This is a genomic window from Streptococcus gallinaceus (assembly GCF_024170225.1).
GTDB lineage: Bacteria > Bacillota > Bacilli > Lactobacillales > Streptococcaceae > Streptococcus > Streptococcus gallinaceus.
Map to the genome: position 1 here is coordinate 1 of NZ_JALJXU010000003.1, position 57,671 is coordinate 57,671.

A 57,671-nucleotide genomic window follows, 5' to 3' on the forward strand; every position below is an offset into this window, starting at 1 on the left:
CCAGGTAAAGTGATCGTTACTTATCCAGATGGTTCAACAGATACTGTTGATGTGACTGTTAAGGTTGTCGATCCAAGTACGGACGCTGACAAGAATGAGCCTAAGGCTAAAGACCAAACACAAGCTTTATCAAGTATTGCAAATAATAAAGATAGAGGAAATAAATTACCAACAACAGGTGAGGATGAGAATCCATTCTTTAACATTGCTGCTTTGACAATTATAGCTTCAGTTGGTTTATTATCTGTTTTAAAGAAAAAAGAGGATTAATCGTTTGACCTAAAATGTCATTAAACTTTTCTCCGTCATCGGTTTTTATACTCTATTTTCATAGCTAACTTGTTGAAACTGAAATAGAGTATAATTTAATTCTTGAAGAAAGTATAATTAGAGGATAACTATTAGAATTTAGTTGTCCTCTAATTTTTTTAAACAAATGTAAGTGCTCAATATCCTGTTTTATTGGGGACTTACGCCATTTCATTTAGAAAACAGTTAAAACCCTACCAGAATTTAATTTGGTAGGGTTTTAATATGAATAAACATTGTTTTGTTAAGTAGATATAATTTATACCCGTGGTGCTAGTTAACCTCAAAACATCTCAAATTATAAGCAAGTACAATTTGTTCAATTCTCAACTGCAGCCCTGTCATTTCTCTTGCTAGTGTGTGTTCTATATCAAAAAGAGCACAAGGCTCTGAAAAGCGTGTCTCGATAGTCCGTCTTATAGCCAATAATTTCCAATGATTATGTTGCTTAGCTCCCGCCATATTTTGACGTAAGGGAGTCCAAATATGATAGCCTTTCTGTTCCAAATTATCTTTCAATTTACGACTAAGGTAGCCCAAATCAGTCAAAATAAAAGATTTCTGGTAATTTTTGAGTAAGTCATCAACTGCTCTAATGTCATGAACAGAAGCTGGTGTCACAACATAGTTCAGAATATAGCCTGATAAAGTGACCAGCATATGTACTTTGAATCCATAAAACCAAAGATGTTTAGAAGCATTGTAACCAATGTCTGCCAAATCATTAAAAATACGTGTTCTATAGTTACGGACAGGTTGACAAAGTGGTAAGGGGAAACTGTCTATGATAACAATGGCATCAGGAGAAATATGAGCATTCATAGCTTGTCTGATGACTTGAACTAGCCAAATCAATTGTCTTGCTCGTCGGTTAAAACGGCTTCGTTCTAGTAATCTTCTACAAGGAAACAGTTGACAGATACGATAGAAATGCCGTTGGGATGTTATTCCTAGTTCAGCTTGCAAGAGAAGCAAGACTAAGAGCGATTCATCTGAAACTTTACTTAAATGAACATTGTGTCGATTTTTTAATTGCTCAGGATAATAGTCTTGATAAAATTTAGAGCAAATACTTGATAATTGATGGATATTCCATTGTAAGTGATGAGATTTAGCGGTATACTGTAAGTCGCTCATTTGGACTACCTCCTGTTGGTTTAGACACTTACAGTATAGTCCTTTTGGGATTTTTATTGTAGTTTGAGATTATCTAGCACCGCGAGTTTGATAGCTAATTGATGAAAGTGATAGCAAATAAGCCTTCTAGCAAAGGCTTATTTGCTTATACAGAGCTGAACAGTTTAATTTTTAATAAAATTATTCTTAGTAATAATGTTAAAAATAGTAAATAAATTAGTGTAAATTTTTATTGTTACCATCATATACAATTATCAATTAAGTACTCTATTAAATTAATGGTGTTACCAAAGAAAAAATTTAAATTTATATTTTCATAATCTGTTTCATTAGCAAAATTTTCAACGATAATACAGTAATCGCTTTCCTTGCTATAACTACTAGAAGTAGAGGCGGTTATTGCGAGTACGGTACCTCCATACTGTTTACATTTAGCTATTTTTTCTAATCCGCGTTTGTTCTCACCAGAGTGAGAAAACGTAATTAGAGTATGGGGTTCTCCGTTGGAAATAGTACTAATTTCCACTCCATTTAGATCTATTGAATATACCTTCTTAAGAAGTAGTTTCCTATGGGTATAATGAACAATAAATTCACAGAAACCCTCTCCAAAAAGATAGATCTTCTTACTAAGAAATGCAAGCTGTAATTGATTTAAAATTTGATCCCAAGATGTTTTTGAGCTAGCAAAAGGGAGAGTAGCTAGTTTATAGTCCGTATTTTTATTAGCTATATTAGTCAAGTAGTAAATAAATTCTTTGAAATTGTTAAAACCTGCCCTTCTGGATAAGCGGCTTATGGAAGATGGAGAAGTGAAATTTTTGCTTGCAATAAAGTATATATAATAGCTTTGTCAGCTTGACTTAATTTTTCGTTTTAAGATAAACTAATTTTGTTTCTAATTAAGTTAGCTTTTTTGACCATAATAAATACTCCTAATTCTATTTTATTAGAATTAGGAGTATTTTACTTCGGTTTTATTTTATAGATACAGTACCTCAGTGCTAGTTGTTTTTTATTATTTTCCTTTAAATTTCCATTGGCCGTAGATTCCAAAGACGATGAGCCAGATGGTGGCGCCGATAGCTCCCATAAAGGTTGATTCTTGTAAGAAGAGGGAGATGTAAATAAAGGCGAAGAAGACTAATGTGAGTGGGTGGAGGATTTTGTAGGCGGGCATGAGGTAGCCGTCAGCCATAAAGTCGCTTGATTTGCGGTATTTTAGGTGAGGCAACATGGTCAAGGGATAGATGGCTACGTAGATACCGGATGATGAAGCGGTGATGAGGGTGAAGGCGTCTGATACACCTGGTATGATATTGATAAGGGCCGAGATAGCAATGATAATGGCAGAGCTAGTACACTTGCTTTAGACAACTGATTGAGTTTGAGTTTTTTCATTAGGGCGTTAGGTGTTTCGTGCGCCAACTGATAGAGGTAGCTACTTTTTTGATGGCTGAAGGAGAAGGAGGAGGAAATAGCTGTTTTTACAAGGTTTTGTTTATGGTATAATACTAATAAACTGAGGGAGTTGAAGAAGTTGTAGCATTCCCTTTTTGAACTTTTCCAGGAGAAAGGAAACCCACATCTTGTCTTACAAATATTTACTTTTTGACCTTGACCATACTCTGCTTGATTTTGAGGCAGCGGAGGAGATAGCCTTGACGCAGTTGCTGGAGGAGGCTGGTGTTGAGGATGTTCAGGCCTACAAGGATTATTACATTCCTATGAATCAGGGCTTGTGGGCTGATTTGACGCAGAAAAAGATTAGCAAGTCTGAACTGATTAACACGCGTTTTGCTCGTCTCTTTGCACATTTTGGTCAGGTTGTAGATGGATCCTACTTTGCGGAGCGCTATCAACATTTTTTAAGTCAACAAGGGCAGACCTTTACAGGTGCTAAGGTTTTACTGGATAACTTGAAAGCGCGTGGTTATCGTCTTTTTGCCGCGACAAATGGGGTGACCTTTATCCAAAAAGGGCGTTTACTTGCGTCGGAAATTGGTTCTGATTTTGAAAAAGTTTTTATTTCGGATGAAATGGGTGCGCAAAAGCCAGACAAGAAATTTTATGATTTGATTGGGGAGGCTGTTCCTGGTTTTGAGAAGGAAGATGCCTTGATGATTGGAGACAGTCTTTTGGCGGACATCCAAGGTGGAAACAATGCAGGAATCGACACGGTCTGGTTCAATCCTCATCACGCTGAAAATACCAGTCAGGCACGACCAAGCTACGTTGTAGCTGATTATGATGAGTTGATGGCCTTATTGCCATAGGAGATTTATGTTTCAAGTATTATTGCTGATGATTTATCTGGCTTTTGTCAGTCTCGGTTTGCCAGATGGATTGCTAGGAGCTTCATGGCCGTCAATGCGAGCTCAGATGGACTTGCCCATGTCTTATATGGGAATTATTTCTACGATTATCTCTATCGGTACCATCGTTTCTAGTCTACAAAGTGACCGCTTAACGAAAAATCTTGGGGCAGGAAAGGTAACTGCTTTGAGTGTTGCACTGACAGCTTTTGCTTTGTTTGGCTTTGGAATAAGCCCGTCTTTTGTCTGGTTGTGTGTCTTTGCAATTCCCTATGGTCTGGGTGCAGGAAGTGTGGATGCCGCCTTAAATAATTATGTGGCGCTGCATTATTCTAGCAAGCACATGAGTTGGTTGCATTGCATGTGGGGACTAGGTGCCTCGGTAGGACCCTATGTTGTGAGCTTTACATTAGGGCAAGGGCAGGTTTGGAACAATGCCTACTTTTATGTGGGGATGATACAAGTCGCTTTGACAATAGGCTTATTTGCTAGTTTGACTTTGTGGAGAAGAGATGAGACTGTGGCTAGTGGCAACCATCAAGTTCTCTCCTTGCGTCAAATTTTTGCTTTACCGGGAGCCAAGGAAGTTATGATTTGTTTCTTTTGCTATTGTGGTTTGGAGGCGACGACGGGGCTGTGGGCAACTTCTTATTTATATGGTAGCAGAAAAAGGTCTGTCACCAGTACAAGCAGCCAGCTTTGCTAGTTTGTTTTATATCGGGATTACGCTCGGGCGTGGGGTCAATGGCTTTTTGGCCATGCGTTTTAACGATAAACAGTTGATTCGGATGGGGCAGACTGTGATTGCCTTTGGGATTGTTATCTTGTTTCTTCCCATTCATTCGACTAGTTTGACCTTGATTGGACTTCTTTTGGTGGGATTAGGTTGCGCACCTATTTATCCCTGTATCATTCACTCGACACCTCATCATTTTGGGAAAGACAGATCTCAGGCAGTTATCGGTGTACAGATGGCGAGCGCCTATGTTGGAACAACGGTATTGCCACCGTTGTTTGGTCTTTTGGGGCAACAGCTGAACCTAGGACTTTTTCCTTTCTATACTTTCCGTTATTCTCATCGGAATGGTAGTAATGCACGAGCGATTGGTTCCCATTCATCACTAATGCAAAACATAGCTTTGGCTATGTTTTTTTGGTAAAATAAATCTATGAATGAACTCATTAAACATAAATTGGAGTTGCTGCCAGACAGCCCTGGTTGCTACTTTCATAAAAATAAAAATGGCCAGATTATTTATGTGGGTAAGGCTAAAAATCTGAAAAATCGGGTTCGGTCTTATTTTCGTGGGAGTCATGACACCAAGACGGAAGCCCTCGTTTCTGAAATTGAGGACTTCGAATTTATCGTGACGGAGTCCAATATTGAGGCCCTGCTCTTGGAGATTAACCTCATTCAGGAGAACAAACCGCGCTACAATATCATGCTCAAGGATGACAAGTCCTATCCTTTCATCAAAATTACGGCTGAGCGTCATCCGAGACTCATCATCACGCGGCAAGTTAGAAAGGATATGGGGCAGTATTTTGGTCCCTATCCAGATGTAACAGCAGCCAACCAGACTCTCAAACTATTGGAGCGACTGTATCCTTTTCGTAAGTGTAAAATGCCTGAGGACAAGTACTGTCTCTACTATCATTTAGGGCAGTGTTTGGCTCACGGGGACAATATGCCCAGTCAAGAAGACTACGCTAAAATGGCAACAGAGGTCAGTCAATTTCTGACGGGGCATGATGATAAAATTATCAAGGATTTGCAGGTCAAGATGAAGGCGGCATCAGACAGTTGGGAGTTTGAAAAAGCAGCCGAGTATCGCGATTTGCTGGATTCGATTGCGACCTTGCGGACCAAGCAGCGTGTCATGGCCAAGGATATGCAAAATCGAGATGTCTTTGGTTATTATGTGGATAAGGGCTGGATGTGCGTCCAGGTATTTTTTGTACGACAAGGGAAACTCATCGAGCGAAATGTCAATCTTTTTCCTTACTATGATGATGCCGAAGAGGACTTTCTGACCTATATCGGGCAGTTTTATCGTGACCAGCAGCACTTGGTTCCGAGTGAAATTCTCATTCCCCAAGACATTGATGCAGAAGCAGTTGCAGCACTGGTGGATGCCAAGATTGTCAAGCCGCAGCGCGGAGAGAAGAAGCAGTTGGTTAATTTGGCTACAAAAAATGCGCGTGTCAGTCTAGAGCAGAAGTTTGACTTGCTAGAAAAAGACTTGAAAAAAACGCACGGAGCCATCAAGTCACTGGGTGCACAATTAGGGTTGGGACGACTGCGTCGAATTGAGGCTTTTGATAACTCCAATATCATGGGGACTAGCCCTGTGTCGGCTATGGTCATGTTTGTCGATGGCAAGCCGAGCAAGAATAATTACCGCAAGTATAAAATCAAGACAGTAGATGGACCAGATGACTATGCCAGCATGCGAGAGGTCATTTATCGGCGCTATAGTCGGGTTAAGCGGGAGCATTTGCCGGAGCCAGATTTGATCATCATTGATGGTGGACAGGGGCAGGTCAATGCGGCCTTGGATAGCCTGAAGAGGTTGGGGATGGATTACATTCCCGTTGCGGGTCTGCAGAAAAATGACAAGCACCAAACGCATGAATTGCTCTTTGGCAATCCATTGGAAGTGGTTGAGTTGGCTCGCAATTCGCAAGAATTCTTTCTCCTCCAACGCATTCAGGATGAGGTGCACCGTTTTGCTATTAGTTTCCACCGACAAGTTCGGTCTAAGAATAGCTTTGCCTCAACATTGGATGGTATTGAAGGGCTGGGACCAAAACGCAAGCAAGCTCTACTCAAGCATTTCCGTTCCATTCCTAAAATTCAGGCTGCCAGCTTGCAGGAAATTGCAGATTTAGGCTTACCTTATCAGGTAGCTGAGCGAGTCAAGGACAAATTAGCCGAGCGAGATAAGGAAAAATAGAAAAACGAAGAAGTCGAAAGGCTTCTTTTTTGTTTGAAAAATGAACAGTGACAAAGTTAGTCCTAAGGGGAAGGTTTTAGAAATAGAAAAAACAAGTAATAATTCAGAATATTCTGTCCAACTAATCATTCATTAGAAAAATTTTCACAAAAAAAGTCCATTTGTAATCAAATTCACAAAAAAATAATTTTTTAAAAATATATTGACTTTATCGCAATGGAAAGGCTTACAATTTAAGCGTGATGAAGATTAGATAACTGGTAAACAGAAAAATGTCGACAGTTTCTGCTTATCGTTAGGCTATCGATCATAAGTCTATTAAAAAATAAATTTTATAAAGGAGGTTGTATCATGAGTTCTGAAGCATTAGGAATGATTGAAACAAAGGGTTTGGTCGGTGCGATTGAAGCGGCCGACGCGATGGTCAAGGCTGCCAATGTGACCTTGGTCGGAAAGGAACTAGTCGGAGGCGGGCTTGTCACAGTCTTAGTCCGAGGAGATGTGGGTGCGGTTAAGGCGTCAACCGATGCAGGAGCAGCAGCAGCACAACGGATTGGAGAACTCATCTCTGTCCATGTTATTCCACGTCCTCATACAGAAGTGGAAACCATTTTACCAGTGAAAAAATAGAATGAAGAAGGAGTGGTTTTTCCATGGGACAAAATATGAATAATGGAAGTCAAGCGTCAGCTCATCAACAAATGGTCGAGGTGACCAAAAAATTCCATGCGATTGGGATTCGAAGCGGGATCATTTCGGGCTTGTTTTATGGTTTGTATTCCTTTGTAGTGATGATTATTAGTGGGTTTGACCCGATAAAATCAGCCGTGGGAATTTTTGCAGCTCCCTTTGTAATGGGAGGTTTGAATGACTTTATGGGAGGCTGTGTTCTCCTTCTCAATGTCATTCGTACAGGTAAATTTAAAGAGCTGGGTAGAAGTTTAGCAACCAAGCCTGGAAAAATTATGCTCCTAGGATTTGTCTTGGGTGGCCCAATTGCAAACGGTGCTTACCTTGTTGGTTTGTCACTTGCGGGTGCCTTTGCTATCCCAGTATCTGCTACAACAGCCGCTTTCGGAGCACTGTTTGCAGCGATTTTCTTAAAACAAAAAATCACTCCTCGTGTTGGAGTCGGTATGGTTCTCTGTGTTGCTGGTGCCGTTATCTTAAATTTGGTCAAGCCAGAAGGTGCCACCAACTTTACATTGGGGATTCTTCTAGCTATAGTCGCAGCGATTTGTTGGGGACTTGAAGGATGTATCTCTAGTTTTGGTGGGGCAATGCTTGACTCTGAAGTAGCCGTAACCCTTCGTCAGATTGTATCAGGCTTGATTCAGATGGTTATCATCGTACCACTCGTTGGTGCAACAGGCTTATTTACAAAAATGCTTGCCGCTCCACTTCCAATGCTTCTCTTGTTGGTGTCTGGTACTCTGGTTGGTATTTCTTACACTACTTGGTATAAATCAAATGCCATGGTCGGTACAGCTATTGGGATGTCTCTCAATATCACTTACGCTTTCTGGGGAGTTTTCTTCAGTATTCTCTTCTTAGGGCAAGCATTGACACCAACGATTACGATTGGTTCAATCATTGTCATTTTAGGAGCGATTGTCGTTACGACAAATCCACTGGATTTATTTAGAAAGAGCGAGGTGTAAGCGATGGGACTCTTACCAGCAAGAACAGCTGTTTTGAATTATATGAGTACAGTAGAAAAGGCTGATGTGCATCAAGTAATGGAGGCCTTAAGATCTCAATACGGTACGGAAAAACAATTTACAGTTCCACTTTTCCTTGAACACCTCATGTCTCTGGAGTGCAATGGCTATGTGGAACAAGTAGGCTATGATTTGGATGAACAGCAAAAACTGAGAATCTTCTACAAAATTAACGCTGACGGCTTAGATGCTGTCAACAAATATATTGCAGCAGAATATAAAAGATAATCGGAGGAATTATCAATGAGATATTATGGTGGACAAGCCTTGGGCTTAGTCGAAACTCTGGGACTGGTACCTGCCATGGAAGCATGTGATAAGATGCTAAAGGCGAGTGACGTAAAACTAGTATCCTATGAAAATGTCGGCTCAACTCTCGTAACCGTCATGGTTGTAGGCGATGTAGCTGCCGTGCGCGCCGCTGTAGAAGCAGGAGCCGCAGCTGCCGCAGCAATCGGGAAATTAACGGCTCACAATGTGATGCCAAGACCAATCCCATCCGTCGGTGATATTGTGTCAGTACATGATATTGACAATTAGGCGTAAAGGAGAATACCGTGAAAAGATATCAAGCAATTGGGGCAATCGAAACATTTGGTTTAGTCTTCGCATTAGAAGCGGCAGACGCCATGGTTAAAGCCTCTGAAGTTGACGTTATTGGCTATGAAAATGTAGCTTCTGGTTATATCTCTGTCATCGTTCAAGGAGAAACAGAAGCTTGTAATACAGCTGTAGAAGCAGGTGTATGCGCTGTTGAAGCAATGGGGGCTGAGGTATACAGTCGCGTTGTGATTCCTGGACCACACGAAGATCTTCGCAAGATTATTGATCGTTACTCATTGTCTGTTTTATTACCAGAAAGTCCAGAACCTGAAGTTCAATCCTAAGAAAGTGTGTAGAGTATGTTGTATATTGACAAAGATTTAGCATCCATCCAAGAAATCCGAAATTTACTGTTGAATGCTCAAACTGCTTTTGCTCAATTACAAAAATTAACTCAAGCTGACTTAAATAAGTATAGTGAAGCGCTTATTCAGAAATTGCAGCAGGATGGGGAGAACGGTATCAAGGAGTTTGTGGCGAAAAACCAATATGCCAAAGAAGAGGATGAACTTTTTCTTTGCCAAGAATTCCTAAAACGGTTTGAAGAAACAATTCAGCAAGAAATCTATACAGGTATGATTGGAGGGAGCAGTCAGGACAAGGTTATTGAGATCGGTGTTCCATTAGGGATTGTAGCCGTATTGCTACCGGCCTATCCGACCTACACCTTACTGGTCAATCTCTTATTGCTGGCTCTCAAATCTGGAAATTCTATGGTACTTGTCGCCAATAAACTGGCAAAACCATCGACGATGGAAGCTATCAATCAGCTCATAGATTTTCTAACTGAGCTAGGCTATCCTGAGGGAGCGTTGAGTTTGGCTGAGTTGACGAATGACGCTGGCATATCAGAATTATTGCTCAGTGACAAGCTTTCGCTGCTCATCAATATTGGCTGTCCCGAATACATCACGAAAGAATTTCGCACCAATACCCCCCTTATCTATGGAGGGGAGTCCTCGGGTCCAGTCTTTATCGAACGGACTGCAGATTTGGAGAAGGCCGTCAAGGATGTCATCCACTCCAGAAGTTTTGATAATGGGATTTTACCAGGTTCAGAGCAATTTTTGGTAACGGAAACTGTCATCGCAGACCGGATCAAATGGCTCATGGAAGCCAATGGTGGGTACATTTTGACAGAAGAAGATACAGAGAAGCTAGTGGCATTTTTGAAGACTTCTGAAAAGAATGTTATCACCAATTACAATGGACAATCTGCTAATTGGCTAGCCAAAATGGCAGGTTTTACCGTTCCAGAAGACACACAAGTCCTGGTATCAGTACAAGAATACATGAATGATGAAGACTTTTTCAATAAGAAATTACTTTGTCCTATCATCGTCCTCTATCGTGAGCCAGATTGGACCCTAGCTTGTGTAAAATGCATGAACATCTTATCTGAGTTGAGAATGGGGCACACACTGACCATCCATTCGTCAGACTGGAAAATTATCAAGGAATTTGCCATGGTAAAAGCAGTCGGACGAATCGTGGTCAATGCACCCACAGCTTGCACCGCGACAGGTGTGAAATCTAGTTTTTCACCGTCGCTCATACTAGGCGGAATTACCACAGGACGTGGCTACCGTTCAGAAAACATTACTCCAAGACACCTCACATATACCCGTCAAGTTGGATTTGAGTAAAGGGAATAGAAAAATGTAGAGTTACGACAGAATGGATTGCTCTCAAAATAGAACAATCTGCTAACTTTAGTTGAAAGAGAGGAAAAGATCCATATGGATATGAATGAATTTACAGCCAAATTAGAAGAGGCTACAAAACAATTAAGTGAAGCAGAACGTGCCTCACTCGTTAAAATTTTCCAAAGTGTTTCAGAAGATATTCAAAAACCAGAAGGTAAAGCAGCACTAGTGCTTGCAAGTGAAGGAACTGAAATTCCAGATGGAATCACCCCACGTTTGCAAGCCTTGAAAAATCAATACTTAAAAGCTCGTCCAACAATTTCCTTGATCCGTGCGATTAATTTGACACGCGTGTCAAAAGAAAATGAAGGAATGCCAAAAGCGGTTCTTCGCGGAACAGCCTTCAAAGAATTTTGTAAGATTGCTCCATTAGTCATTCAAGACCATGAATTATTGGTTGGTGCACCAAATGGTGGTGCACGTTGGGGAGCCTTCTCTCCAGATATTTCTTGGCGTTGGCTCCGTGACGAATTGGACACAGTTTCTACTCGTCCACAAGACCCATATGATTTATCAGAAGAAGACAAAAAAATCTTGGTTGAAGAAATCTTCCCATACTGGACTGGCAAATCAGTCGATGAAGCTTGTGAATCACAATACCGCGAAGCAGGTGCTTGGGAATTGTCAGGTGAATCATTTGTTTCAGATTGTTCCTACCATGCACAATCAGGTGGTGGTGACTCCAACCCCGGTTATGATGTGGTTGGTATGAAAAAAGGGATGCTGGATATTATCGAAGAAGCCAAGACCCACTTGGAAAAGTTGGACTACGGTAATCCAGATGATCTCGATAAGATTTACTTCTATAAAGGCCAAATTCTGACAGCGGAAGGTGTTATCATTTACGCCAAACGGATGTCAGAATACGCAGCTCAATTGGCAAGTAAAGAAACAGATCCTAAACGTAAAGCCGAGTTGGAAATGATTTCTCAAGTCAATGCCAATGTTCCAGCTCATAAACCAGAAACATTCTGGGAAGCGATGCAGTACCTGGTAACCATCCAACATTTATTGCTCTGCGAAGAAAACCAAACAGGTTTGTCAATCGGTCGTGTGGATCAATACATGTATCCATTTTACAAGAAGGACCTGGAAGAAGGTCGGATGAACGACTTCCAAGCCTTTGAAATCGCAGGCTCTATGTTTATCAAGATGTCTGAAATGATGTGGTTAACATCTGAAGGTTCATCTAAATTCTTCGCGGGTTACCAACCATTTGTCAACATGTGTGTCGGTGGTGTAACGCGTACAGGTAACGATGCTACAAACGATTTGACCTACTTACTTATGGATGCCATCCGCCACGTTAAGGTTTACCAACCTACGCTAGCAACTCGTATCAACAATAAATCTCCACGTAAATACTTGCAAAAGATTGTAGATGTAGTCCGTGCAGGACTAGGATTCCCAGCTTGTCACTTTGATGATACACACATCAAAATGATGTTGGCCAAGGGAGTATCAATGGAAGATGCGCGTGACTACTGCTTGATGGGTTGTGTAGAACCTCAAAAATCTGGCCGTCTCTACCAATGGACATCCACAGCTTATACACAATGGCCAATCTTGATTGAAACAACATTGAACCATGGTATCCCACTTTGGTATGGTAAACCAGTCACACCTGACATGGGACCTTTGGATCAGTATAAGACCTTCGAACAATTTGAAGCAGCTGTTAAAGAAACCATTAAATATGTCACAAAATGGACATCTGTCATGACCGTTATTTCTCAACGTGTCCAACGTGAATTGGCTCCAGTACCATTGATGTCTATGATGTATGAAGGTACTATGGAACACGGCTGCGGCGTTAAATCTGGTGGTGCCATGTACAACTTCGGTCCAGGTGTTGTTTGGTCAGGTCTTGCAAACTACGCAGACTCTATGGCAGCCATTAAGAAACTTGTCTTTGAAGATAAGAAATACACATTGGAAGAATTGAATAAGGCTTTGGTAGCTGATTTTGAAGGCTATGACCAAATTAAAGCAGACTGTCTTGCAGCACCCAAATATGGTAATGACGACGATTATGTAGACAGTTTTGCAGTAGATATTATTGAATTCACTGAAGAAGAACACCGCAAATACCGGACACTTTACTCTGTATTGAGCCACGGTACCTTGTCTATCTCAAACAATACTCCTTTGGGACAAATCACAGGCGCATCCGCTTCAGGTCGTCGTGCTTGGAAACCATTGTCAGATGGGATCTCACCAGACCACGGAATGGATGTTAAAGGCCCAACTGCCATTATCAAGTCAGTATCTAAGATGGCAAATGAAAACATGAACATTGGTTTGGTACACAACTTCAAGATTATGGCTGGTTTGCTGGATACACCTCAAGGAGAAGAAAGTTTGATTACACTCTTACGTACAGCAAGTATCCTTGGAAATGGTGAAATGCAGTTCAACTATCTGGACAATGCAACATTGATTGATGCACAAAAACACCCAGAAAATTACCGTGATTTGATTGTGCGTGTAGCTGGTTACAGTGCCTTCTTCGTAGAATTGTGTAAAGATGTACAGGACGAAATCATTTCCCGTACTGTATTGACAAAGATTTAGTGATGAAAATTCCGCTCATTGCCATGCAGGGAGTGAGCGGATGGTAAGGAAGTAGTGATGGGAATGCAGAAGAAAAAACACGAGACAAGAATCAATGTATTCAATGTCCAAAAATACAATCTTTATGATGGTCCTGGTATCAGAACAATTGTGTTTTTCAAGGGATGCCCAATGCGATGCAAGTGGTGTGCCAATCCAGAAGGACTGGAATTTGGTTCAAATGTTATGTACAAGGAAAGTCTATGTAAACCATATAATTCCTGTGCAGTAACTTGTCCGCTAGGTCAGATTTGCTTCTCATATAAACATCCAGAAAGCCCTAGTCCTTTTGATTACGCTGACAAGGAGCACCCGATTGATATCCGTAAGTACAAAAAACGCCTTCCAACCAAGGAAGATATCAAGGGCTGTCCTGAGGGTGCTCTAACTGTCGCGGGAGAATCCAAGACCATTTCTGAGCTCATGTCCATCATTCACGAAGATGATGCCTTCTATGATATGTCGGGTGGGGGAGTTACCCTATCCGGTGGTGAATGTTTGGCTCAGCCAGAAGGAGCCCTTGCGCTGCTTCAAGCTTGTAAGCAAGACGGTCTCAATACTGCAGTTGAAACAGCTGGTCACGTACCCAATAAGGTTTTTCAAGCTGTGGCACCTTACGTAGACCTTTTCTTATTTGACATGAAGCATATGGATTCGAAAAAACACAATGAATGGACGGGTGTTGGAAATGAACGAATCCTCACCAATCTGAAATACGTCATTGAATCAGGCTATAATATCAAAATCCGTATGCCTATGCTGAAGGGAATCAATGATAGCCAAAAGGAAATTCAAGCCATTATCGAATTTCTCCTTCCTTATAAGGAATATGGTAATTTCTACGGGATTGACTTGTTGCCTTACCATAAGTTAGGCGTCAATAAGTACAATCAGTTGGGACTTGAATACAAAATCGAAGGCGATCCTTCACTGAGTCAGTATGACTTGGACAGGATTGAATCTTATATTATGGCCTATGATTTCCCAGTGACCGTTGTAAAACACTAATCGTTCGCAAAAGGAGGTGCAGTCTTGATTGAAGGAATAGGAAAGATTGATCGGATTATTCAAGAATCCGTTCCTGGTAAACAAATTACCTTGGCTCATATGATTGCTGCGCCTATACAGTCTGTGTACCAAAGTTTAGGTGTTGACGAGTCAGGTGCTATCGGAATACTTGCCTTGACCCCATATGAGACGGCTATTATTGCAGCAGATATTGCAGGCAAGGCAGCCAGTGTTGATATCTGTTTTGTCGATCGTTTTACGGGCTCAGTGATGTTTAGCGGGGATGTGCAGAGTGTACAAACTGCTCTCCAATCCATTTTGACCTATTTTGAAGCACAACTAGATTTTACGGTTGTGAACGTGACACAATCATGAAAAAAAGAATAATGGTGATTGGTCCAACTGAAATTGAGAAGGAAAAAATGGTCGAGTTGTTTGAGGAAAAACACCATTTTCCCCATGTCCGGTCAGTGGTTTATCTGGACCAAACGATTCAGATACCAAGCTCTTATCTCAGGGGCTCCGGTATGATGAAGCACATTATTGCGATACAGCAAAATGCAAGCGCTGTCCTGATGCTCTTGTCTGCTAACCGAACATTTCCAGTGTATTCTCCAAACTTTGCGAAAGTATTTCGTATCCCAACGATTGGCGTCATTCTCTCTACTGAAAACGAAGAAAATCGTGCGGGTGCGGGGATTGCGCAATGTCGGCGAGAGTTTGAAGAGGCCAAAGTGGATAGTATCCATGAGCTGGACTTGGAGAATGCAAGTCAGTGCCAACAATTTTTACAGACAATGAACCAAATCAAAGAAGGAATGATATGAAAACAAAAGAATTTAGTGTAGGACCTAAATTTGTGATGGGACATCATTCTACCGAAGAGCTTTCCAAGTTATCTGTAAAGAAAGCCTACATCATTTGTGATCCCTATATGGACCAAAGTCATATGGTGGATGCAGTCTTGCAGGAATTGAAAAAAGCAGGTGCGGAGACAAAGGTCTTTTCAAAAGTTGTCCCAAATCCTACGATTGAAGTGATTGCTGAAAGTATATCAGAAATCAAAGACTTCAAACCAGACTTAGTCATTGCCTTGGGTGGGGGGTCAGCGATTGACTCCACAAAAGCAGTGCTAAAAGTATACACTGAGTCCGAAAAAGTAGCCAAACCGCAGATGATTGCGATCCCGACAACCAGCGGCAGTGGTAGTGAAAATACAGCTTTCGCGGTCATTTCGGACCCTAGTAAAAATGAAAAATTTGTCATTATTGATGAGTCGATGGTACCAGATTTAGCCATCTTGGATACCTACTTTACCATGACAGTTCCACCTGCCGTTACAGCTGATGCTGGAATGGACGTTCTGACGCATGGTTTAGAAGCCTACGTAGCCAATGGAGCTACAGATTTTTCCGATGCATGTGCTGAAAAATCAATCAGTCTCGTCTATCAGTTTCTTTTTGAGGCTTATAAGAACGGAGAAAATCAGTTTGCACGTGGAAAAATGCATAATGCCTCAGCGATTGCTGGGATTGCTTTCAACAATGCAGGCCTAGGAATTTGCCATAGCCTCTCTCATGCAATCGGAGCTTTCTTCCATTCTCCACATGGTCGGATTAACACCATGCTGTTACCACATGTGATTGCTTTCAATGCTTCATTGGAAGAAAAAGAAGAAACGGCTGTTGCTAAGCGCTATGCTCAAGCAGCTCGAGTGCTTGGCCTCTATGGCTCCACTCCAAAACAAGGTGTCCGAGCATTGATCTATGCCATCACACGACTGGCAAAACAAATGAACATGCCGATGACCATTGAGGGATTGGGTATTGACCGTCATGAATTTGAAAAAATGATTCCTGAAATGGCAAAACGTGCGTTTGCAGATGCTTGTACAGCTGGCAATCCACGTGCTGTTACCATCGAGGATCTCGAGGCTATTTATCGAGCCTTGTAGGGAATGGAAACTTGAAGGAATCATCTGAAGTCGTTAAAAAGAAAGAAGTCCTTTTATGAAATTTTTAACCGAAGATGATTTGCGTGTCGAGTATCATCAATTTCCATTTGAGACCTTTACCGTCAAAAAAACAGAGCGACTCACACCTGGTGCACGAACCTTTCTGTTGGACCGCAAGATAAACATTGTGGATGAAAACGAAGTGAAGTTACCGGGGCAATTCAAACCGTATGCGTCCAAAGAATCGGAGAAAACGTCTACCGGACCATCGAATGGGAGCGGGGGTTCTCAGCCAATCTGGCTGGATATCCGTTGTGAGTTTCTGCAAACAGCTTATGATGTTGTGAGTAGAGACCTAGTACTCGCTCAAGAATTAACTGTCTTGGAACGGTATCTGGCAACTGTCCTCGCAGGAGGAAAAGCGATTCTACCACCTACTAGTAGTGATATGGCTGTGATTGAAAAAGTGGATAAGTCCTTTATCCACGGAAACTTGTCAAATGTCGGCATGTTTCTTCAGTCAAGCACCGGCCAGATACTCGTAAAATTATATCCACTGTATTTCCATTTAGAAAAAGCGATAGAGGAGCTGCAAGTTCAGGAAGATGAGCTGCAGGTATTGCTCAATCGGATTGGCCAACTTATCGCCCATTACTTACAGACTAGAGAGGAAGCGACCAATGATGCTACAAGAGTTACCTAAAACCTGTGACCAATACGTTGAAGAATTTGAGAATGTAGAAGTCAAGCCTATCAAAGGAACCAGCGATGTTTATCTGACAGGTGTGGATTTAGGAACGGCTTATATTGTTCTGGTTGTATTGGACCAGGAAAAAAATATTGTAGCGGGTGCTCACCGACCTGCTTCCGTCATTAAAGATGGAATGGTCGTGGATTATATCGGTGCCATTCGGATTGTTCGAGAGTTGAAAGAATCACTGGAAGAACAACTGGGCACAGAGCTGCTTTATGCGGCTGCTGCTATTCCACCAGGGACAGATAGTCTAGATGGCGGAGCGATAAAAAATGTAGTCCAGGGCGCAGGCTTTGAACTGACTACTCTATTGGATGAACCAACAGCGGCTAATACCATTGTTGGACTTCAAAATGGAGCGATTGTGGATATTGGCGGTGGTACGACAGGGATTTCAATCTTGAAAGATGGAAAAGTGATGAAATCAGTTGATGAAGCGACTGGTGGAACTCATTTTTCACTTGTAGTAGCTGGTGCTTACAAGCTTGATTTTGATGAGGCAGATGCCTACAAACGAGATCCAAAGCACCACAAAGAGTTGCTTAGTGTATTGAAGCCTGTCATTGAAAAGGTAGCTTCTATTATCAAACGAAGTATAGAAGGAATGGATGTCGATGTGATTTATCTTGTCGGTGGCACGAGTTGCTTGGCAGGAATCGAGACCATCATCGAAAAAGAAACCAACATCAAAACCATCAAACCCAAAAATCCAATGTTTGTAACACCGATTGGCATTGCAATGAATTGCAGTCAGGATATTATCTATTAGAAAGAGGCCGATATGTTAGTTGCAGAATTAGTCGATACCATTTGGGCGACAAGAAAATCTGAAGCCTTGAACGGTGTGAAATTTCTACTCGCTGAAGTTAAAGGTGGCAGTAGGGCCGGTGATCTTCTAGTTGTCGTAGACATGATTGGAGCAGGCATTGGTGACCGAGTGATTATTGCGACTGGATCTGCAGCTCGCCGAATGATGGGAGATGACCAGATGCCTGTGGACGCCGCAGTTATCGGTATCATTGATGAAAACTATGACCAAGTCAAAAAGCAAAATGGAAAAATAGAACGTTTCTCGTAACGTAGAAAAGGAGAAAACATGGCAAAATTAATTACAGCAAAAGATGTGTTGGATTGCCACCAAGCTGGAAAGACCACTTGTTACCTAGAACCAGGGACAATTGTCACACCAGCTGCGCGTGATGAAGCAAAGAAACACGGTATTTGTTTTGAAGAAGGAAGAGAAGTCAGTTGCTCAGCCCAAGTATCTACTGAAAAAGGCTTGGACGGCATTACTTCTGATGAATTATTGACCTTACTAAAAAAGATGTTATTGGCTGGTGACACAGAGCCTACCAAGGAAATTCCACCTTATCGATGCGTTTCCCATGCAAATGGCTTAAAAGTGGTCAAAGGTGGTACCGTCCGTATGGATGATTTTGACACAGGTACGCCAGGTGCTAAGGTTGGTTTCCAAGAATTAGTCAGCCAAAATGAATCAAAAATGAGTGCAGGTTTCTTGACGATTAACCATTCGAGCTTCGCTTGGAAATTACCATATGAAGAAATCGACTACGTCATTTCAGGAACAGTTTCGATTGAAATCGACGGTCAAACCTATGTCGGTCGTGCTGGAGATGTCTTGTTTGTCCCATCTGGTTCAGATGTTGTTTGGGGTTCGCCTGATAATGCCAAAATTTTCTACACTACCTATCCTTCAAACTGGGCAGACTTGATGTAGTGAGAGGTCTCCCGTATGAAGGCTTTAGGAATGATTGAAACCTATGGTTTTATTGGTTCTGTAGAAGCAGCAGATGTCATGTTAAAATGTGCAGATGTTTCGCTTTTAGGAACCGAAAAAGTGAGTGGTGGTCTATACTACATTAGTATAACGGGTGATGTTGGGGCCGTTAAAACAGCAGTTGATGCCGGAGCTGAGGCTGTTCGTCGTCTCGGTGAAAATCACCTTCAAGGTGCCCATGTTATTCCACGTCCGGATGATCAGTTAGCAGAACTCCACCACCCAGTTGCAGCAACTTTAGAAATTGTAACAGAAGAGTCAGTAGAGCAAGAAACGGCTGATGTGGAACAAGAAATTGCTACCTCACCAGCGTCAATAGAAATAAGAAAGCATGAACCAACAACTGTTGAACAGACAGATGAAGGATTGAATTTTAAGCAATACAAACGCAAATTGGAACGAACAAAAGCCTCTGAATTGCGTGACCTTATTTCCGTAAATGCCCATCTAGACATAGCAGAAGAACAGCTAAATAGTTTAGTGAGACGTGACATGATAGCTCTTCTCTTAGAAGATTTTAAAGTGCAACACAAACAGAAAAAATAAAAAAGAATTTTGGGGGTCGGATGATGAAGACATTAGACGTTGATCTCTGTTCAATCCAAGAAGCACGAGATCTAGTAAGAAATGGGAAACAAGCCGCCAATGTAATAGCGACATTCTCAGATGAACAAATTGATGCCATATTGAAAAATATTGTGAAGGCAGTCGGCGCCAATGTTTACTACCTAGCTGATATGGCCGTTGAAGAAACAGGTTTTGGTAAGGTTGCTGATAAGGCCTATAAAAATTATGCAGCATCCTACTTGCTTTATCAAGAAATCAAGGACATGCAAACATCAGGCATTCTTGATTTTGATGAAAAGAACAAGGTATTCAGTGTGGCAGAACCAATGGGGCTCTTGCTAGGGATTACCCCATCTACCAATCCCACTTCAACAGTTATTTTCAAGGCAATGATTGCGATTAAATCACGCAATGCTATTGTATTTGCACCGCATCCATCAGCGAAACGTTGCAGCAATGCAGCAGTGGATCTTGTGCGAAAAGCAGCTGTCGAAGCAGGTGCGCCAGAACATATCGTAGGTTTGGTTTCCAATCCATCCTTGGCAGCGACAAATGAATTGATGAATGCTAAAGAAGTTTCAATGATTATCGCAACGGGTGGGCCTGGTATGGTCAAAGCAGCCTATAGTTGCGGGAAGCCTGCCATTGGCGTAGGTGCTGGAAATTCACCGGCCTACATCGAACGAACGGCCAATGTAGAAAAAGCAGTACAGGCAATTGTGGCATCAAAAACCTTTGACAATGGGACAATTTGCGCTTCAGAACAGTCGATTATCTGTGAAGAAGTCAATAAGGACGCTGTCATCCGTGAATTGAGCAAACAAGGTTGCTATATGATGAACAAAGAGGAAACAGATAAGGTTTGCGACTTGCTCTTCCGAGGCAATTCACATGGATGCAATCCAGCCATGAATCCTAAGTTTGTTGGACGCGTAGCCACAGAAATTGCAGAAGCAGCAGGTATTGTGGTACCAAAAGATACAAAAATATTGGTCGGTCCACAAGCTGGAGTTGGCCAAGGCAATCCACTCTCCTTTGAAAAATTAACAACCGTCATTGGTTTTTATGTCGTTAAAAATTGGGAAGAGGCTTGCGCTCTAAGTATTCGTCTCTTGCAAAATGGTATCGGGCATACTATGAGCATGCATACAGAAGATCCAGATATGATTCTACGCTTCTCTTCGAAACCAGCATCCCGTATTTTAATCAATACAGGTGGCAGCCAAGGTGGAACAGGTATTTCAACTGGACTTCCCGTATCATTTACGCTGGGATGTGGTACAGGCGGTGGAAGCTCTGTATCTGAAAATCTTTCTCCAAAACATCTTGTCAATATCAAGACAGTTGCTTATGGAGTGAAGGAGGTTACCACATTGACCGATGACCCTGTGTTTCAATCCTTACCAAAAACAGCCATGCCAACAGAAGTCAAACCAGATGCAGTTTGTTCAGCAAGTGTCCACGTTCATCAAGTTCAAGAAACCCCTAAACAAACGGATAGATTGAAGCAAACACCGCAATCTATCCAAGAAACGTTTGAGCATCAACAAAAAGAATGTCCTCATCAAGAAGTAGTATCAAGTGCTACCGGAGTTGACAACGAAGCAATCGTTCGTGAAATCTTATCAGCGCTCAGACAAAAATAGGAGGTGATTTGATGGAAGAATTAGAAGACCTATTTTATCGGGTAATTGACCATCTGGGAGGTCAACCTGTAGAGGTAGAAGAGGCGAAGCCGCTTGTTGTTCAACCGACAAGACTAGATGTGGAGGATTTCGTCATTCCACTGGGGGTTTCCAATCACCACATTCATTTGTCTCAAGCGGATGCGGATACCTTATTTGGTACAGGATATGAGTTTCAAAAACTCAAGGACCTCTCTCAAACTGGTCAATTTGCTGTACAGGAATGCGTATTTGTAGCAGGTCCAAAAGGAATCTTAGAAAAAGTTCGCATTCTTGGTCCAGTTCGTTCGCACAGTCAAGTAGAGTTGACCGTGTCAGATTGCTTTAAATTAGGTATCAAAGCTCCACTTCGTTTGTCAGGCGATTTGGCAGGCTCTCCAGGTTGCACCTTGATTGGTCCAAAAGGCTCTGTCCAACTAACCAAGGGGTGTATTGTCGCAAAGAGACATATTCACATGTCTCCCTTAGATGCTAGAGAATTTGGCGTACAAGATGGTCAGGAAGTCTCGCTGGAATGCTCAGGTGAACGTGGTGGTATTCTAAAAAATGTGACCATACGTGTCCATGAAAGCTTTAACCTAGAGTGTCACTTAGACACTGAAGAAGCCAACGCCTTAGGTGTATCGGCCAAAAATAAACTAAAATTAATAAAGTAAAAGGTAGGTAGATATCATGCAATCAGAAGCACTAGGAATGATTGAAACAAAAGGTTTGATTGGCTCTATTGAAGCAGCCGATGCGATGGTGAAAGCCGCCAATGTTACCCTCATCGGCAAAGAACATGTTGGTGGTGGCTTGGTGACAGTTATGGTTCGTGGAGATGTCGGCGCTGTTAAGGCAGCTACAGATGCCGGTGCAGCCGCAGCGCAACGTGTCGGCGAACTTGTATCTGTACATGTAATTCCACGTCCACATACAGAAGTGGAAACCATTTTAGCTCATAAATAAAGAAAAGGTAGGTAACACTCATGCACTCAGAAGCACTAGGAATGATTGAAACAAAAGGTTTGATAGGCTCCATTGAAGCAGCCGATGCCATGGTGAAAGCCGCCAATGTCACTCTCATCGGCAAAGAACATGTTGGTGGTGGCTTGGTAACTGTCATGGTTCGTGGAGATGTCGGTGCTGTTAAGGCAGCTACAGATGCCGGTGCAGCCGCAGCGCAACGTGTCGGCGAATTGATTTCAGTTCACGTCATCCCACGTCCACATAGCGAAGTGGAAAGCATTTTAGCACACAAATAATCAGAAGGTAGGTAGAAATCATGCAATCAGAAGCACTAGGAATGATTGAAACAAAAGGTTTGATAGGCTCTATTGAAGCCGCCGATGCGATGGTGAAAGCCGCCAATGTTGTTCTTGTTGGTAAAGAACATGTCGGTGGCGGTTTAGTCACTGTCATGGTTCGTGGAGATGTCGGTGCTGTTAAGGCAGCTACAGATGCCGGTGCAGCCGCAGCGCAACGTGTCGGCGAATTGATTTCAGTTCACGTTATTCCACGTCCACATAGTGAAGTGGAAACAATTTTACCTAAACACAACTAATACGACAACGATTGAAATGAAAGTGAACGCCTATCCTAAGTAAGAGGGTGGGCGTTTTCTCTCAAATGAGCGGAACTGTAAAGGATAGGGAGAAGGCTATGGCACATCAAGCAATTATGGATGGGAATACAGCAGCAGCTCACATAGCGTATGCCTTTAGTGAGGTTGCAGGAGTCTACCCCATTACCCCAAGCTCAACAATGGGAGAAAGTGTCGATGTTTGGCAAACCCAAGATCGAAAAAATATTTTTGGACAATCTCTGCAGGTGGTTGAAATGCAGTCAGAAGCAGGTGTGGCAGGTTTTATACACGGTTCGCTCAAGACAGGAGCCTTGACCACAACCTTCACCTCTTCACAAGGCCTCTTGCTCATGTTACCAAACATGTACAAAATTGCAGGCGAACTATTGCCAACGGTTTTTCATGTTGCAACACGCTCAGTCTCTACGAATGCGCTGAGCATCTATGGAGACCATAGTGATGTGATGGCTGTCCGCCAATCAGGCTTTGTCATGCTAGCAGAAAGTACTGTTCAGGAAGTGATGGACTTATCTGCAGTTGCGCATTTAGCTAGCCTTGAAACCAGTCTTCCATTCCTAAGTTTTTTTGATGGATTTCGTACAAGTCATGAATTGCAAAAAGTGACGGTTTTAGAAGATGAGGAACTAAAATCTCTCCTTCCTCAAGATGCACTGGAAACTTTCCGCTCACGCGCAATGAATCCCAATCATCCGACAGTATCAGGGACCAATCAGAGACCAGACACTTTTTTTCAACAACGCGAAACGGTCAACCGACATTATCAAGTCACTCCCTATGTTGTCAAAAAGTACATGGATAAAATCAATCAAATCCAAGGGACACATTATGATGTGGTGAACTACTACGGACATCCGCAAGCTGAACACATCATGATTGCGATGGGGTCTGTTTCGCAAACAATCGAACAAACGGTGGATTATCTAAATCAGTCTGGGCGAAAAGTTGGCTTTATCCAGGTACATTTGTATCGACCATTTCCGGCTGAAAGATTATTGGAACTTGTACCGACAACGGTTACTGCAGTGGCTGTTTTAGACCGAACCAAGGAGCCGGGCTCAGTCGGCGAACCGCTACTATTAGACGTACAAGCTGCTTTCTATGGAAGTTCTCTGCGTCCAAAAATTATTGGTGGTCGCTATGGTATTGGTTCAAAAGACACTAGCCCAGAGCAGATTGTGGCTGTTTTTGATGAGTTGCAAAAGGCACATCAGCAGAAACAATTTACAGTGGGGATAGAAGACGATTTGACTCACTTGTCATTGCAAGTTGGACCAAAACTGGACTTGACGCCCTCAACCACCTATCAGGCCAAATTTTGGGGATTGGGTGGAGATGGCACGGTTGGAGCTAGCAAGTCAATTATCAAATTGTTAGGGTATCACACCACGCAAAACATTCAAGGTTATTTTTATTACGATTCTCGTAAGCAACGCGGCTTGACGATTTCTCAACTACGTTTTGGAAATGAAGAGATTAAATCTAGTTACTCTATTCAAACGACCGACTTTGTAGCGGTTTCAACACCAGCCTATTTGAGAAAGTACGACCTGCTCAAGGGATTGAAAGATGGTGGAGTTTTTCTACTCAATACACCTGATAATGCCGAAGAAGCATGCCGTAAATTGCCCAATGACATGAAGCGCTACTTAGCTGAGCATCAAATTCAATTTTACATTGTAGATGCCTTTCAGATAGCGCAGGAAGTTGATATTTTTCCAAGAACCAGTCTGTGTTTGGAAGTAGCCTTTTTTGAGATTGTGAAGTTCTTGCCTACTAGCCGACAATTATTGGAAGCAGAAATGCAAGCAGTCTATGGGCAACAGTCATCAGAAAAAATGACCAAATACCTAGAGGCCATTCATCGTTCAATCGGTGCTGTCAAACAAGTTTTCGTTGATCCAGAATGGGTGGATTTGCCACGAGATAAAAAACTATTCCAAGGAGACCTGAACTCATTTTCATGCCACATTCAGCTGCCTGTCAATCGCTTAGAGGGGGATACTTTAGCAGTCAGTGCTTTAGTAGAAAACGGCATGGCAGCAGGGGATATTCCACTCGGACTGGCTCCGCAAGAAAAGCGCAACCTTGCCTGGGAAGTTCCTGTATGGGACGCCGAACATTGTGTGCAGTGCAATCGTTGTTCATTTGTATGCCCTCATGCGTCCATCCGCCCATTTTTAGCAGAAAAAGATGAATTGCAGGTAGCTCCAGAAGGTTACCGAGTCATGGATTTCAAAGGCAAAGACGGACTGTATTATCGGATTCAAGTCTCTGTAGAAAATTGTACAGGGTGTGGCTTGTGTGTGAATGCTTGTCCCAAGACAGGTGAAGCCTTGAAAATGGTACCAGTAAGTCAGCTTGCTCAAGAAGAAGTCAGCCAAGAAAATGTCAACTGGGCCTTCGCGCAAACCTTGCGGTCTAAGGAAAATCCAGCTAAACCAGGTACAGTTGCCCATACCCAATTTGCGCAACCCCTACTCGAATTTTCAGGAGCATGTGCAGGTTGTGGTGAGACACCTTATGTGAAATTATTGACCCAATTATTCGGAGACCGTATGCTGATTACCAATGCAACAGGTTGTTCGTCGATTTGGGGAGCCATGGTCCCAACGAGTCCCTACAGCAAAAATTGCCACGGTCAGGGACCAGCTTGGAGCAATTCCTTGCTCGAAGATTCCGCAGAATTTGGTTACGGTATGGTCGTGTCGAATGATGTTCGGCGCAAAGCCTTAATTCCTCTTATGAAAGCAGCGAAAGAGGTTGCAAATTCAGACTTATCACAACTCATCGAAGATTGGATAGCGCACATGGATGAAGGACGTGGATCGCGCGCACGAGCTAGCAAGCTGGCTAGTCTGCTAAAGGAAGTTCGCGCGGATCAGCCGATTTTCCAAGAATTATATGACAAACGGGATCTGTTTGTGAAACCGTGTCAATGGATTATCGGAGGAGATGGCTGGGCCTATGATATTGGTTACGGTGGCCTGGACCACGTTATTGCCAGTGGAGCAGATGTCAATATTCTGGTATTGGATAATGAAGTCTATTCCAATACAGGTGGGCATTTATCAAAAGGCACACCAACATCCGCCATTACCAAGTTCTCCGCCGGCGGAAATCGCAGTGCTAAAAAGGATTTGGGGATGATGGCAATGACCTACGGCAATGTCTATGTGGCGCAAGTTGCGAGTGGAGCTAATCCAGTGCAAGTGATTAAGGCTTTTGAAGAGGCTGAAAATTATTCAGGTCCATCTATCGTGATAGCCTACATTCCATGCATCACGCACGGTTTACAGGGGGGGATGAGCCAGACTCTGATTGAGGCGAAAGAAGCAGTAGAGAGTGGCTACTGGTCGCTCTATCGCTACAATCCGCTACTAGCAGAGCAAGGAAAGAATCCGATGTTATTGGACTTTAAGCGGCCAGATTTTAAGCAAATGATTCCGTTTATGCTCAAACAAGAACGATTTGCCGCCTTGCAACAAGTCAACTCAACCGAGGCAGAAAGGTTGTTTGACAAGACTGTTGCACAGGCAAGACGTCGTTTTGAACAGTATGCAAGTCTGTCTGGTGATTTGGAGGCCTTTCGGAAACGTCAAGAAAAGGCAGTAGCCTCTAAGCAGGTTACTTCTATGGCAGACCACGAAGACGGCTTACAAGCAATTTTAAAAGAATTAGAATTCTAATGTGAACAAGGATTTTACTCTTCAAAGGGCAAAATCCTTTTCCGCTATTTCTGAGAGATTGAATGTGAAAAGATAAGAAATCACGAAATTATATACAAAAATAAAACATTCCACTAAGGGAAAAGTTTGTCTTTCTAATAAAGGATAAATTGATAGAAAATTGCATTTTATGAGGACGGATGAGTTGCCTAACCACTGATAATAATGGATTTTTTAAGAAAAAAAGAAAGAGAAATAATTCACATACTGCTACAAAAATAACTTGACATTACAACTATGGAAAGGTTTACAATTTTATTGTATAATAAGACATCGAATAAATTATAAAAATATTAAAGTAGAAAGAGGAGAAGCATGGTAGAAGAAGGTTTGTTTCCCATTGGGAAAGCCGCGAGCATGAGCGGCGTTTCAGCTAAGACATTGCGCTATTATGAAAGTTTGGGGCTTATCCTCCCCAAGTACATCTCAGAGGATACCAATTATCGCTACTATGATAAGGCTACTTTACTTTTGATTCCGATGATTAAGTATTACCAACAAATCGGTCTTAGTTTGAAACGGATTAAAGAGTTAATTTCCTTCAATGGGTGTTCTAACCATTATAAATATTTACAACAACGCCGGGATGAATTAGAAGCCGAACGACAACAACTATTGGTCTCTATGACGTCAATCGATGATTGGTTACAGTTGATTATCGAAGGGGAAATTTGCCTGCAAAACAATCTAACAACCATCAAGGGACCGACGATTAGCTTAAAGTACTATCAGGAAGAGACTTCCTATTACCACGTAGAACAACCCTATAAATATTGTTACAAGGAGTCAATTATCAATCTCGAATGGACAAAATTTCTAGAAGAAAAGAAGTTAGAAGTATCTGGTCCTGTGATTTTAAAATATGATTCCTATGAGAAAAAAATGGCTGGGGAAATTCAATCTTCCACTATCTTACAACACGTCTTTCCAGAGTCAGCAGATTTTGGGAAATTCGGCGGATTTATGGCCTTAAGCTGCTACCACATTGGCTCTCTTAATGCCATCGGGGAAACCTATCAGAGTATGATTCAGTTTGCAGCTGAAAATCACTATGAGCTCAAGAAAGAATGCTATGAACGCCATGTTATTGACTATTGGGTAACGCAAAATGAAAGTGAATTTGTAACAGAAATCATAGTACCTATCGTGACAAAAGATAAACTCAGAGTTAGTTGTCCCGAATAAACCAACCCCATTTATCATCCTTTGACGGATCAAAACGCTAGAGGATGATTTTTTTACACATCTTTTTGCTAGAAGGATAGGCAAAGTTTGGAAAAAATATCCTTTTTATGCTAAAATAGAGAGAAAATGATTTAAGTTATAAAAGGAGAAGCTATGGCTTTCGGAGAAGAAAAACACAAAAAAACAAGATTTGAAAAAGTAACCTTGGTCATCGTTATTTTAATGGTTATCGTGACCGTCGCAGGATTACTCCTCCCAGCAATCAGCGCGATCCTATAAGATCATTTGTTTATAGAAAAGTAAGGGAGTGGCGCTTGCCTTTCAGGGCAGACGAACCACTCTTTTTTAGGAAAGATAGGTAAATTATGAGTATGTTTTTAGATACTGCCAAGATCAAGGTCAAGGCAGGTAAGGGCGGTGACGGGATGGTTGCCTTCCGTCGTGAAAAGTACGTTCCTAATGGCGGTCCTTGGGGCGGAGATGGCGGTAAGGGTGGTTCAGTGGTCTTTCGCGTAGACGAAGGCTTACGCACCTTGATGGATTTCCGATACAACCGTGTCTTCAAGGCTGAAGCGGGCGAAAAAGGGATGACAAAAGGGATGCACGGCCGTGGGTCAGACGATCTCATCGTGCGTGTCCCTCAAGGAACGACTGTTCGCGATGCAGATACAGGCAAAATTATCACCGACTTAGTAGAAAATGGACAGGAGTTCGTGGTTGCTAAAGGCGGTCGAGGTGGCCGTGGCAATATCCGCTTTGCGACACCGAAAAATCCTGCTCCAGAGATTTCTGAAAATGGGGAACCAGGTGAAGAACGCAATTTGGAGCTAGAATTAAAAGTTCTTGCAGATGTCGGTCTAGTCGGCTTCCCATCTGTTGGTAAGTCAACACTCCTCAGTGTCATCACCTCCGCAAAACCAAAAATCGGAGCCTACCACTTTACAACTATTGTGCCAAATCTTGGCATGGTCCGCACCAAATCAGGCGAATCTTTCGCTGTGGCTGACCTCCCCGGATTGATTGAAGGGGCTAGTCAAGGTGTGGGTCTGGGAACGCAGTTCCTTCGCCACATTGAGCGGACGCGCGTTATCCTCCATGTGATTGATATGTCAGCCAGTGAAGGTCGTGATCCGTACGAAGACTACGTTTCAATCAATAAAGAGTTGGAAAGTTACAATCTCCGTCTCATGGAACGTCCGCAAATTATCGTCGCCAACAAGATGGATCTGCCTGAATCAGAAGAAAATCTCAAGGAATTCAAGCAAAAGTTGTCCACTAATTATGATGAATTTGATGAGCAACCACTCATTTTCCCAATCTCAAGCTTGGCGCACCAAGGTTTGGAAAATCTCTTGGAAGCAACGGCTGAACTCTTGGATAAAACAGATGAATTCTTGCTTTACGACGAGTCAGAATTCCAAGAAGAGGAAGTTTACTACGGCTTCAATCCTGATGAGCCAGAATTTGACATCACACGTGATGATGATGCAAGCTGGATTCTCTCAGGTGACAAACTTGAAAAACTCTTCACCATGACCAACTTTGATCGTGACGAATCTGTCATGAAATTTGCCCGCCAATTGCGCGGTATGGGTGTTGATGAAGCCCTCCGTGCGCGTGGTGCCAAAGACGGCGATATTGTTCGTATCGGCAAATTTGAATTTGAGTTTGTAGATTAGAAATGAAAATTAAGCTAGTCTAGCCATCACGCATTCTAATCTAGTTTACTGACTTTTTGAAAGGAGCAATTATGGGTGATAAGCCGATATCCTTTAAAGATAAGAATGGGAATTTTGTATCTGCGGCCGATGTTTGGAATGCAGAAAAATTAGAAGAACTCTTTAATCTACTCAATCCCAATCGAAAATTCCGTTTGGAACGGGAGCGATTGGCCAAAGAAGAAGCAGAAAAATAAAAGGAGAGTGGAACAAAAATCGTTATTTCGTAGAAATCGATTTTGTCGTCTTACCTCCGCACAGTTTACTAGCTCAAAAAAGTCCAGTGGACTTTTTGAGGTTGGAATCGGGCTAACGGACGGAGTTAGTTACAAGATTCGAAATTGCTTACGCAGAAAGGAATGAGAACGTTCAGTCAACCCCTGCGTCAAACTGTTGAAATTATAAAAAATCAAGAACCTAGGACTGAGTCCCAGGTTCCTTTTGCTATTCATCTAAACTTGTTGTTCTAATCGATTTTCGTCCAATCTATAGACAGTCTGGCAGACTGTCTCAACAAACTGACGGTCATGGGAAACAGTGATCAGGCAGCCGGGAAAGTTCTGCAAGAGCCGGCAGATTTCAGGCATAGCAGTCGGAGAAAAATGCCGAGTTGGTTCATCCAAGATGAGGAAATTATTATGTTGGTAGACCATCTTTGCTAGAAACAGTTTGGCCTGTTGACCACCAGAGAGCTGACTGATGGGATGCTGAATTTCTTGGCGGTTAAATTTGAGACTGGCCAGCAGCGTACGAGCACGCTCTGGATGATCACTTTCAGCTAGAAAATCCAGTGCACTGCACTCCATTTCCATCTCCTCAGCATAGTTTTGCGGCATGTAGCCGAGAGATAGGTTGGATTTACTGGCCAGCTCATCCTTGATTTTTTTCAGCAGCAAGGTTTTGCCGATACCATTTTCCCCAATGATAGCTACCTTGTCTTGCCCAAAAATTGTCAGCGAAATGCTTTGCCCAGTCACTAATGGCTCTTGATAATAATCCAGTAAGACCTTCTGCGAAGGCAAGGACTTGACTTGATGAAAGAAGAGTCCGATGACGTCAGGATTATCGGGTAGCTCCGTAAAATTTTCTGCCTCACGGAGATAGCGTTCTTCCCGTGAAAGAAGATTTTTCATCTTTTTAGCAAGCAATCGGCCTACTGGGGCGCATTTTTCTCGTACTAGCGCATCGCGTACAGCTGACTTGGTCCGATGCAGCGTCTGAAGACGCTGAGCTTGTTCTTCCCGTTCCTTTCTAGCTAGCTGTTCCTGTCTCATCAGACCAGTCTGTCGGCTTTCTTGATAGCTTTGATAATCTTGGCAAATAAAGCTAGAACGTGCTTGACTTCCTTTTTTGATTTGTTCCAGATGAATGAGTTTGGTTGCTGTTTTCTTTAATAATTCCTCGTCATATGAGATAAAGATGATGGTCAGAGGATTCTGCTGAATGAAGTCTTCTAACCAAATAATGTTCTCCATATCTAGGTCGCTGGACGGCTCATCAAGCAGTAGCAAATCAGGTTGACCAGCCAGCAATTTGAGCAGTTGGAGCTTGATTTTTTCTCCGCCAGAAAGTTGCCCCACTTTCATCTCTGGCTTGTCTAGAATTTTGCTATCAACTTGCAGTTGCCCAGCTAATTGATAAAGAAGATTGAAGTCGAAACTGGCATAGTCAATATCTCCAAAGAGAAAATCATCCACTGACTTTTCAGCCTCTTCCCTTGGTAAAATCTGTGGCAGATAGCCCATAGACGAAAAATGGTTGTCAATCAAACCATCTATTTGCAGATAATCCGTCACTAAATCTTGATTGTAGATATGAAGTAGGCTGGATTTGCCCGTTCCCTCTTCGCCGATAATAGCGAGCTTATCTCCATTTTGGATAGTCGCTGAAAGATTTTCTACCAATGTGTGCAAATCTTTTTGCTGCCGAATCGTCAGAGTGTGTAATTGTAGCATATAGCCTCCTTGTCATGAAAAAAGAACCCTGCTGTCTAGCAGAGTTCGTGCATGCACAAAAAGACCGAATTTCCGGCTATAGACAGGGCACACAAATAAGTCTCTCTAGACAGATACCATACTAGAAAGTCATCCTTTTGCAAATGGAATGACAAAGACTTAATTGATCAATGCACCTTACCTCCGAGTTTTTCTATCTTTAGTATAGCAAACTGTCTTGAAAATGCAAGTAGGAGATGGTAAGATGGGGAAAAGGAGTATCTTATGAAGCGTATCATTGTCATTGGTTGTCCTGGTTCAGGGAAATCTACTTTTTCTATAAAGTTAGCAGTCATAACTAACTTACCTTTAGTTCATCTGGATCAGCTAAATTGGAATGCGGACCGGACGATAGTCGATAGTGCTGTCTTTTTGGAGCGACAAGCCCAAGCTATCCGTCAACCAAGTTGGATTATTGATGGAAATTACGGGTCTAGTATGGAATTTCGTCTTAAGGCTTGTGATACGATTATTTTTCTAGACTATCCTCTAGAGGTCTGTTTAGAAGGCATAGCCAGCAGGGTTGGAACTGTTCGCCCAGACATGCCTTGGGTTGAGACAGAGCTGGATGAAGAATTTCTAGCATTCATTCGAAATTTTTCACACACCAGTCGGCCTAACATCCTGTCTTTACTCAGTCAATATCCAGATAAAGAACAGTATATCTTTCATAGCAGAGAAGAAGCAGCTCAGTTTTTAGAGAAAATGAAAAAGCCCTAGAAGGGCTTTTCTTATACATTCAATACCTTTTCCAAGAATTCCTTGAGACGTGGGTGTTGTGGATTATCGAAGATTTGTTCAGGAGTGCCGTCTTCTAAGAACTCACCGCCATCTGTGAAGATAACGCGGTTGGCAACCTTGCGAGCAAATCCCATTTCGTGGGTAACGATAAGCATGGTCATACCTTGCTCAGCCAAGTCCTTCATAACATTCAGTACATCGCCGACCATTTCAGGGTCAAGGGCTGATGTAGGCTCGTCAAAGAGCATGATGTCAGGATTCATAGCTAGGGCACGAGCGATAGCCACACGTTGTTTCTGACCACCAGACAGGCTATCTGGCATGGCGTTGCGTTTGTCAGCCAAACCAACCTTGTCTAACAATTCCATCCCCACTTTTTCAGCTTCAGCCTTGTCCATCAATTTGTGCTCGATAGGAGCGAAAGTGATGTTTTCCAAAACGGTCATATGTGGGAAGAGGTTGAAGTGCTGGAATACCATTCCAACATTTGCACGGAAGGTATCGACATCCGTCTTTGGATCTGTCAAGTTAAATCCATCGACCATGACGTGACCGCTTGTAATGGTTTCAAGCAAGTTCATGGTACGAAGGAAAGTTGATTTACCAGAACCAGAAGGTCCGATGATACAAACCACATCCCCTTCGTAAAATTTTGTGGAAATACCTTTTAAAACTTCATTTTTTCCGTAAGCTTTATGCAAGTCTTCCACGTTAATTTTCAATTGAGCCATTATTTGCCTCCTTTTTCAAGTTTCCGTGCCAATCGTGTCAAGAGAGTGATGACCACAAGGTAGATAATCGCCAAGATTGCGTACATACGGAATGATTGGTAGTTACGGGCGATGATGATTTTACCTGCTTGGAAGAGTTCAACCAAACCAATCGCTGAGATGATGGTTGTATCTTTCAAAGTAATAACGAATTGGTTGATAAAGTTTGGAAGCATGAGTTTGGCGGCTTGTGGCAAGACAATCTTACGCATGGTTGTGTTGTAAGAAATACCCAAGCTGCGAGAAGCTTCCATTTGTCCAGCTGGTACTGCTTGGATACCACCACGAACGATTTCAGCGATATAGGCACCAGAGTTAAGAGAGAGGGCAATAGTACCTGCGACAAAATCGTTGATAGGCGATTGGTTACCAGTCATGGATTCAATCAAGTTTGGAATGCCCCAGAAGATGAAAGCAGCCACAATCATAAGCGGGATACCGCGTACCACATCAACGAACACAGAAGCAATCACACGAAGTGATTTGAACGGGCTAACTGCAAACATACCGAAGATAATACCGATTACGATAGCAATGGCAAATGAGAGTAGCGCCAAACCAACTGTGATACCAAGTCCAGAAAGAAGTTGACCGTAGTTGTTTTTCAATAGTCCGAAAATCGTTGATTCATCGACAGTAGAGCTTGATTTAGCAGAAGATGAGTTGTTTTCAGAAGCGTTGAAATACTTATTGAGGATTTCGTTGTATTTTCCTGATTTAACCAGAGCTGCAAGTCCGTTGTTGAACATTTCGACCAACTCAGGATTGCTTCCTTTTTTAACAGCAAATCCGATGGTACCAGTTGAAATTCCTTTGATAGGTGTTTCAAAATCACGACCTTGTTGGATAGCGTAGAGCAATACAGCTTCATCGTCCATGAGGGCACCGATTGAGCCGGAGTTCAAACTGTCATACATGCTAGATGCTTCATCAAATGCTTTTAATGTATAACCATACTTTTTAGCATTTTCTTCTAAATAGGCATAAGAAGAAGTACCGTTTTTGGCACCGACTGTTTTGCCTTTTAGATCTTCGTAGGTTTTAATCGGACTGCCTTTTTTTACAGCTAACAAGATGTTAGAAGTGTAATAAGCATCAGAGAAATTAAAGATTTTCTTACGAGCATCTGTGATGGTCATCCCAGCGATAACTGCATCAGCTTGTCCCGCTTGGACAGCATTAAGCGCGGCATCAAATCCAGGATTTTGGATAGTAACCGTAAAGCCTTGTTGTTCAGCGATGGCTTTGATCAACTCGATATCAATTCCGGTATAGTTGCCATCTTTTCCTTGGTATTCAAATGGAGCAAATGATGAATCAGATGCGATAACATAGGAACCTTTGACTGGAGTTACTTTTGCAGAGGCATCTCCTGATAGGCTTAATGTTGAACCATAATCTGTTTTTTCTGATGAGCTAGAAGTGTCAGAACCCAACCATTTTTTCATGATTTTATCATAGGTGCCGTCTTCCTTCATAGCTGCTAAAGCTTTGTTGAAATCTGAGATGAGGTATTCGTATTTGCTGCCTTTTTTAACAGCGAATCCAAATGAACCAATTGCTTCGCCATCCATATTGATAGCCAAGTCTTGATTTTGTTGAATCGCGTACTTGATAACCGCTTCATCGTCCATTACTGCATCGACAGCTCCAGCTGAAAGGCTGTTGTACATTGTGTCGCCAGTATCAAATGTCTTGATAGAGTAGCTGTATTTGCTCTTGTTTTCATCAAGGAAAGATTGAGCAGCAGTCCCGTTTTTCACACCGACTGTCTTGCCTTTTAAGTCCTTGTATTGTGAAACAGTCTCAGATTTACGTGTCGCCACAACAATTTTTGTGTCAAAGTAAGGATCTGAGAAGGTAAATACCTTTTTACGAGCCTCTGTAATCGTCGTACCAGCCATGAGGGCGTCAGCCTGACCAGATTGAACCGCATTTACCGCAGCATCAAATCCAGGGAATGTCTGGTTGGTTGCCCAGCCAGAACGGCTTGCTACTTCATTAATAATATCGACGTCTAAGCCTTTATAAACTTGGTCTGAGTCTTTGAACTCAAATGGTGCATAGGTTGAATCAAAGGCGATATCAATGTTATCGTCTGCCTGTACACCAGTGAAAAGAAAGAATGCAGGCAAAATAGTTGCCATCAGCATGAATAATTTTTTCTTCATTTCCAATCTCCTTCTAAAGATATGATTATTAGTATAGCAGAATTTTCAGACAAACGCAAATCGCCTGTGTTAGAAAATATGACATGAAACAGGTGTTGACAAATTGATTGTATAGTTGTATTATACGTATAATATAAAAAACAATTTGGAGGTAACAAATGAAAAAGAAAATGTTAGAAGCGCCAACTGTCTTGTACGACAGGATGCCTAGTTGGTTATTTGTACTATTAGCCTGTATTATGGTAGAAATTTTCTTCTTTGTGGGTTCGCTTGTTGCGGGGATGATTTTAGGGCCGATTATAATGGCAGTTGGATTAGCAAGTGGTTCGAGTTTGGATTCTGTGACATCTACTTTCACGAGTTTGCATTTTGAATTGATTTGCTTTGGTTTTGTCGCAGCGGGTCTCATGCTTTGGGTCAAGTTTGTGGAACGTCGACCAATTTCTAGTTTGGGATTTTTCAAGGTGAAGCGAGGGATCCTAAAAGAAATCAGTCTGGGGTGGCTAGTAGGAACGGTGCTCTTTTCAGCAGCTGCTCTCCTGTCTTACCTCTTGGGAGGCTTGACATTTGTCGGTGTTGACTTTAGTGTCGCTAGCATTGGCTTTGTCTTGTCGCTCATCCCTTTCTGGTTTATTCAAGGAGGGACTGAGGAACTCTTGACGCGTGGATGGTTACTTCCCTTGACCAATCGTCGGACTAATCTGGCTGTAGCAGTGGGGGTATCCAGTTCCTTGTTCGGTCTGATGCATTTGGGAAATGATCATGTGACACTGATTTCTCTGTTAGGCCTAGTTCTATCCGGTATTTTTATGGCTTTGTATATGCTGAAGACGGACAATATCTGGGGCGTAGCTGCATTGCACGGTGCTTGGAATTTCACACAGGGAAATCTATTTGGTATCGCGGTCAGTGGTCAGGCTGCTGGTAAGAGCCTCTTGCATTTTGCGGTCAATGCCAAGAGTCCAGAGTGGATTTCTGGAGGTGCATTCGGGACAGAGGGAAGTCTAATTTCTTGCTTGGTTGAATGTGCTGGGATTGTCTATCTGATTTGGGCCTTGAAAAAAGAAAAATCCACTTTATAATATAGAAAAGAAATCGGTTTCAGATGGCCGATTTTTTTATTTCCCATCCTCCTATGGTACAATAGTTCTAACTTAGTAAAAGAGGAAAGTATATGATTGATAGACGAACAGACCAGCCATTTAAATTGGTCTCAAAATATGAGCCATCAGGAGACCAACCACAGGCCATCAAAGCCTTGGTGGACAATATCGAAGGTGGAGAAAAAGCGCAGATTCTTCTTGGAGCGACGGGGACGGGTAAGACCTACACCATGAGTCAGGTCATCAGCAAGGTCAATAAACCAACCCTTGTCATCGCTCATAACAAGACCTTGGCAGGACAACTCTACGGCGAATTTAAGGAATTTTTCCCTGATAATGCGGTCGAGTATTTTGTCTCTTACTACGATTATTACCAGCCGGAAGCCTATGTGCCGTCATCGGATACCTACATCGAAAAAGATAGTTCGGTCAATGATGAGATTGATAAACTGCGTCATTCAGCGACATCGTCACTTTTGGAGCGCAACGATGTGATTGTCGTCGCATCTGTTTCCTGTATCTACGGTTTGGGTTCACCAAAAGAATACGCAGACTCAGCAGTGAGTTTGCGACCAGGTCAGGAAATCTCGCGTGACCAGCTCTTGAATCAACTCGTTGATATTCAATTTGAGCGCAATGATATTGATTTTCAGCGGGGGCGTTTTCGTGTACGTGGCGATGTGGTGGAAATCTTCCCAGCTTCTCGTGACGAGCATGCCTTTCGTGTGGAATTTTTCGGTGATGAAATTGACCGTATTCGTGAGATTGAAAGTCTCACAGGTAAAAATCTAGGCGAAGTGGAGCACTTGGTTCTTTTCCCAGCGACTCACTTTATGACCAACGACGAGCACATGGAAGTTGCCATTGCAAAAATCCAAGCAGAGCTAGAGGAGCAATTAAAGCTCTTTGAATCAGAGGGAAAATTATTGGAAGCGCAACGGTTGCGTCAGCGGACTGAGTACGACATCGAAATGCTTCGTGAAATGGGCTACACCAACGGTGTCGAAAACTATTCTCGCCACATGGATGGGCGGAGTGAAGGCGAGCCACCCTACACGCTACTTGACTTTTTCCCAGAAGATTTTCTGATTATGATTGATGAGAGCCACATGACCATGGGGCAAATCAAGGGTATGTACAACGGAGACCGCGCTCGTAAAGAAATGCTGGTGAATTATGGTTTTCGTTTGCCGTCTGCCTTGGACAATCGTCCGCTTCGTCGGGAAGAATTTGAGAGTCATATCCATCAGATTGTCTACGTTTCTGCCACACCAGGTGATTATGAAAATGAGCAAACGGATACCGTCATTGAGCAAATCATTCGTCCGACTGGTCTACTTGACCCAGAAGTGGAAGTGCGTCCAACCATGGGACAAATGGATGACCTGTTGGGAGAAATCACGGAGCGTAGCCTAAAAGGCGAGCGGACCTTTATCACAACCCTGACCAAGAAAATGGCAGAGGATTTGACCGATTACCTCAAAGAAATGGGTGTCAAGGTCAAATACATGCACTCGGATATTAAAACGCTTGAGCGGACGGAAATCATTCGTGACTTGCGTCTGGGCGTCTTTGATGTATTGGTTGGGATTAACCTTTTACGTGAGGGAATTGACGTACCAGAAGTGTCACTGGTTGCCATCTTGGATGCGGACAAGGAGGGCTTCTTGCGTAATGAACGTGGTCTGATTCAGACTATTGGTCGTGCCGCGCGTAATAGTGAGGGCCACGTGATCATGTATGCGGACAAGATTACGGATTCTATGCAACGGGCCATAGATGAGACAGCTCGCCGTCGCGAAATTCAGATGGCTTATAATGCGGAACACGGCATCGTTCCACAGACCATCAAGAAAGAAATTCGTGACTTGATTTCTGTGACTAAGGCTGGCAGCAAGGATGCAGAAGAAGAAGTTGTGGACTATTCCGCACTCAATAAGACCGAGCGCAAGGATGCTATAAAAAAACTCCAAAAACAAATGCAGGAAGCAGCTGAATTGCTTGACTTTGAATTAGCAGCCCAAATTCGTGACTTGGTATTAGAGTTGAAAGAGATGGAGTGAGGAATTTTCATACCCAGATGATAAAATAGCGAATATTTTCAGAAAATAAAATAAATTGGTGCAATTGACTATAATATCATTGAAAAAATATTTATTTTAGATATAATTTTTTTAAATAAAACTTAAAGGAGACAGCTTATGTCACAAATCCGAGTATCACCTGAAACCCTTCAATCTTGCGCATGTGAGTATGGTAAAGCATCTAACGACATTACGACAATTTTAAACAACTTACAAAGATTGCAAGATACCCTTCGTTCTGAATGAGAGGGTGCGGCGTTCCAAGGTTTTGATAACCAATTTTAACGAGCTGAAACCAAAAGTTCAAAATTTTGCAGAGTTGATGCAACAAATCAATACACAACTTGATAAAACTGCTCAAGCGATGCAACAAAATGACCAAGACCTTTCTCGCAACTTTGGTCTAAATTACTGATTTAATGAAGTTGGGGAAACTCCTCAACTTCATTTTTTTACTAGGAGGAATATGTTAGGAATGAACAGAAAATTATTAGTACTCATGTCTAGTCTGCTAGTTACAACAGCTGGTGGTGCAACTTATTTTGGGATTGTCAAGCCGACTTCAATACGGAATTCGGTGACACAAAAGCAAGAAACTGTCGAGTCCAATGATATTAAGATTGCGTTTGTCAATGAGGATACAGGGGTAAACTACATTGACCAATTTGTCAATATCGGAAGTACCTTGGTAAAGTCATTTGATACTAGAACAGACTATCCAATTGAAATTGTGTCACGCGCAATCGCCGAGCATGGTCTTGAAAATGGGTCCTATCAATTAATGGTCGTTCTTCCTAGTAAGTTTTCATCGGATTCACTAGCATTGGAGCATCAATCGCCAACCCAAACGAGCTTTCAATACCAGATTAAGTCTGACAAACAAATTGTGATTCGTAAGGCAGAGCAGGCGGTTTCTGACTTAAAGACACAGTTTAACCAAGACCTCATTAATATTTATTTTTCAAGTATCATAGGAAATCCTCAATCGGCTCAAGGGCAGGTTGCGACAGCGGTAACACATGAGGGAAATTCCCTAACTGCCTATCAAAGCAATCTTCTTCAGCCACTGGGGGCTACTCTCAATCATTTGCCGGGATTAAGAGCTCACCGGATTCAATTTTGTCTACCTACTCTTCCTTTAATGATGCTTTGAATCATACAAATGAAAGTTTTTCTTCTATTATAAATGTTGATAAAACTTACGATACAGAATTGTCAGCGATTCAGGAAGCACAAACTAAGTGGCAAACTTCTATTGGGCAACGAGAACAAAACATTGCTCAATACGATGAGTCCCTCTCTAAGCTGTCGGTAGCGGACCAGCTTCAACAACTACAAACAGTAAAAACGACCTTCAATGATGGTCTGAGCAATCCAACGACTTGGGATGAAACAATTACTAAATCTTAAGGTATCAATGCGTTAGCTCTATCAGATGCGGATAAAAAATACTTGAAAAATATCAATGACTTTGTTGCATGGTATGCTGACAAATACAATAAACCATTACCGTCAGTGACAAGCAGTGCACAAGTGGAACGGACTGATAAAATTAAAAATCATATTTTGTCAGGACTTGCTGCAGGCGGTGTGCTGACATTTCCAAACGTAACAGGTGAAGTAACAGATGTTAGAATTTCAGTTCCGTCGCAATATACACTTTCTATTAATGGCTATCAGACTCGTCAATTATCTGTCACTGAGTATCAAGTGCTCGTATCTGGGACACAACCCCAATTAACGTTGCAGTATCAATTAGGTGTAGCCTCACCACAACAACTGAACGTCCTTTCCCCAGCTGTTGTTCAAGCTGTTGTTACAACAAGCGAAAAAGCTGACATAGCTGTTGCTAAAGAAAAAATAGAAGAGGTTTCAGTTGCTGATGCTAGCACGGATACGTCTATAGATAAGTCTACAAGTCCTGATGCAACGAATGGAAGTACTACACCGACACCAGCTGTTCCGAAAACAGAAACCAAAGTGACAACTGTATATGAACCTGAGAGTAAAGAATTCAAACGGGAATATTCCGCTTCTTCAACTCTATTCCCTTATGAAAGTTATGCGGGAGATTCAGAGTCAGCAACATTATTTGCTGATATCCATGGTTATCTGGAGTTGGCTGCTATTGTTCAGACGATTTTTGGAACGGATTTAAGACAGTCGTTTGATGCATCGGTAGCAGGGAAAAACGGTTTGTTGAATTCGGCTGATATGGAAAGTCTAAAAACGATTATTGTGAATTTAATAAAAGAATCTACTATCTCAAGCTTGAAGTCTAGTCTACAAGTACCGCAAGAAGAGATTGATGACTTAAACAATAAGAAGGTTCAGGGCTCAGAGTTAGAAGCAACTATCCAAGAGTTAAAATCAAACACAGGTTTACTGGTTGAACAACTTGATAAGGTATTGCAAGAGGCAAATACGGTAAATGAGACACTTGCGTCTAAACCAGCCTTAACAACAACTGAAGTTGTCGATAATACAAGTATGGTAACTGTGACAGCTGCTATGAACGCAGATTTAGTGCAATTAATGGCGGCGAGCCGCAACTTGATGGAAAACACCAAGTCTAATCAAGCAGTTGCGGAAACAATCAATCAATCGTTAACCCAATTGCGCAATGATGTATCCAGTCTTGAAAATGAAGGTACAGGTCTCTCGGGGCGTGTTGAGGAGCTCAATACGATTATGGCGACAGATTATAAAGATAATGAGGCATTTCTTCAAGCGTTTGCAGGAGTATTGAGCAATACAAAGAATGGAAATGAAAAAAATCAAGCGGTATATGAGTATTTATCGAATCCAGTTGATGCAAAAAATATTTCTTCTGTTTTAGGTGTAACCCCTCAAGCGGCAGTAACTACGCCAGTAGCAAGGGATGAACGCTCACCATTTTTGACTATCTTGATTTCCTTTATTACCAGTCTAGGTTTAGCCTATGCATTGCAACATACTAAATGGATGCGAGGCAGTGAAAACGGGGAACGAGTGAGTTGGTCAAATGCTATCGTACCAATGTCCGTACTATCTGGAGTGGCGGTAATCAGTGGACTTATGATTTTTGCAATTATGGGTAGCAAACTAGATGTTATCGGCAGTCAGTTTATCACTTTAATGATGGCAGGAGTTGTTTTATTATTGGTATTCTCATACAGCAATAATCTCCTCCTTAAATACTTTAAACATATTGGTTTCTTAGTCTCAATTGGTTTACTTATGCTCTATATCATCAGTGCTTCGCAGCTGTTTGATGTACAATTTGCAACGACCAATCAAGGAATTGCATCTGTTTCACCACTGACTTATACAGAAAAAATGTTCCAATTGCTGTTAAGCCATCAGGAGGGATGGGGATTAATCTTTGGTATTTTACTCTTCTTGATTCCAGCTTTAGGTGGACTAAATGCCTACCTTTACAAAGAGATGGAAGACTAATTTTTGAACATATGACATCTATCCTAATTTAGTATAACTAGATTGGGATTCTTGTCTATTTATTCGAGCGGAAAGAACGATTCGAGGTTGATGACTGGAGTGAACAACGAGGTGGTAATGAGATGAAAATAAAATTGAAGACGCTCCTATTTACGGTTTTTTTACTACCAATCACAGTTTATGCGGCAGATGGTAATTTGAAAATCGATACAAATAATCAAACCCCAACTGAGCAGCGCGATGTTTCGTACATTGAGCAAGAGACAGAGTTGTCTAAGCTTTTTAGTCCAGAAGCGACTAAGAATATTAACAAGTTACAGGATGAAAAAACAGAACAGTATTCTAAAGACAAACAGGCGCTTTTTATGAAGAAGTTGACCCAAGAGAATCTTGTCAAACAGTACCAGACATTAAACAAATAGGAGATTTTTGGTATGCAATTAAATAAAATGGATAAATTATCGATGGAGTTGTGCGATAATATAGAGGATATTTTTCGGGTGAATTTTGCTTGAAAATCCAATTTTCAACCGTCACTGATTTTCGTATATTGAGAAGTCAGCCAAAAGCTGTTATACTAAGTACAACAAGTATTGACATACCTGTCAATACAGAGCTAGTAGAAAGAGGAAGATTGGAATGCCACGTAGCCAGGAAGTGATTTTAACCAATATGTGTCTGATTGAGGATGCGGACCGCAAGATTGTAATGCAAATTCGAGATCCTGAGCGCTATACTTGGTCAGGAGCTGCCTTGCCAGGTGGGCATATTGAAGTGGGGGAAAGTCTCCATGAGGCTGTTGTTCGGGAAGTGTATGAGGAGACCGGGCTTCTTATTCGCAATCCCAAGTTGGTTGGGATGAAGCATTGGTATACAAAAGAAGGTGTCCGATACCTGGTTTTTCTCTATCGGACTATTGACTTTGAAGGGCAGTTGCGTTCTTCGGAAGAAGGGGAAGTGCAGTGGGTAGATCGGGCGGATTTGTCAGAGATGGAGCTCGCTTATGATTTGCTCAATTTGCTCCGCGTTTTTGATGAAAAGGAGCTATCTGAACTGTTCTATCGGGAACGTCTGGAGGACGATTTTATCCGTGAGTTTTGGTAAAATAGGACAAATTCAAAGTGAATTTGTCTTTTTTATGCTAAAAAATTAAAAAATATTGAATAAAAATTCAAACTACAGTTGACAATTGTATAAAAATGAATTAAAATAGTCACATACTTTTGAAAAACAAGTGAAATGTAATCGAAATTCACTTTCAAAAACCGATACTGGAGACAGTAGGCAAAAGAAAAGAGGATTATTATGAAATTCAAGAAAATGTTAGTGGCAGCAACAACTGTATTGGCTGGTTTGACTTTGATAGCATGCTCATCGTCTAGTCAATCAACCTCCTCCTCATCTGCGGTGGACAAAATTAAAGAAAAAGGGACACTTGTGGTAGCCACAAGCCCAGACTATGCACCGTTTGAATTCCAAACCCTGGTCAATGGTGAAAACAAGGTTGTAGGTTCGGATATCTTATTGGCTGAAAAGTTGGCCAAAGATTTGGGCGTTAAATTGGAAGTGTCAACCATGAGCTTCGATAATGTCTTGACCAGTGTTCAAAATGGGAAAGTTGACATTGCCATTGCTGGCTTGTCTTACTCAAAAGAACGCGCGCAAACATTTGATTTTACCGATCCATACTACTCTGTAGCCGATGTTTTGTTGGTTAAAAAATCATCTCTTGATAAGTTTACAAAACCTGCGGATTTGAAAGGTAAATCATTGGCGGTGCAAAAAGGGACAACCCAAGAAGCTTACGCGCAAGCAAAATTGTCAAATGCCAATATCGTCTCACTCACTGGTATGAGTGAAGCTGTGACGGAGTTGAAAGCTGGTCAAGTCGATGCAGTCTTGCTCGATTCAGCAGTGGCAGAAGGCTATGTCGCACAAAATACGGACTTGGCAGTAGCGTCTGTAACATTTGATTCTAAGGATGAAAACAAAAAAGTCGTTGTTTTAGCAAAAGGTCATGAAGACTTGCAAAAGGCCTTGAACAAATCTATCAAGGAAATCACAGAAAATGGTGACTACGATAATTACTTGAAAGAAGTGGCTAAATACAAGGCAGTCGACGGAAAATAATCGACCAGTTTATGGCTAGCAATAATAAAAGAGGTGGGACAAAGTCCTAACCTCTTTTTGTTACGTCTTTCAGATAGAAGGTGGTCAATCGCGGAATGGTAATGCGCGCTCCCGTTTCATTGGTTTGTAATTCGAATGATTCCGTCGGGAGAATAGCCGTTGAAAAGACAAGTTTGTAGGTTTTACCAGCAGGTAAGTCCAATGCCAAATCAAAAATATCTTGGTCATTGAAATTTGAGATGACCAAAATCTCTTCATCATCACCAAAGCGTGAGAAGGCAAAGCAATTTGCTTCTTCAGCTATGGCTGCCCACTTAAATCCTTTTTCGTGTGCTTGATAGTCGTATTGCCAAAATGCAGGATACTGGCGATAATAGTTGGTCAGATACTGCATCATGCTGTGGAAGGATTGGTGGACAGGGTAGTCCAGCAAGAGCCAGTCCATCTGTGTGTATTCGTGCCATTCTCGGATATGCCCCCATTCATTGCCCATAAAAAGGAGTTTCTTTCCTGGATGAGCAAAATAGTAAGCGTAGTAAGCGCGTGCCAGATGGAATTTATCTTGGTAGTTACCATCCATTTTTTCGACAATCGAATGCTTGCCGTGGACGACTTCATCATGCGAGAGTGGGAGAATAAACTGTTCGTTTTGGTTGTAATACATACCAAATGTGATTTCGTTGACATGGTGCTTGCGGTAGATAGAGGGACGACTCATGTATTTGAGTGTATCATTCATCCAGCCCAAGTCCCATTTCATATCAAAGCCAAGTCCGTCTGCATCGAGTGGATGGGTAACACCTGGGTAACTTGATGAATCTTCAGCAATCATGACAACGCCTTTGAATTCTTGGTGGACAAGAGCTGTGACGCGTTTGATAAAATCGATGGCGGGTTGATTGATTTTGTCTGGTTCTGTCTCTCCTCGCCAGTAGAGTAGATAGGATAGGGCGTCAACACGGATACCATCGAAGTGAAATTCATTGAGCCAGTAGTGGATATTTGATAGGAGGAAAGAGCGAGTTACGCCTTTGCTCAGGTCAAAATTCGCAGTACCCCATTGACGATTTTCACGATCGTGTTCTTCTTGGTATTCGTAGAGCCAAGAGCCGTCAAATTGATAAAGTCCATGCGCATCTTTGCAGAAATGAAGCGGTACCCAGTCGAGAATAACCCCGATTCCAGCTTGGTGGCATTGGTCTACTAGGTATTTGAGTTCGTCAGGTTTTCCATAACGACTAGTTGGGCTAAAATAGCCGGTCACTTGGTACCCCCACGAAGCGTCCAAAGGATGTTCCATGATGGGGAGAAGCTCGATATGGGTGTATCCTTGCTCTTTTATATAATCAATGAGAAGAGGTGCGAGTTCCTTATAGGAGTAAAAGTTTTCTCTGCTGGCCCCCTCACCTGTTTGGTTGATAATTTTTTGCTTCCAGGAACCTAGATGCACTTCATAGACGGAAAATGGACTTGTTTTGAAGTCGTAATCTGTCCGTTGGTAAATCCAATCTTGATCCTTGAAATTATAGCGCGAATTGTAAGTTTGTGAAGCTGTATCCGGGCGTAGTTGGCTAAAGAAAGCATAGGGATCAGCCTTATATAATTCACGTCCATCAAGTGTAATAATGAGATATTTGTAATTTTCATGGGCGGTTAAACCATCAATATAGACTTGGTAGACACCGCCAATCTCGTGTTCTAAAGGATGCGACTTTTGCCAACCATTAAAGTCCCCAACCAGATAAACAGAGCTGGCATTTGGGGCGTAAACACGAAATTGTGTGCCGATTAGTTTATTACCTTTTTTGACCAGGTGAGCGCCCATTTTTTCGTAAAGGCTAGTGTGTTCACCACTTTGAAGGTAATAGAGGTCTAAATCACTAAATGTATTCATTCTTCCTCCTTAAATCCTTGAAAAGGCGAGGCCGAGTTTGTTCCTCGCGTCTCGCCTGAGTGTTACTGTGTAATTTCTCTGTAGAGCCAAATGTATTTTTCAGCGGAAACTGGCCAGCTGACATCTTTTTCCATAGCTTGCTCGACTAGTTTTGTCCAATCCTGTGGTCGTTCGTAATAGGTTTCAAGTGCCAAGTCATAGACGTACTTCATGCTTTGAGCATTTTTCCCGAAGAAACTAAATCCTGTACCCTGGAGATTTTCTCGGTTATAAGGGATAACGGTATCTCGTAGTCCACCCGTTTCACGTACCAAAGGAAGTGTACCGTAATGCATGGAAATGAGCTGACTGATGCCACATGGTTCAAAGATGGATGGCATGAGGAAGAGGTCGCTCGCTGCATAGATTTGATGAGCAAGAGGCTCGTTGTAGCCACGGTAGAAGGCGAATTTATCCGGATAAGCTTCTTTAAAATGATTGAATGCATTTTCGATATCTTGCTCGCCATTTCCCAAAACCACAAACTGAACTCTAGCTTGAAGCATATGGCCTAGCATCTCTGTCAAAAGATAGAACCCTTTTTGGTAAGTCAGACGCGAAACAATGCCGACGAGGAGAGTGTCTTCGTCTTGGGGCAAGCCAAACTGTGCCTGCAAGGCTAGCTTATTCGCCTTTTTATCAGCTAAGTGTTGGCTATCAAATGGCTTGACAAGGGCAGGATCGGTTTGTGGATTCCAGACATCGTAGTCAATTCCGTTGACGATACCGCAAAGGTCATGTTGGCGGAGAGCAAGGACATGCTGCATATTTTCGCCAAAGTCTTCGGTTAAAATTTCCTGCGCATAGGTTTCCGAAACGGTCGTTACCTTGTCTGCGTAAAGGATGCCTAACTTCATAAAACTAATACAGTCATCGTAGAAGCGTGCAGTGCCATCCAGATAGTAACCGTAGTCCATACCGAGCGCAGACCAGAGGGATTGTTTGTTGAAAATGCCTTGGAAAGCTAGATTATGAATGGTAAAGACGTGCTTGACTTGTCGAAATTCTTCCCGGTAGCTATAAAATGTACGGCAAAGAAATGGCAGTGCAGCAGTGTGCCAGTCATGGCTATGGATAATGTCTGGAAAGTAGTTGAGGGCTTCTAACAAACGGCAAGTTGCGTGTTGGAAGAAACCAAAGCGCATGGCATCGTCATCGTAACCGTAGAGATTTTCACGCTCGAAGAAGTCGCGGTGTTCGATAAAGTAGAAGGTAACTCCGTCTACGACTTGTTGATAGACATTGGCCATAGATTGAATATCACCAGCTCGCACATCAAAACTCGAAACATAGGTAAAGTCTGTGTGATTGTTTTTGGCAATTTTCAAATAGAGGGGAAGGACCACACGAACGTCCATTCCTTGCTTGACCAATTCCTTTGGAAGGGAACCGATAACATCCGCCAAGCCACCTGTTTTGATAAAAGGGAGCCCTTCAGAAGCCACAAAGAGAATCGATTTTTTTGACATGGTGTATCCTTTCTCTTAAATGAGGTGGTGTGCCTTGATGTAGGCAGGTGCTTCCGGTGTCCCCTTGATGTCGATGGAGTGAGTGATGGTAGTCGACTTGTCAATAATAGCATTTTCAATGGTTGCACCAGATTTGATGGTCACTCCATTTAGGATAATAGAATTTTTGACAGAGACACCTTCTTCGATAATGACATCACGGTCAATGACAGAGTTTTCTACCTCACCGTTGATATAAGCACCGTTGGAAATCAAGCTGCCGGATACTTCTGCCAGAGGGCCGTAAAGACAAGGAGAACTGTCGCTCGTTTGCGTATGAATCGGCCAGTTTTGCTTGAAGAGGAGTCGGCGCGTGTTACGGTCAATCAATTCAAGCTGGGTATTAAAGTAAGCCTCAACAGTATTGATACAGGCTACATAGTCACGGTGTGCATAGCCCATAATCTTGTATTGGTCTACTACGTCACGAATAATGTCCTTGAGCCAGTAGAGGGCAGAAACCTTGTTAGCGCGCTCAATCAATTCTAAAAACAGGCTACGTTTCATGAAGTAGGCTTCGAGTGATACGGACCGATTTTTATATTTTCCATGATTTTCGTCGAATTCGATAATGCGCTTGTCATCATCAAATTTCAATGTTTGGCAACCGATAAAGGCTTCTTTGGCATTGGTCACGTTTTTGTAGAGAACGGTAATGTCTGCACCAGTCTCCACATGTTCTTCCATAACCTTTGTATAATCCTGGCTATAGATAAAGTAAGATGGAACGATCAGGACGTATTCCTTGTTTGACTTTTCAATGTAGTGGACATTGTCTGAAAATGCTTTGACATCGTGCTGGTAGATAGAGTTTGGATCTGTCACACTATTGAGCAGACGCAATTTGCCCCGTTTGCTGTTGATGTTGTAGTGCTTTCCGGTACCGACGTGCTGGATAGTGGAGCGCATCTTGGCAGGCATGTAGACTTGGAACTCAGTAATACCAGAGTTGGACATGTTGGACAAGACAAAGTCAATCAAGCGGTAGCGCCCGAGAAATCCAAAGGCTTGCACACCACGGTGTCCCATAATATCTCCAAAATGAACGTTTGTACCTTCGATGTTGACGATTCCAAGAGTATTTCTAAGCATCTGTATCCTCCTTTACTTTGCTTACATTTTTGTCAATGAGGAGGATTGCATCTGGTGTTCCCGCAAGCGAGCTACCGTCAGCAATTTTAATTCCTTCAGCAACGATAACATAATCTAATTCAACATTTTCTCCAATCTGCGCATTCGGTAAAATCACAGAATTTTTAACGACAGCTCCCTCCTTGATTTGGGCATCTGTAGACACAATAGAATGTTCTACATAGCCATCGATGATAGCACCTTTGTCGATATAGGCGCTCTTAACCGTCGCATTTGAGCCAATCACTTGAGCGGGAGAACCAGTGTCTTCAGAGTAGATTTTCCAAGTAGGGTCAAAAAGATTGAGGTCGTCATTGTGGTCAATCAAGTCCATATTGGATTCCCAGAGACTATTGACCGTACCCACATCTTTCCAGTAGCCACGGAATGGATAAGCATAAAGCTTGCGACCGTCTTCAAGGTATTTTGGAATGAGGTCATGACCAAAATCGTGAGAAGAAGTGTCTAATTTTTCATCTTCCAGTAGGTATTTTTTCAAGGTTTTCCAAGTGAAGATGTAAATCCCCATGGAAGCAAGATTGCTCTTAGGATCCGCAGGTTTTTCTTCGAACTCTTCGATGCGGTAATCTTCATCGGTATTCATGATACCAAAACGAGACGCCTCTTTTATCGGAACTTCGATAACGGCAATGGTGGCATCTGCCCCTTTTTCAATGTGAGATTCGAGCAATTTGTCATAATTCATCTTGTAGATGTGGTCACCTGACAAAATGAGGACATATTCTGGCTCATGTAAATCGATAAAATCAATATTTTGAGTGATTGCATCAGCTGTACCTTGGTAAAGTCCAAAACCTTCGATTTTTTCACGTGGAGGCAGGACAAATACACCTGAACCATGTACATCTAGTCCCCAGCGTTGCGACTGGGCAACATAAGAGTTGAGCAGGACAGATTCATACTGTGTGAGGACACCAACAATATCGATACCCGAATTAGCACAGTTGCTGAGAGGGAAGTCAATAATGCGATATTTGCCACCGAATGCTACCGCTGGTTTTGCGACTTTTTGTGTCAAACCTTCCAAGCGCGTCCCGCGTCCGCCGGCCAAAATCATTGCTAATAACTTGTTTTGTGCCAAAATAATCACTCCTTATTTGTTTAATAACTTCATTATATCATTATCAAGGGATAAAAGAAAGCGTTTTCTTGTATAAAAATGAAAATCTTTCATCGTTTAAAAGAAAACAGTATTTTCAAAAAAGGATGAAAAAAGACAACCCGAAGGTCGTCGTATTTAGTCTTCTCCAAAAAGCTTAGTTTCCGTTCGTCCGATACAGTGATGTTCCTCATCCCAGTAATGTACCCGCTCAAAAGAGCCTTTTCTCCAGTAAAGGGGAAGTCGGTTACGGATGTCATCCTGCATTGGAATAGTGTCCAATACATCAATGGACCACCACTTGGGAGTGCCTTCCGCGGACTGGTTGAGGACCTGCCCTTCAAAGTCTGTACATAAGAAGTCGTAGTAGACATAGCGCTCAGGAATGGCGGGATTGATGAAGCCAGAGATTCCCTTTAGTTCCAAGTTTAAGGCGGTCAATCCTGTCTCTTCCTTTAACTCTCTTAGAGCAGCACTGAAGACAGTCTCTGCAAATTCAACCTTGCCGCCTGGCTGAATCCAGCCTTTAAAATTATCGTGTTGACGATCTAGCAAGAGTACCTGATTATCTTTTTTTACGCAAATGTTTACCCAGCATTTGACCCTTTCCTCAGTCATTGAATTGGACCTCTTCTAGTAAGTAGTTGATAAACCGTTCTCCCATATTGGACAGATTTGTTTTTTCATGTTGGATGTAAATCAATTCGATTTCGTCGTCAATTTCAAGCGGGATAGATACGATATTATCCCCATTGAGATTACTGTTGAGAATCCCCGTCGCAATGGTATAGCCATCGAGACCAATCAAGAGATTGAAAAGAGTGGCACGGTCAGAGACGACAATGGACTTTTTATGGTGTTCTTGTGACAGGATTTCCTCAGAAAAATAGAAAGAATTATGAATCCCTTGTTCGTAGCTGAGGTAAGGAAATTCAGTCAAGTCATCCAATCGCACAGAGGTTTTCTGGGCAAGCGGATTGGTCTTGCTGACAAAAACATGGGGATGGGCAGTGAAAAGTGGTGTGTACTTGATCCGATTGTCCTCAAACATTTTCAGCAAGACATCGCGGTTGAAATTATTTAGAAAGAGAACACCGATTTCTGAACGGAAATTTTTGATGTCGTCGATAATTTCCCAAGTCCGTGTCTCCCGTAAAAAGAGTTCATAATCTGCCATGTCTGTCTTTTTCAGGAGGGAGACAAAGGCATTGACCACAAAGGCGTAGTGCTGAGAGGACACGCTAAAGAGCTCTCGCTTGGTATTTGGATTTTTATACCGTTCTTCCAAGAGTTCTGTCTGTTCCACTACTTGACGGGCATAGGAAAGAAATTCCATACCATCCTTGGTTAAGGTAATTCCTTTTGGATGACGGTGAAAAATCTCAATCCCCATCTCTTTTTCTAGGTCACGTACAGCGTTGGAAAGACTGGGTTGGGTGATAAAAAGTTGCTTGGAAGCCTCGTTCATAGAACCAGTCTCGGCAATCTTGATGATGTAGTGTAGTTGTTGAATTCTCATAAGAATAGTGTAGCTAAAAAAAATAAAAGATTCAAGTGAAATAAAAAATGTTTCCTCGGTATTTCTCTTGGTATTTAGAGAAAATTATGTTATATTACTTAAGATAATGAATTATATAGAAGAGATGAAATAATCTCAAAATGAATATTATTTTGAGATATCTTAGGAGGCAGAATGGCTAAAAATAGCAGTCGCCAGCGTCATGAAAAGAAATCCAAGACTGGTACGATTATTAACACTACTTTATTGATTTTATATACAGGATTGGTTGGTGCGTTGATGTATCTGATTGTTGCAAAGCAATTTCTACATTTTAGACAACTTCACGTGATTGTGCCAATAGTTCTGTTGCTTGTTTGGCTTTTAGCGCTCATTGCGATACTAAAGAAAAAAGTCAAAGTATTGACAGCAGTTTGTTTAGTGCTTTTTTTGCTAGGAGTGACTGGACTGATTTTTACTTATAAATCAGCCGCTGACTTGACACAAAAATTCAACAGCACAGCTTCATATTCTGAGATTGAGATGAGCGTGGTTGTGGCTAAAGATAGCACGGTCAATAATCTGAGCGAATTGAGTGAAGTGCAGTCTCCTTTAGCGAGTGATCGTGACAACATCGAAGCCCTTTTAGGGAAAGCTCGCCTTGAGAAAAATGTCAATTTGACACCGGTTGAAACAGCCTCTTATCAATCTGCCTACGAAACAATCATGGCAGATAAGTCAAAGGCGATGGTTCTCAACAGCGCTTATAGCAGCCTTCTTGAGTTAAACGATGCTGACTATGTTTCAAAAATCAAAACACTTTATACTTATAAAATTAGTAAAAAAGTGAGCGTCAAGAAGTCATCAGACAAGCAGAAAGATCCAAATGTATTCAATATCTATATTAGTGGTATTGATACCTATGGTTCAATTTCTACCGTATCTCGATCAGATGTCAATATCATCATGACAGTCAATATGGATACCCACAAGGTCCTTCTCACAACAACTCCACGTGATTCTTATGTGAAAATTCCAGACGGTGGTGGAAATCAGTACGATAAGTTGACCCACGCAGGTGTCTATGGTGTTGAAACATCTATGAAAACCTTGGAGAATCTCTACGGTATCGATATTGATTACTACGCTCGGATCAACTTTACATCCTTTATGAAGTTGATTGATGCAGTTGGCGGTGTAGAAGTGAATAATCCAACGGCCTTCACAGCCGGTGGCCAAACATTTGAAGCAGGGACGATTCAACTTGATTCAGCTTCTGCCTTGCGTTTTGTTCGTGAACGTTATTCATTAGCAGGCGGTGACCACGACCGTGGACGAAATCAAGAACGCGTCATTGCAGCTTTGATCAAGAAACTAGCAAGCTTCCAATCATTGACGAATATTTCAGATGTGGTGACGTCTTTACAGGATTCTGTTCAGACTAATATGTCCTTGGATAGTATGATGACCATTGCCAATGCTCAGTTGTCATCAGGTGGTCAATTCGCTGTTACTTCACAAGATGTCACTGGTACTGGCTCAACAGGAGAATTGTCTTCTTATGCGATGCCAGGATATGCTCTCTATATGTTATCTCTTGATCAAGCAAGTGTCGACACAGCTAAAGCAGCAATTAATAGTACAATGGAGGGAAAATAAGTGATTGATCTTCATTCACACATTGTATTTAATGTAGACGATGGACCGGATACTTTGGAAGAAAGTCTTTCTTTGATAGAAGAAGCCTATCGGCAGGGAGTTCGAACTATTGTATCAACCTCACACCGCCGAAAAGGGATGTTTGAAACACCTGAGGAAGAAATCCTCGCGAATTTTCAAATTGTCAAAGTAGAAGCTGAAAAACGATTTGATGGCTTGACTATCTTATATGGTGGAGAGCTCTATTATAGAAATTCTATCTTAAAGAAACTGGAAACTGGAGTATTTCCTACCTTAAATGGGACACGATTTGCGTTAGTTGAATTTTCAGGTGGAACTCCTTGGCAAGAAATACGCCAAGCCTTGGCTAATGTCCAAATGATTGGTCTAACACCTGTTGTTGCCCACATTGAACGCTACGATGTCTTGGAATTCAAAGAAGAACGCGTGCGTGAATTGATTAACATGGGATGCTATATGCAGGTAAATAGTAATCATGTATTGAAGCCAAAATTGTTTGGCGACAAGGAAAAGATTTATAAAAAACGAGGTCGTTATTTCCTAGAAAAAGACCTGATTCACTTTATTTCAAGCGATATGCATAATCTGGACAGACGTCCGCCTTTCATGCAAGAAGCTTACCAAGTAGTAGAAAAAGAATATGGCACAAATTATGCCCGTGCAATTTTTTATGATAATGCTGAAACGATTTTAGCAGATGAATTTATTTAGGAGAAAAAATGAATACCAAAGACCAAACGATTGAAATTGATGTGTTGCAGTTGTTACACAAAATATGGGATAAAAAAGTACTAATATCCTTTGCCGGAATTTTCTTTGCAGCAGTTTCCTTCCTATATAGTACTTTGGTTGTTGTGCCAAAATATGATGCTACAACTCGTATTTATGTTGTAAACAAAACAGGTGAAGCTTCTGTAATAACAGCCCAAGATTTGCAAGCAGGCTCTTTTTTAGTTAACGACTATAAGGAAATTATTACCTCAAGTGACGTCCTCAATAAAGTTGTTGAAAGAGAAGGGCTCAATATGACAGCAGGTGAACTGGGCAGTAAAGTTTCTGTTGATATCCCGACTAATACGCGGGTTATTTCGATTAGTGTGCGTGATAGCGAACCTAAAATGGCTAGTCAGTTAGCAGACTCGGTTCGTGAAGTAGCAGCAGAAAAAATTAAAGAAGTAACCAAGGTAGAAGATGTCACTACTTTAGAAGCGGCGAAACTACCATCTTCTCCGTCAACTCCAAATACAAAACGGAATGTTTTGCTTGGGTTGATGGCTGGTTTTGTATCGGCCATCGCAGCAGTTGTTTTGTTCGAGTTGTTGGATGATCGGATTAAGCGCCCAGAAGATGTAGAAGAAGTATTAGGGCTTCCATTACTTGGTATTGTACCAAACTTTGAAAAAATGTAGAGGAGAGAAAAATGGGCATGTTAGAATTGGTGAATTCAAAAGGGCGTCAATTAGCATCTGCTGATGAATACTATAACTCGGTTCGGGCAAATATTCAATTTAGCGGAATAGATTTGAAAACAATTGTATTGACTTCTGTACAGCCAAACGAAGGAAAAACAACTACATCAACGGGGTTGGCCATGTCGTTTGCTACAGCAGGATATAAGACATTATTAATTGATGCGGATACTCGAAATTCAGTACTATCTGGAACATTTACAGCACTAGGAGCAATTGAAGGTTTGACAAGCTACCTCTCAGGAAATGCTAGCTTGGGTGAAGTGATTTGTGACACAAATGTACCAAATCTTTTGATTATTCCTTCTGGAAAACACACTCCAAATCCAACACGCTTGATTCAGAATGACCGTTTTTCAGATATGATGGAAAAGGTTCGTACGGTTTTTGACTATGTGATTGTAGATTCGCCACCGATTGGTTTGGTAGTGGATGCAGCGATTATTGCTCAAAAGTGTGATGGTGTTGTTCTGGTTACGGGAGCAGGCAGTGTGAAACGTCGCTTTCTTCTAAAAGCTAAAGAACAAATGGAAATGAGTGGTGCACAATTTTTAGGTGTCGTTCTTAATAAAGTCGATGTTGAGCAGAGCCGATACGGTTCTTATGGAAATTATGGTTCATATGGGAAAGCAACAGAGAAAAAAGCAGTTAAACATCGTCGAATAAGAAAAGAAAATTAATAAAAGGCTAGAAAAATATAATGGAGAATCTAAGTAGGAGAGTAAAACGTTTCATTCTCATAGTTATTGATATGTCTATGTTGTTCATAGCTATGCTTGTGACAATGCTTTTTGTTGGTGTTTTTGCCGAGGTCAGTTGGGAGCAGATGCTTGGTTCCTATGTTGTGGTAGTAATTATATATTTAGTCGTAGCAAGTCAATGTAAGATATTTTCAATTCTTAATCGTTTTACAGATTATAGAGTGTTGTTTCGTTTAACAGTCTCATTAGTGATTGCTTATATGGCATTATCAGTGTTTGCTGGTGGTGTTTACAAAGGAGGGTATAGTTATCGATTTCTAATTCTTTCTTGGTTACTTTCAACCTTTCTTATGACATCTCCTCGTATTATTTGGCGTGAAATGAATAGTCGTAAAAAAAGATATAAGCTAGATGCTTCTAAAGTAAGAACTCTTGTTGTTGGAGCAGGTAGCGGTGGTTCTATTTTTATTCAAACTGTTTTGGAAACGGATTCAGATATTGATGTTGTGGGTATTGTGGATGCTGATACCAATAAACATGGCACTTATTTGCACGGTATAAAGGTAATGGGAAATCGTGAGAATATTCCAGCTTTAGTCGCCAACTATAATATTGAACAAGTGACAATCGCAATTCCATCTATCTCAGGGACAGAACGGGAAAAGTTAGTTGAAATTTGCAATCAATGCAGTGTTCGAGTGAATAGTATGCCAAGTGTAGAAGATGTTATTACTACAAAAATTTCAACACAAAATTTACGTGAAATTGATATTGCTGATCTTCTTGGTCGGAAAGAAATTGAACTGGACCAGACAACCTTGGGAGAGTTTTTTCGTCAAAAAACAGTTCTTGTGACAGGAGCTGGCGGCTCAATTGGTTCAGAAATTTGTCGTCAGATTTCAAATTTTAAGCCTGAAAAATTATTGCTATTAGGACATGGAGAGAATTCTATTTACTTAATTCACCGAGAACTATTGCAAAAATATGGTAAGGAAATAGAGATTATTCCTATCATTGCGGATATTCAGGACAGAGGCTTGATTTTTAATCTTATGAAAGAGTACCGTCCGAACTATGTTTACCATGCAGCAGCTCATAAGCATGTGCCACTGATGGAGTTTAATCCGAAAGAAGCTGTGAAAAATAATATTTTTGGGACGAAAAATGTGGCAGAAGCGGCTTGGGAGGCTTCAGTTGAAAAATTTGTCATGATTTCGACTGATAAGGCAGTCAACCCACCCAATGTAATGGGAGCAACTAAACGAGTGGCAGAGATGATCGTGACGGGGCTTAACGATAAGGGAAAAACACAATTTGTCGCAGTTCGTTTTGGGAATGTTTTAGGCAGTCGTGGGTCAGTTGTACCTGTCTTTAAAGAACAGGTTGCAAAGGGAGGGCCACTTACAGTAACAGACTTCCGCATGACACGTTACTTTATGACTATCCCTGAAGCAAGCCGTCTAGTTATTCAGGCGGGTTATCAGGCAAAAGGTGGCGAAGTCTTTGTTCTTGATATGGGTGAGCCTGTCAAAATTGTAGATTTGGCTAAAAAAGTAATCAAATTAAGTGGTCACACTGAAGAAGAAATTGGCATTGTTGAATCTGGAATTCGCCCAGGAGAAAAGCTATACGAAGAGCTTTTATCATCGGATGAACGTGTCAACGAGCAAATCCATGAAAAAATTTTTATTGGAAAAGTTACGTTAAAATCAGTTGAAGAAGTTGATAATTTTATTGCGATTCTACTAGACTTAGAAAACAAAACTTTAAAAGAGAAACTCATTGAATTTGCGAAACAGGAGTGAGAAATGTATAACCATTTTAAAAGATTGATAGACTTTTTGTTTTCAGGAGTAGCGATTGTGTTACTAAGCCCAGTTTTATTAATTATTGCTATCTGGATCAAATTAGATTCAAAAGGTCCTGTTCTTTTTAAACAAAGACGAGTAGGTAAGGATAAAGAATATTTTATGATTTATAAGTTTCGGTCTATGTATATTGATACACCAGCCGATACACCGACACACCTACTAAAAGATCCTACAGCAATGATTACTAAATCTGGCGCTTTTTTACGAAGAACAAGTCTAGATGAATTACCACAACTCTTTAATATTTTTAAAGGAGAAATGGCAATTATTGGTCCTCGTCCAGCTCTTTGGAATCAGTATGATTTGATTGAAGAACGTGATAAATACGGTGTTAATGATATTCGACCAGGATTGACTGGATGGGCGCAAATCAATGGTCGTGATGAACTTGAAATTGATGAAAAATCTAAGTTAGACAGCTACTATGTTGACAATATGTCGTTTGCTTTTGATATAAAATGTTTCTTTGGTACTTTCTTGAGTGTCGTAAAGAGTGAAGGCGTTGTTGAGGGGGGGACAGGAATGAAGAAGGAGAACTAGATGAAAAAGGTACTGATTACAGGAGCAAACTCCTATATAGGTACATCTGTTGAGCGCTGGTTACTACACTCTGATAACGAGTATGTAGTTGATACCTTAGATGTGAAGAGCCCCAAATGGATTGAACACGACTTTTCAATATATGATTCAGTATTTCATGTGGCAGGAATCGCACATTTCTCTAAAGATGAGAGTAAGAAAGATTTATATTATCAAGTTAACACTAAATTAACATATCAAGTAGCTAAAAAAGTAAAGGATGCTAATGTTTCTCAATTTATCTTCATGAGCAGCATAATTGTTTATGGAGATAGTACATCTAGAGAACGACTCATTACAAAAGATACAATTCCAACTCCAAGCGATTTTTATGGGGATAGTAAGTATCAAGCAGAATTAAAGATTCAAACTTTGGTAGATGAAAAGTTTAAGGTTGTCATTATTCGACC

The 57,671-nt window shown here is 41.7% G+C and carries 57 protein-coding genes and 2 pseudogenes (1 of these 59 running past the window's edge); 47 read left to right on the forward strand and 12 right to left on the reverse strand.

Annotated elements, in window-relative coordinates; genetic code table 11:
* The coding region (locus tag J2T50_RS04155) for an LPXTG cell wall anchor domain-containing protein (RefSeq protein WP_253364053.1) at positions 1-270 on the forward strand (270 nt) is incomplete at its 5' end.
* A gap of 312 nt (positions 271-582) precedes the next feature.
* Here the strand turns inward: J2T50_RS04155 and J2T50_RS04160 are convergent.
* From J2T50_RS04160 to J2T50_RS04170, 3 genes and pseudogenes are all read right to left on the reverse strand, one after another.
* A complete protein-coding gene (locus tag J2T50_RS04160) occupies positions 583-1,446 on the reverse strand; it encodes an IS982 family transposase (RefSeq protein ID WP_253364054.1) in 864 nt (287 codons plus the stop codon).
* A 241-nt stretch (positions 1,447-1,687) separates the two neighbouring features.
* Complete coding sequence (locus J2T50_RS04165; RefSeq protein WP_253364055.1) at positions 1,688-2,188, reverse strand: SIS domain-containing protein; 501 nt, start codon at positions 2,186-2,188, stop codon at positions 1,688-1,690.
* Positions 2,189-2,464: 276 nt separating this feature from the next.
* Positions 2,465-2,886 (reverse strand): annotated as a pseudogene (locus J2T50_RS04170) (amino acid permease); the annotation flags it as partial.
* A 149-nt stretch (positions 2,887-3,035) separates the two neighbouring features.
* Here J2T50_RS04170 and pynA point away from each other — a divergent pair.
* From pynA to J2T50_RS04320, 30 genes are all read left to right on the forward strand, one after another.
* Positions 3,036-3,722 (forward strand): pyrimidine 5'-nucleotidase PynA, encoded by a 687-nt coding sequence (gene pynA, locus J2T50_RS04175; protein ID WP_253364057.1) that lies wholly within the window; start codon positions 3,036-3,038, stop codon positions 3,720-3,722.
* 7 nt (positions 3,723-3,729) lie between these two features.
* Positions 3,730-4,467 (forward strand): MFS transporter, encoded by a 738-nt coding sequence (locus J2T50_RS04180; protein WP_253364060.1) that lies wholly within the window; start codon positions 3,730-3,732, stop codon positions 4,465-4,467.
* Positions 4,418-4,921 carry an MFS transporter gene (locus J2T50_RS04185; protein ID WP_253364062.1) on the forward strand — a complete coding sequence of 168 codons (504 nt, stop codon included), beginning with the start codon at positions 4,418-4,420 and terminating at the stop codon, positions 4,919-4,921. The genes J2T50_RS04180 and J2T50_RS04185 overlap by 50 nt, the downstream gene beginning before the upstream one ends.
* A gap of 9 nt (positions 4,922-4,930) precedes the next feature.
* Positions 4,931-6,718: an excinuclease ABC subunit UvrC gene (uvrC, locus tag J2T50_RS04190; protein ID WP_253364064.1), complete on the forward strand. Its 1,788-nt coding sequence runs from the start codon at positions 4,931-4,933 to the stop codon at positions 6,716-6,718.
* A 351-nt stretch (positions 6,719-7,069) separates the two neighbouring features.
* Positions 7,070-7,348: an ethanolamine utilization microcompartment protein EutM gene (gene eutM / locus J2T50_RS04195; protein ID WP_027969986.1), complete on the forward strand. Its 279-nt coding sequence runs from the start codon at positions 7,070-7,072 to the stop codon at positions 7,346-7,348.
* Positions 7,349-7,371: 23 nt separating this feature from the next.
* Positions 7,372-8,379 carry a DMT family transporter gene (locus tag J2T50_RS04200; protein ID WP_253364066.1) on the forward strand — a complete coding sequence of 336 codons (1,008 nt, stop codon included), beginning with the start codon at positions 7,372-7,374 and terminating at the stop codon, positions 8,377-8,379.
* Between the two features lie 3 nt (positions 8,380-8,382).
* Entirely contained in the window at positions 8,383-8,667 is a 285-nt protein-coding gene (locus J2T50_RS04205; protein ID WP_253364068.1) for a hypothetical protein, read from the forward strand.
* Positions 8,668-8,682: 15 nt separating this feature from the next.
* Entirely contained in the window at positions 8,683-8,979 is a 297-nt protein-coding gene (locus J2T50_RS04210; protein ID WP_253364070.1) for a BMC domain-containing protein, read from the forward strand.
* 17 nt (positions 8,980-8,996) lie between these two features.
* Entirely contained in the window at positions 8,997-9,326 is a 330-nt protein-coding gene (locus J2T50_RS04215) for a BMC domain-containing protein (protein WP_253364072.1), read from the forward strand.
* Positions 9,327-9,341: 15 nt separating this feature from the next.
* Positions 9,342-10,688 carry an aldehyde dehydrogenase family protein gene (locus J2T50_RS04220; RefSeq protein WP_253364074.1) on the forward strand — a complete coding sequence of 449 codons (1,347 nt, stop codon included), beginning with the start codon at positions 9,342-9,344 and terminating at the stop codon, positions 10,686-10,688.
* Positions 10,689-10,781: 93 nt separating this feature from the next.
* The gene (gene cutC / locus J2T50_RS04225) at positions 10,782-13,322 is read left to right on the forward strand and encodes a choline trimethylamine-lyase (RefSeq protein WP_253364076.1); all 2,541 of its coding nucleotides are present in this window, start codon (positions 10,782-10,784) and stop codon (positions 13,320-13,322) included.
* 57 nt (positions 13,323-13,379) lie between these two features.
* A complete protein-coding gene (gene cutD / locus J2T50_RS04230; protein WP_253364078.1) occupies positions 13,380-14,369 on the forward strand; it encodes a choline TMA-lyase-activating enzyme in 990 nt (329 codons plus the stop codon).
* 24 nt (positions 14,370-14,393) lie between these two features.
* Positions 14,394-14,744 carry a BMC domain-containing protein gene (locus J2T50_RS04235; RefSeq protein ID WP_253364081.1) on the forward strand — a complete coding sequence of 117 codons (351 nt, stop codon included), beginning with the start codon at positions 14,394-14,396 and terminating at the stop codon, positions 14,742-14,744.
* Positions 14,741-15,196, forward strand: a complete 456-nt coding sequence (locus J2T50_RS04240; protein WP_253364083.1) for a EutP/PduV family microcompartment system protein — start codon at positions 14,741-14,743, stop codon at positions 15,194-15,196. Before J2T50_RS04235 ends, J2T50_RS04240 begins: the two co-directional genes overlap by 4 nt.
* A complete protein-coding gene (locus tag J2T50_RS04245) occupies positions 15,193-16,323 on the forward strand; it encodes a 1-propanol dehydrogenase PduQ (RefSeq protein ID WP_253364085.1) in 1,131 nt (376 codons plus the stop codon). The genes J2T50_RS04240 and J2T50_RS04245 overlap by 4 nt, the downstream gene beginning before the upstream one ends.
* A 55-nt stretch (positions 16,324-16,378) precedes the next feature.
* A complete protein-coding gene (locus J2T50_RS04250) occupies positions 16,379-17,026 on the forward strand; it encodes a hypothetical protein (RefSeq protein WP_253364087.1) in 648 nt (215 codons plus the stop codon).
* The gene (eutJ, locus tag J2T50_RS04255) at positions 17,007-17,846 is read left to right on the forward strand and encodes an ethanolamine utilization protein EutJ (protein WP_253364510.1); all 840 of its coding nucleotides are present in this window, start codon (positions 17,007-17,009) and stop codon (positions 17,844-17,846) included. The genes J2T50_RS04250 and eutJ overlap by 20 nt, the downstream gene beginning before the upstream one ends.
* 12 nt (positions 17,847-17,858) lie before the next feature.
* Positions 17,859-18,155 carry a EutN/CcmL family microcompartment protein gene (locus J2T50_RS04260; RefSeq protein WP_253364089.1) on the forward strand — a complete coding sequence of 99 codons (297 nt, stop codon included), beginning with the start codon at positions 17,859-17,861 and terminating at the stop codon, positions 18,153-18,155.
* Between the two features lie 18 nt (positions 18,156-18,173).
* Complete coding sequence (locus J2T50_RS04265; RefSeq protein ID WP_253364091.1) at positions 18,174-18,815, forward strand: cupin domain-containing protein; 642 nt, start codon at positions 18,174-18,176, stop codon at positions 18,813-18,815.
* 15 nt (positions 18,816-18,830) lie between these two features.
* Positions 18,831-19,421, forward strand: a complete 591-nt coding sequence (locus J2T50_RS10535) for a BMC domain-containing protein (protein ID WP_301282806.1) — start codon at positions 18,831-18,833, stop codon at positions 19,419-19,421.
* A gap of 23 nt (positions 19,422-19,444) precedes the next feature.
* Positions 19,445-21,088, forward strand: coding sequence for an acetaldehyde dehydrogenase (acetylating) (locus tag J2T50_RS04275; RefSeq protein ID WP_253364512.1), 1,644 nt, complete (start codon positions 19,445-19,447; stop codon positions 21,086-21,088).
* An 11-nt stretch (positions 21,089-21,099) separates the two neighbouring features.
* Positions 21,100-21,783, forward strand: coding sequence for a phosphate propanoyltransferase (locus tag J2T50_RS04280; protein ID WP_436300111.1), 684 nt, complete (start codon positions 21,100-21,102; stop codon positions 21,781-21,783).
* Between the two features lie 16 nt (positions 21,784-21,799).
* A complete protein-coding gene (gene eutM, locus J2T50_RS04285) occupies positions 21,800-22,075 on the forward strand; it encodes an ethanolamine utilization microcompartment protein EutM (RefSeq protein WP_253364094.1) in 276 nt (91 codons plus the stop codon).
* Positions 22,076-22,095: 20 nt separating this feature from the next.
* Positions 22,096-22,371 (forward strand): BMC domain-containing protein, encoded by a 276-nt coding sequence (locus tag J2T50_RS04290; protein ID WP_253364096.1) that lies wholly within the window; start codon positions 22,096-22,098, stop codon positions 22,369-22,371.
* Positions 22,372-22,391: 20 nt separating this feature from the next.
* Positions 22,392-22,670 carry an ethanolamine utilization microcompartment protein EutM gene (gene eutM / locus J2T50_RS04295; RefSeq protein WP_253364098.1) on the forward strand — a complete coding sequence of 93 codons (279 nt, stop codon included), beginning with the start codon at positions 22,392-22,394 and terminating at the stop codon, positions 22,668-22,670.
* 98 nt (positions 22,671-22,768) lie between these two features.
* Complete coding sequence (gene nifJ, locus J2T50_RS04300) at positions 22,769-26,398, forward strand: pyruvate:ferredoxin (flavodoxin) oxidoreductase (RefSeq protein WP_253364100.1); 3,630 nt, start codon at positions 22,769-22,771, stop codon at positions 26,396-26,398.
* A gap of 354 nt (positions 26,399-26,752) precedes the next feature.
* On the forward strand, positions 26,753-27,622 hold the full coding sequence (locus J2T50_RS04305) for a MerR family transcriptional regulator (protein ID WP_253364102.1): 870 nt from the start codon (positions 26,753-26,755) through the stop codon (positions 27,620-27,622).
* A gap of 153 nt (positions 27,623-27,775) precedes the next feature.
* A complete protein-coding gene (locus J2T50_RS04310; protein WP_253364104.1) occupies positions 27,776-27,901 on the forward strand; it encodes a DUF4044 domain-containing protein in 126 nt (41 codons plus the stop codon).
* Positions 27,902-27,987: 86 nt separating this feature from the next.
* Complete coding sequence (gene obgE, locus J2T50_RS04315; protein ID WP_253364106.1) at positions 27,988-29,301, forward strand: GTPase ObgE; 1,314 nt, start codon at positions 27,988-27,990, stop codon at positions 29,299-29,301.
* A 71-nt stretch (positions 29,302-29,372) separates the two neighbouring features.
* Positions 29,373-29,537 (forward strand): hypothetical protein, encoded by a 165-nt coding sequence (locus J2T50_RS04320; protein WP_222349402.1) that lies wholly within the window; start codon positions 29,373-29,375, stop codon positions 29,535-29,537.
* Between the two features lie 255 nt (positions 29,538-29,792).
* On the opposite strand, the gene J2T50_RS04325 is transcribed toward J2T50_RS04320, so the two are convergent.
* Positions 29,793-31,295, reverse strand: coding sequence for an ATP-binding cassette domain-containing protein (locus J2T50_RS04325; RefSeq protein WP_253364108.1), 1,503 nt, complete (start codon positions 31,293-31,295; stop codon positions 29,793-29,795).
* A 264-nt stretch (positions 31,296-31,559) separates the two neighbouring features.
* Here J2T50_RS04325 and J2T50_RS04330 point away from each other — a divergent pair, with 264 nt between their 5' ends.
* Positions 31,560-32,054, forward strand: coding sequence for a P-loop NTPase family protein (locus J2T50_RS04330; RefSeq protein WP_253364110.1), 495 nt, complete (start codon positions 31,560-31,562; stop codon positions 32,052-32,054).
* A gap of 11 nt (positions 32,055-32,065) precedes the next feature.
* On the opposite strand, the gene J2T50_RS04335 is transcribed toward J2T50_RS04330, so the two are convergent.
* Together J2T50_RS04335 and J2T50_RS04340 are read right to left on the reverse strand one after the other, a co-directional pair.
* Positions 32,066-32,806, reverse strand: coding sequence for an amino acid ABC transporter ATP-binding protein (locus J2T50_RS04335; RefSeq protein ID WP_253364112.1), 741 nt, complete (start codon positions 32,804-32,806; stop codon positions 32,066-32,068).
* Positions 32,806-35,016 carry an ABC transporter substrate-binding protein/permease gene (locus tag J2T50_RS04340; protein WP_253364114.1) on the reverse strand — a complete coding sequence of 737 codons (2,211 nt, stop codon included), beginning with the start codon at positions 35,014-35,016 and terminating at the stop codon, positions 32,806-32,808. Before J2T50_RS04340 ends, J2T50_RS04335 begins: the two co-directional genes overlap by 1 nt.
* Before the next feature lie 158 nt (positions 35,017-35,174).
* Between J2T50_RS04340 and J2T50_RS04345 the strand changes: the two genes are divergently transcribed.
* The 8 genes from J2T50_RS04345 (at position 35,175) to J2T50_RS04380 (ending at position 43,771) form a co-directional block, all read left to right on the forward strand.
* Positions 35,175-36,098, forward strand: a complete 924-nt coding sequence (locus J2T50_RS04345) for a CPBP family intramembrane glutamic endopeptidase (RefSeq protein ID WP_253364116.1) — start codon at positions 35,175-35,177, stop codon at positions 36,096-36,098.
* Positions 36,099-36,190: 92 nt separating this feature from the next.
* On the forward strand, positions 36,191-38,182 hold the full coding sequence (uvrB, locus tag J2T50_RS04350; protein WP_253364118.1) for an excinuclease ABC subunit UvrB: 1,992 nt from the start codon (positions 36,191-36,193) through the stop codon (positions 38,180-38,182).
* A gap of 496 nt (positions 38,183-38,678) precedes the next feature.
* Positions 38,679-39,356, forward strand: coding sequence for a type VII secretion protein EsaA (gene esaA, locus J2T50_RS04355; RefSeq protein WP_253364120.1), 678 nt, complete (start codon positions 38,679-38,681; stop codon positions 39,354-39,356).
* A complete protein-coding gene (locus tag J2T50_RS04360; protein WP_253364122.1) occupies positions 39,353-39,613 on the forward strand; it encodes a hypothetical protein in 261 nt (86 codons plus the stop codon). Before esaA ends, J2T50_RS04360 begins: the two co-directional genes overlap by 4 nt.
* Before the next feature lie 42 nt (positions 39,614-39,655).
* Positions 39,656-41,641 (forward strand): hypothetical protein, encoded by a 1,986-nt coding sequence (locus J2T50_RS04365; RefSeq protein WP_253364124.1) that lies wholly within the window; start codon positions 39,656-39,658, stop codon positions 41,639-41,641.
* Positions 41,642-41,763: 122 nt separating this feature from the next.
* Positions 41,764-42,063 carry a hypothetical protein gene (locus J2T50_RS04370; protein ID WP_253364126.1) on the forward strand — a complete coding sequence of 100 codons (300 nt, stop codon included), beginning with the start codon at positions 41,764-41,766 and terminating at the stop codon, positions 42,061-42,063.
* Positions 42,064-42,280: 217 nt separating this feature from the next.
* Entirely contained in the window at positions 42,281-42,745 is a 465-nt protein-coding gene (locus J2T50_RS04375) for an 8-oxo-dGTP diphosphatase (protein ID WP_253364128.1), read from the forward strand.
* Between the two features lie 201 nt (positions 42,746-42,946).
* On the forward strand, positions 42,947-43,771 hold the full coding sequence (locus tag J2T50_RS04380) for a transporter substrate-binding domain-containing protein (protein ID WP_253364130.1): 825 nt from the start codon (positions 42,947-42,949) through the stop codon (positions 43,769-43,771).
* 46 nt (positions 43,772-43,817) lie between these two features.
* On the opposite strand, the gene glgB is transcribed toward J2T50_RS04380, so the two are convergent.
* The 6 genes from glgB to J2T50_RS04410 form a co-directional block, all read right to left on the reverse strand.
* Complete coding sequence (gene glgB, locus J2T50_RS04385) at positions 43,818-45,665, reverse strand: 1,4-alpha-glucan branching protein GlgB (RefSeq protein WP_253364132.1); 1,848 nt, start codon at positions 45,663-45,665, stop codon at positions 43,818-43,820.
* Between the two features lie 62 nt (positions 45,666-45,727).
* A complete protein-coding gene (glgA, locus tag J2T50_RS04390; protein ID WP_253364135.1) occupies positions 45,728-47,173 on the reverse strand; it encodes a glycogen synthase GlgA in 1,446 nt (481 codons plus the stop codon).
* A 15-nt stretch (positions 47,174-47,188) separates the two neighbouring features.
* Positions 47,189-48,304: a glucose-1-phosphate adenylyltransferase subunit GlgD gene (gene glgD / locus J2T50_RS04395; protein WP_253364137.1), complete on the reverse strand. Its 1,116-nt coding sequence runs from the start codon at positions 48,302-48,304 to the stop codon at positions 47,189-47,191.
* Entirely contained in the window at positions 48,297-49,445 is a 1,149-nt protein-coding gene (locus tag J2T50_RS04400; RefSeq protein WP_301282807.1) for a glucose-1-phosphate adenylyltransferase, read from the reverse strand. Before J2T50_RS04400 ends, glgD begins: the two co-directional genes overlap by 8 nt.
* 156 nt (positions 49,446-49,601) lie before the next feature.
* Positions 49,602-50,081: an 8-oxo-dGTP diphosphatase gene (locus J2T50_RS04405; RefSeq protein WP_253364139.1), complete on the reverse strand. Its 480-nt coding sequence runs from the start codon at positions 50,079-50,081 to the stop codon at positions 49,602-49,604.
* Entirely contained in the window at positions 50,074-50,982 is a 909-nt protein-coding gene (locus J2T50_RS04410) for a LysR family transcriptional regulator (RefSeq protein ID WP_253364141.1), read from the reverse strand. Before J2T50_RS04410 ends, J2T50_RS04405 begins: the two co-directional genes overlap by 8 nt.
* Before the next feature lie 174 nt (positions 50,983-51,156).
* Here J2T50_RS04410 and cpsA point away from each other — a divergent pair, with 174 nt between their 5' ends.
* The 7 genes and pseudogenes from cpsA to J2T50_RS04445 all read left to right on the forward strand — a co-directional run.
* Positions 51,157-52,620: an LCP family glycopolymer transferase CpsA gene (gene cpsA, locus J2T50_RS04415; protein ID WP_253364143.1), complete on the forward strand. Its 1,464-nt coding sequence runs from the start codon at positions 51,157-51,159 to the stop codon at positions 52,618-52,620.
* Positions 52,621-53,352, forward strand: a complete 732-nt coding sequence (gene cps4B, locus J2T50_RS04420; protein ID WP_253364145.1) for a capsular polysaccharide biosynthesis protein Cps4B — start codon at positions 52,621-52,623, stop codon at positions 53,350-53,352.
* An 8-nt stretch (positions 53,353-53,360) separates the two neighbouring features.
* Positions 53,361-54,050, forward strand: a complete 690-nt coding sequence (locus tag J2T50_RS04425) for a Wzz/FepE/Etk N-terminal domain-containing protein (protein ID WP_253364147.1) — start codon at positions 53,361-53,363, stop codon at positions 54,048-54,050.
* A gap of 11 nt (positions 54,051-54,061) precedes the next feature.
* On the forward strand, positions 54,062-54,790 hold the full coding sequence (locus J2T50_RS04430; RefSeq protein WP_253364149.1) for a tyrosine-protein kinase: 729 nt from the start codon (positions 54,062-54,064) through the stop codon (positions 54,788-54,790).
* A 20-nt stretch (positions 54,791-54,810) separates the two neighbouring features.
* Entirely contained in the window at positions 54,811-56,616 is a 1,806-nt protein-coding gene (locus tag J2T50_RS04435; protein ID WP_253364151.1) for a polysaccharide biosynthesis protein, read from the forward strand.
* 3 nt (positions 56,617-56,619) lie between these two features.
* Positions 56,620-57,222 (forward strand): sugar transferase, encoded by a 603-nt coding sequence (locus J2T50_RS04440; protein WP_253364153.1) that lies wholly within the window; start codon positions 56,620-56,622, stop codon positions 57,220-57,222.
* A pseudogene (locus J2T50_RS04445) lies at positions 57,223-57,671 on the forward strand (NAD-dependent epimerase/dehydratase family protein); it runs 405 nt beyond the window's last position. It abuts the gene before it with no gap.

Excerpts from the sequence above, each read along its gene's own strand:
- J2T50_RS04160 (WP_253364054.1), bottom strand. The coding sequence starts at position 1,446 with ATGAGCGACTTACAGTATACCGCTAAATCTCATCACTTACAATGGAAT.
- J2T50_RS04180 (WP_253364060.1), top strand. The coding sequence starts at position 3,730 with ATGTTTCAAGTATTATTGCTGATGATTTATCTGGCTTTTGTCAGTCTC.
- J2T50_RS04185 (WP_253364062.1), top strand. The coding sequence starts at position 4,418 with ATGGTAGCAGAAAAAGGTCTGTCACCAGTACAAGCAGCCAGCTTTGCT.
- uvrC (WP_253364064.1), top strand. The coding sequence starts at position 4,931 with ATGAATGAACTCATTAAACATAAATTGGAGTTGCTGCCAGACAGCCCT.
- eutM (WP_027969986.1), top strand. The coding sequence starts at position 7,070 with ATGAGTTCTGAAGCATTAGGAATGATTGAAACAAAGGGTTTGGTCGGT.
- J2T50_RS04200 (WP_253364066.1), top strand. The coding sequence starts at position 7,372 with ATGGGACAAAATATGAATAATGGAAGTCAAGCGTCAGCTCATCAACAA.
- J2T50_RS04205 (WP_253364068.1), top strand. The coding sequence starts at position 8,383 with ATGGGACTCTTACCAGCAAGAACAGCTGTTTTGAATTATATGAGTACA.
- J2T50_RS04210 (WP_253364070.1), top strand. The coding sequence starts at position 8,683 with ATGAGATATTATGGTGGACAAGCCTTGGGCTTAGTCGAAACTCTGGGA.
- J2T50_RS04220 (WP_253364074.1), top strand. The coding sequence starts at position 9,342 with ATGTTGTATATTGACAAAGATTTAGCATCCATCCAAGAAATCCGAAAT.
- cutC (WP_253364076.1), top strand. The coding sequence starts at position 10,782 with ATGGATATGAATGAATTTACAGCCAAATTAGAAGAGGCTACAAAACAA.
- cutD (WP_253364078.1), top strand. The coding sequence starts at position 13,380 with ATGGGAATGCAGAAGAAAAAACACGAGACAAGAATCAATGTATTCAAT.
- J2T50_RS04240 (WP_253364083.1), top strand. The coding sequence starts at position 14,741 with ATGAAAAAAAGAATAATGGTGATTGGTCCAACTGAAATTGAGAAGGAA.
- J2T50_RS04245 (WP_253364085.1), top strand. The coding sequence starts at position 15,193 with ATGAAAACAAAAGAATTTAGTGTAGGACCTAAATTTGTGATGGGACAT.
- J2T50_RS04250 (WP_253364087.1), top strand. The coding sequence starts at position 16,379 with ATGAAATTTTTAACCGAAGATGATTTGCGTGTCGAGTATCATCAATTT.
- eutJ (WP_253364510.1), top strand. The coding sequence starts at position 17,007 with ATGCTACAAGAGTTACCTAAAACCTGTGACCAATACGTTGAAGAATTT.
- J2T50_RS04260 (WP_253364089.1), top strand. The coding sequence starts at position 17,859 with ATGTTAGTTGCAGAATTAGTCGATACCATTTGGGCGACAAGAAAATCT.
- J2T50_RS04265 (WP_253364091.1), top strand. The coding sequence starts at position 18,174 with ATGGCAAAATTAATTACAGCAAAAGATGTGTTGGATTGCCACCAAGCT.
- J2T50_RS10535 (WP_301282806.1), top strand. The coding sequence starts at position 18,831 with ATGAAGGCTTTAGGAATGATTGAAACCTATGGTTTTATTGGTTCTGTA.
- J2T50_RS04275 (WP_253364512.1), top strand. The coding sequence starts at position 19,445 with ATGAAGACATTAGACGTTGATCTCTGTTCAATCCAAGAAGCACGAGAT.
- J2T50_RS04280 (WP_436300111.1), top strand. The coding sequence starts at position 21,100 with ATGGAAGAATTAGAAGACCTATTTTATCGGGTAATTGACCATCTGGGA.
- eutM (WP_253364094.1), top strand. The coding sequence starts at position 21,800 with ATGCAATCAGAAGCACTAGGAATGATTGAAACAAAAGGTTTGATTGGC.
- J2T50_RS04290 (WP_253364096.1), top strand. The coding sequence starts at position 22,096 with ATGCACTCAGAAGCACTAGGAATGATTGAAACAAAAGGTTTGATAGGC.
- eutM (WP_253364098.1), top strand. The coding sequence starts at position 22,392 with ATGCAATCAGAAGCACTAGGAATGATTGAAACAAAAGGTTTGATAGGC.
- nifJ (WP_253364100.1), top strand. The coding sequence starts at position 22,769 with ATGGCACATCAAGCAATTATGGATGGGAATACAGCAGCAGCTCACATA.
- J2T50_RS04305 (WP_253364102.1), top strand. The coding sequence starts at position 26,753 with ATGGTAGAAGAAGGTTTGTTTCCCATTGGGAAAGCCGCGAGCATGAGC.
- J2T50_RS04310 (WP_253364104.1), top strand. The coding sequence starts at position 27,776 with ATGGCTTTCGGAGAAGAAAAACACAAAAAAACAAGATTTGAAAAAGTA.
- obgE (WP_253364106.1), top strand. The coding sequence starts at position 27,988 with ATGAGTATGTTTTTAGATACTGCCAAGATCAAGGTCAAGGCAGGTAAG.
- J2T50_RS04320 (WP_222349402.1), top strand. The coding sequence starts at position 29,373 with ATGGGTGATAAGCCGATATCCTTTAAAGATAAGAATGGGAATTTTGTA.
- J2T50_RS04325 (WP_253364108.1), bottom strand. The coding sequence starts at position 31,295 with ATGCTACAATTACACACTCTGACGATTCGGCAGCAAAAAGATTTGCAC.
- J2T50_RS04330 (WP_253364110.1), top strand. The coding sequence starts at position 31,560 with ATGAAGCGTATCATTGTCATTGGTTGTCCTGGTTCAGGGAAATCTACT.
- J2T50_RS04335 (WP_253364112.1), bottom strand. The coding sequence starts at position 32,806 with ATGGCTCAATTGAAAATTAACGTGGAAGACTTGCATAAAGCTTACGGA.
- J2T50_RS04340 (WP_253364114.1), bottom strand. The coding sequence starts at position 35,016 with ATGAAGAAAAAATTATTCATGCTGATGGCAACTATTTTGCCTGCATTC.
- J2T50_RS04345 (WP_253364116.1), top strand. The coding sequence starts at position 35,175 with ATGAAAAAGAAAATGTTAGAAGCGCCAACTGTCTTGTACGACAGGATG.
- uvrB (WP_253364118.1), top strand. The coding sequence starts at position 36,191 with ATGATTGATAGACGAACAGACCAGCCATTTAAATTGGTCTCAAAATAT.
- esaA (WP_253364120.1), top strand. The coding sequence starts at position 38,679 with ATGAACAGAAAATTATTAGTACTCATGTCTAGTCTGCTAGTTACAACA.
- J2T50_RS04370 (WP_253364126.1), top strand. The coding sequence starts at position 41,764 with ATGAAAATAAAATTGAAGACGCTCCTATTTACGGTTTTTTTACTACCA.
- J2T50_RS04375 (WP_253364128.1), top strand. The coding sequence starts at position 42,281 with ATGCCACGTAGCCAGGAAGTGATTTTAACCAATATGTGTCTGATTGAG.
- J2T50_RS04380 (WP_253364130.1), top strand. The coding sequence starts at position 42,947 with ATGAAATTCAAGAAAATGTTAGTGGCAGCAACAACTGTATTGGCTGGT.
- glgB (WP_253364132.1), bottom strand. The coding sequence starts at position 45,665 with ATGAATACATTTAGTGATTTAGACCTCTATTACCTTCAAAGTGGTGAA.
- glgA (WP_253364135.1), bottom strand. The coding sequence starts at position 47,173 with ATGTCAAAAAAATCGATTCTCTTTGTGGCTTCTGAAGGGCTCCCTTTT.
- glgD (WP_253364137.1), bottom strand. The coding sequence starts at position 48,304 with ATGCTTAGAAATACTCTTGGAATCGTCAACATCGAAGGTACAAACGTT.
- J2T50_RS04405 (WP_253364139.1), bottom strand. The coding sequence starts at position 50,081 with ATGACTGAGGAAAGGGTCAAATGCTGGGTAAACATTTGCGTAAAAAAA.
- J2T50_RS04410 (WP_253364141.1), bottom strand. The coding sequence starts at position 50,982 with ATGAGAATTCAACAACTACACTACATCATCAAGATTGCCGAGACTGGT.
- cpsA (WP_253364143.1), top strand. The coding sequence starts at position 51,157 with ATGGCTAAAAATAGCAGTCGCCAGCGTCATGAAAAGAAATCCAAGACT.
- J2T50_RS04425 (WP_253364147.1), top strand. The coding sequence starts at position 53,361 with ATGAATACCAAAGACCAAACGATTGAAATTGATGTGTTGCAGTTGTTA.
- J2T50_RS04430 (WP_253364149.1), top strand. The coding sequence starts at position 54,062 with ATGGGCATGTTAGAATTGGTGAATTCAAAAGGGCGTCAATTAGCATCT.
- J2T50_RS04435 (WP_253364151.1), top strand. The coding sequence starts at position 54,811 with ATGGAGAATCTAAGTAGGAGAGTAAAACGTTTCATTCTCATAGTTATT.
- J2T50_RS04440 (WP_253364153.1), top strand. The coding sequence starts at position 56,620 with ATGTATAACCATTTTAAAAGATTGATAGACTTTTTGTTTTCAGGAGTA.